This window comes from Streptomyces sp. NPDC028928, from assembly GCF_055564915.1.
On sequence record NZ_JBVHVI010000013.1, the window covers coordinates 124,539 to 180,478 of the forward strand.

At 72.3% G+C, this 55,940-nt stretch carries 51 protein-coding genes, 1 tRNA gene and 1 pseudogene (2 of these 53 cut by a window edge); 27 read left to right on the top strand and 26 right to left on the bottom strand.

What is annotated here, in order from left to right; genetic code table 11:
- On the top strand, positions 1-402 hold the 3' end of the coding sequence (locus ACZ4U1_RS29265) for a pyridoxal phosphate-dependent decarboxylase family protein (RefSeq protein WP_467907154.1). It extends 984 nt beyond the left edge of the window; 402 of the gene's 1,386 nt are visible here — the last part of the coding sequence; the start codon falls outside the window, past its left edge; it ends in the stop codon at positions 400-402.
- Complete coding sequence (locus tag ACZ4U1_RS29270) at positions 380-1,783, top strand: lysine N(6)-hydroxylase/L-ornithine N(5)-oxygenase family protein (protein ID WP_467907155.1); 1,404 nt, start codon at positions 380-382, stop codon at positions 1,781-1,783. The genes ACZ4U1_RS29265 and ACZ4U1_RS29270 overlap by 23 nt, the downstream gene beginning before the upstream one ends.
- Before the next feature lie 93 nt (positions 1,784-1,876).
- Here the strand turns inward: ACZ4U1_RS29270 and ACZ4U1_RS29275 are convergent, their stop codons facing one another.
- Positions 1,877-3,682, bottom strand: a complete 1,806-nt coding sequence (locus tag ACZ4U1_RS29275; RefSeq protein ID WP_467907156.1) for a bifunctional metallophosphatase/5'-nucleotidase — start codon at positions 3,680-3,682, stop codon at positions 1,877-1,879.
- 219 nt (positions 3,683-3,901) lie between these two features.
- Here ACZ4U1_RS29275 and pyk point away from each other — a divergent pair, with 219 nt between their 5' ends.
- The gene (gene pyk, locus ACZ4U1_RS29280) at positions 3,902-5,338 is read left to right on the top strand and encodes a pyruvate kinase (protein WP_467907157.1); all 1,437 of its coding nucleotides are present in this window, start codon (positions 3,902-3,904) and stop codon (positions 5,336-5,338) included.
- A 141-nt stretch (positions 5,339-5,479) separates the two neighbouring features.
- Here pyk and ACZ4U1_RS29285 read toward each other — a convergent pair.
- Positions 5,480-5,552, bottom strand: a tRNA-Leu gene (locus tag ACZ4U1_RS29285).
- 105 nt (positions 5,553-5,657) lie between these two features.
- On the opposite strand from ACZ4U1_RS29285, the gene ACZ4U1_RS29290 reads away from it, so the two are divergent.
- A complete protein-coding gene (locus ACZ4U1_RS29290) occupies positions 5,658-6,317 on the top strand; it encodes an ANTAR domain-containing response regulator (RefSeq protein ID WP_388313207.1) in 660 nt (219 codons plus the stop codon).
- 68 nt (positions 6,318-6,385) lie between these two features.
- On the opposite strand, the gene ACZ4U1_RS29295 is transcribed toward ACZ4U1_RS29290, so the two are convergent.
- The 9 genes from ACZ4U1_RS29295 to ACZ4U1_RS29335 form a co-directional block, all read right to left on the bottom strand.
- A complete protein-coding gene (locus ACZ4U1_RS29295; protein ID WP_014672089.1) occupies positions 6,386-7,102 on the bottom strand; it encodes an ABC transporter ATP-binding protein in 717 nt (238 codons plus the stop codon).
- Positions 7,099-8,055 carry an ABC transporter ATP-binding protein gene (locus ACZ4U1_RS29300; RefSeq protein WP_467907158.1) on the bottom strand — a complete coding sequence of 319 codons (957 nt, stop codon included), beginning with the start codon at positions 8,053-8,055 and terminating at the stop codon, positions 7,099-7,101. The genes ACZ4U1_RS29295 and ACZ4U1_RS29300 overlap by 4 nt, the downstream gene beginning before the upstream one ends.
- A gap of 5 nt (positions 8,056-8,060) precedes the next feature.
- On the bottom strand, positions 8,061-9,887 hold the full coding sequence (locus ACZ4U1_RS29305) for a branched-chain amino acid ABC transporter permease (protein ID WP_467907159.1): 1,827 nt from the start codon (positions 9,885-9,887) through the stop codon (positions 8,061-8,063).
- Positions 9,888-9,892: 5 nt separating this feature from the next.
- Positions 9,893-10,822, bottom strand: coding sequence for a branched-chain amino acid ABC transporter permease (locus tag ACZ4U1_RS29310; RefSeq protein ID WP_467907160.1), 930 nt, complete (start codon positions 10,820-10,822; stop codon positions 9,893-9,895).
- Positions 10,823-10,934: 112 nt separating this feature from the next.
- Positions 10,935-12,170, bottom strand: a complete 1,236-nt coding sequence (locus tag ACZ4U1_RS29315) for a branched-chain amino acid ABC transporter substrate-binding protein (RefSeq protein ID WP_467907161.1) — start codon at positions 12,168-12,170, stop codon at positions 10,935-10,937.
- A 290-nt stretch (positions 12,171-12,460) separates the two neighbouring features.
- Positions 12,461-13,060, bottom strand: coding sequence for a Tat pathway signal sequence domain protein (locus ACZ4U1_RS29320; protein ID WP_467907162.1), 600 nt, complete (start codon positions 13,058-13,060; stop codon positions 12,461-12,463).
- Positions 13,057-13,476: a hypothetical protein gene (locus tag ACZ4U1_RS29325; protein WP_467907163.1), complete on the bottom strand. Its 420-nt coding sequence runs from the start codon at positions 13,474-13,476 to the stop codon at positions 13,057-13,059. Before ACZ4U1_RS29325 ends, ACZ4U1_RS29320 begins: the two co-directional genes overlap by 4 nt.
- Positions 13,477-13,597: 121 nt before the next feature.
- Entirely contained in the window at positions 13,598-14,089 is a 492-nt protein-coding gene (locus ACZ4U1_RS29330) for a hotdog fold thioesterase (RefSeq protein ID WP_467907164.1), read from the bottom strand.
- 47 nt (positions 14,090-14,136) lie between these two features.
- Positions 14,137-16,449 carry an FdhF/YdeP family oxidoreductase gene (locus ACZ4U1_RS29335; RefSeq protein WP_467907165.1) on the bottom strand — a complete coding sequence of 771 codons (2,313 nt, stop codon included), beginning with the start codon at positions 16,447-16,449 and terminating at the stop codon, positions 14,137-14,139.
- 209 nt (positions 16,450-16,658) lie between these two features.
- Here ACZ4U1_RS29335 and polA point away from each other — a divergent pair, with 209 nt between their 5' ends.
- Both polA and ACZ4U1_RS29345 read left to right on the top strand, forming a co-directional pair.
- On the top strand, positions 16,659-19,385 hold the full coding sequence (polA, locus tag ACZ4U1_RS29340) for a DNA polymerase I (RefSeq protein WP_467907166.1): 2,727 nt from the start codon (positions 16,659-16,661) through the stop codon (positions 19,383-19,385).
- Positions 19,386-19,539: 154 nt separating this feature from the next.
- Positions 19,540-19,959, top strand: a complete 420-nt coding sequence (locus ACZ4U1_RS29345) for a hypothetical protein (protein WP_467907167.1) — start codon at positions 19,540-19,542, stop codon at positions 19,957-19,959.
- On the opposite strand, the gene ACZ4U1_RS29350 is transcribed toward ACZ4U1_RS29345, so the two are convergent.
- Entirely contained in the window at positions 19,859-20,737 is an 879-nt protein-coding gene (locus ACZ4U1_RS29350) for a DUF4184 family protein (protein WP_467907168.1), read from the bottom strand. The two genes, ACZ4U1_RS29345 and ACZ4U1_RS29350, sit on opposite strands and share 101 nt — an antisense overlap.
- A gap of 316 nt (positions 20,738-21,053) precedes the next feature.
- Here ACZ4U1_RS29350 and ACZ4U1_RS29355 point away from each other — a divergent pair, with 316 nt between their 5' ends.
- From ACZ4U1_RS29355 to pgfA, 3 genes are all read left to right on the top strand, one after another.
- Positions 21,054-22,835 carry a lytic transglycosylase domain-containing protein gene (locus tag ACZ4U1_RS29355; protein ID WP_467907169.1) on the top strand — a complete coding sequence of 594 codons (1,782 nt, stop codon included), beginning with the start codon at positions 21,054-21,056 and terminating at the stop codon, positions 22,833-22,835.
- Positions 22,836-23,010: 175 nt separating this feature from the next.
- The gene (locus ACZ4U1_RS29360; RefSeq protein ID WP_189303934.1) at positions 23,011-23,145 is read left to right on the top strand and encodes an SPW_0924 family protein; all 135 of its coding nucleotides are present in this window, start codon (positions 23,011-23,013) and stop codon (positions 23,143-23,145) included.
- Between the two features lie 27 nt (positions 23,146-23,172).
- Positions 23,173-24,165: a cell envelope lipid trafficking protein PgfA gene (gene pgfA, locus ACZ4U1_RS29365; protein WP_467907170.1), complete on the top strand. Its 993-nt coding sequence runs from the start codon at positions 23,173-23,175 to the stop codon at positions 24,163-24,165.
- Here pgfA and ACZ4U1_RS29370 read toward each other — a convergent pair.
- Both ACZ4U1_RS29370 and ACZ4U1_RS29375 read right to left on the bottom strand, forming a co-directional pair.
- Positions 24,155-26,803: an ATP-dependent RNA helicase gene (locus ACZ4U1_RS29370; RefSeq protein ID WP_467907171.1), complete on the bottom strand. Its 2,649-nt coding sequence runs from the start codon at positions 26,801-26,803 to the stop codon at positions 24,155-24,157. The two genes, pgfA and ACZ4U1_RS29370, sit on opposite strands and share 11 nt — an antisense overlap.
- A gap of 61 nt (positions 26,804-26,864) precedes the next feature.
- On the bottom strand, positions 26,865-27,761 hold the full coding sequence (locus tag ACZ4U1_RS29375; protein ID WP_467907172.1) for a class I SAM-dependent methyltransferase: 897 nt from the start codon (positions 27,759-27,761) through the stop codon (positions 26,865-26,867).
- Between the two features lie 304 nt (positions 27,762-28,065).
- Between ACZ4U1_RS29375 and rpsA the strand changes: the two genes are divergently transcribed.
- From rpsA to ACZ4U1_RS29395, 4 genes are all read left to right on the top strand, one after another.
- Positions 28,066-29,562, top strand: coding sequence for a 30S ribosomal protein S1 (gene rpsA / locus ACZ4U1_RS29380; RefSeq protein WP_467907173.1), 1,497 nt, complete (start codon positions 28,066-28,068; stop codon positions 29,560-29,562).
- A gap of 222 nt (positions 29,563-29,784) precedes the next feature.
- Positions 29,785-30,723, top strand: coding sequence for a PAC2 family protein (locus tag ACZ4U1_RS29385; RefSeq protein WP_467907174.1), 939 nt, complete (start codon positions 29,785-29,787; stop codon positions 30,721-30,723).
- Between the two features lie 45 nt (positions 30,724-30,768).
- Positions 30,769-31,386, top strand: coding sequence for a dephospho-CoA kinase (gene coaE / locus ACZ4U1_RS29390; RefSeq protein WP_467907175.1), 618 nt, complete (start codon positions 30,769-30,771; stop codon positions 31,384-31,386).
- A 49-nt stretch (positions 31,387-31,435) separates the two neighbouring features.
- Positions 31,436-31,816, top strand: a complete 381-nt coding sequence (locus tag ACZ4U1_RS29395) for a tetratricopeptide repeat protein (protein ID WP_467907176.1) — start codon at positions 31,436-31,438, stop codon at positions 31,814-31,816.
- A 363-nt stretch (positions 31,817-32,179) separates the two neighbouring features.
- Here the strand turns inward: ACZ4U1_RS29395 and ACZ4U1_RS29400 are convergent, their stop codons facing one another.
- Positions 32,180-32,476, bottom strand: coding sequence for a DUF6343 family protein (locus tag ACZ4U1_RS29400; RefSeq protein WP_467907177.1), 297 nt, complete (start codon positions 32,474-32,476; stop codon positions 32,180-32,182).
- 47 nt (positions 32,477-32,523) lie between these two features.
- On the opposite strand from ACZ4U1_RS29400, the gene ACZ4U1_RS29405 reads away from it, so the two are divergent.
- The 3 genes from ACZ4U1_RS29405 (at position 32,524) to ACZ4U1_RS29415 (ending at position 34,748) form a co-directional block, all read left to right on the top strand.
- Positions 32,524-33,435: an acyltransferase domain-containing protein gene (locus ACZ4U1_RS29405; protein WP_467907178.1), complete on the top strand. Its 912-nt coding sequence runs from the start codon at positions 32,524-32,526 to the stop codon at positions 33,433-33,435.
- A 62-nt stretch (positions 33,436-33,497) separates the two neighbouring features.
- The gene (locus tag ACZ4U1_RS29410) at positions 33,498-34,190 is read left to right on the top strand and encodes a class I SAM-dependent methyltransferase (protein ID WP_467907179.1); all 693 of its coding nucleotides are present in this window, start codon (positions 33,498-33,500) and stop codon (positions 34,188-34,190) included.
- A gap of 105 nt (positions 34,191-34,295) precedes the next feature.
- Positions 34,296-34,748, top strand: a complete 453-nt coding sequence (locus tag ACZ4U1_RS29415; RefSeq protein WP_467907180.1) for a DoxX family protein — start codon at positions 34,296-34,298, stop codon at positions 34,746-34,748.
- Positions 34,749-34,983: 235 nt separating this feature from the next.
- Here the strand turns inward: ACZ4U1_RS29415 and ACZ4U1_RS29420 are convergent, their stop codons facing one another.
- Entirely contained in the window at positions 34,984-35,772 is a 789-nt protein-coding gene (locus ACZ4U1_RS29420) for an RNA-binding S4 domain-containing protein (RefSeq protein WP_467907181.1), read from the bottom strand.
- 108 nt (positions 35,773-35,880) lie between these two features.
- On the opposite strand from ACZ4U1_RS29420, the gene ACZ4U1_RS29425 reads away from it, so the two are divergent.
- Entirely contained in the window at positions 35,881-36,576 is a 696-nt protein-coding gene (locus tag ACZ4U1_RS29425) for a uracil-DNA glycosylase (protein ID WP_467907182.1), read from the top strand.
- 227 nt (positions 36,577-36,803) lie between these two features.
- Here ACZ4U1_RS29425 and ACZ4U1_RS29430 read toward each other — a convergent pair whose 3' ends face one another.
- From ACZ4U1_RS29430 to ACZ4U1_RS29440, 3 genes are all read right to left on the bottom strand, one after another.
- Positions 36,804-37,259, bottom strand: a complete 456-nt coding sequence (locus ACZ4U1_RS29430) for a GNAT family N-acetyltransferase (protein ID WP_467907183.1) — start codon at positions 37,257-37,259, stop codon at positions 36,804-36,806.
- Complete coding sequence (locus ACZ4U1_RS29435; protein ID WP_467907184.1) at positions 37,256-37,675, bottom strand: RidA family protein; 420 nt, start codon at positions 37,673-37,675, stop codon at positions 37,256-37,258. Before ACZ4U1_RS29435 ends, ACZ4U1_RS29430 begins: the two co-directional genes overlap by 4 nt.
- Positions 37,676-37,832: 157 nt before the next feature.
- Positions 37,833-38,339 (bottom strand): hypothetical protein, encoded by a 507-nt coding sequence (locus tag ACZ4U1_RS29440; protein WP_467907185.1) that lies wholly within the window; start codon positions 38,337-38,339, stop codon positions 37,833-37,835.
- Between the two features lie 245 nt (positions 38,340-38,584).
- Here ACZ4U1_RS29440 and ACZ4U1_RS29445 point away from each other — a divergent pair, with 245 nt between their 5' ends.
- From ACZ4U1_RS29445 to ACZ4U1_RS29470, 6 genes are all read left to right on the top strand, one after another.
- Entirely contained in the window at positions 38,585-39,016 is a 432-nt protein-coding gene (locus ACZ4U1_RS29445; RefSeq protein ID WP_467907186.1) for a hypothetical protein, read from the top strand.
- Between the two features lie 4 nt (positions 39,017-39,020).
- Positions 39,021-39,848, top strand: coding sequence for a nucleotidyltransferase domain-containing protein (locus tag ACZ4U1_RS29450; RefSeq protein ID WP_467907187.1), 828 nt, complete (start codon positions 39,021-39,023; stop codon positions 39,846-39,848).
- Between the two features lie 127 nt (positions 39,849-39,975).
- On the top strand, positions 39,976-41,865 hold the full coding sequence (locus ACZ4U1_RS29455) for an FUSC family protein (RefSeq protein WP_467907188.1): 1,890 nt from the start codon (positions 39,976-39,978) through the stop codon (positions 41,863-41,865).
- 206 nt (positions 41,866-42,071) lie between these two features.
- The gene (locus ACZ4U1_RS29460) at positions 42,072-43,460 is read left to right on the top strand and encodes an amidohydrolase (protein WP_467907189.1); all 1,389 of its coding nucleotides are present in this window, start codon (positions 42,072-42,074) and stop codon (positions 43,458-43,460) included.
- 114 nt (positions 43,461-43,574) lie between these two features.
- Positions 43,575-44,219, top strand: a complete 645-nt coding sequence (locus ACZ4U1_RS29465) for a DUF899 domain-containing protein (RefSeq protein WP_467907190.1) — start codon at positions 43,575-43,577, stop codon at positions 44,217-44,219.
- Between the two features lie 174 nt (positions 44,220-44,393).
- Complete coding sequence (locus ACZ4U1_RS29470) at positions 44,394-44,570, top strand: hypothetical protein (protein WP_467907191.1); 177 nt, start codon at positions 44,394-44,396, stop codon at positions 44,568-44,570.
- Positions 44,571-44,603: 33 nt separating this feature from the next.
- Here the strand turns inward: ACZ4U1_RS29470 and ACZ4U1_RS29475 are convergent, their stop codons facing one another.
- The 3 genes and pseudogenes from ACZ4U1_RS29475 to ACZ4U1_RS29485 all read right to left on the bottom strand — a co-directional run.
- The gene (locus ACZ4U1_RS29475; RefSeq protein ID WP_467907192.1) at positions 44,604-46,703 is read right to left on the bottom strand and encodes an ABC transporter ATP-binding protein; all 2,100 of its coding nucleotides are present in this window, start codon (positions 46,701-46,703) and stop codon (positions 44,604-44,606) included.
- 336 nt (positions 46,704-47,039) lie between these two features.
- Positions 47,040-47,432 carry a hypothetical protein gene (locus ACZ4U1_RS29480; protein ID WP_467907320.1) on the bottom strand — a complete coding sequence of 131 codons (393 nt, stop codon included), beginning with the start codon at positions 47,430-47,432 and terminating at the stop codon, positions 47,040-47,042.
- A gap of 386 nt (positions 47,433-47,818) precedes the next feature.
- Positions 47,819-48,394: pseudogene (locus ACZ4U1_RS29485) on the bottom strand (ATP-binding protein); the annotation flags it as partial.
- Between the two features lie 269 nt (positions 48,395-48,663).
- On the opposite strand from ACZ4U1_RS29485, the gene ACZ4U1_RS29490 reads away from it, so the two are divergent.
- Together ACZ4U1_RS29490 and ACZ4U1_RS29495 are read left to right on the top strand one after the other, a co-directional pair.
- Positions 48,664-49,524, top strand: a complete 861-nt coding sequence (locus ACZ4U1_RS29490; protein WP_467907193.1) for a helix-turn-helix domain-containing protein — start codon at positions 48,664-48,666, stop codon at positions 49,522-49,524.
- On the top strand, positions 49,525-49,779 hold the full coding sequence (locus tag ACZ4U1_RS29495) for a DUF397 domain-containing protein (RefSeq protein WP_030348027.1): 255 nt from the start codon (positions 49,525-49,527) through the stop codon (positions 49,777-49,779). It begins immediately after the preceding gene.
- Positions 49,780-49,869: 90 nt separating this feature from the next.
- On the opposite strand, the gene pdxR is transcribed toward ACZ4U1_RS29495, so the two are convergent.
- Positions 49,870-51,309 (bottom strand): MocR-like pyridoxine biosynthesis transcription factor PdxR, encoded by a 1,440-nt coding sequence (gene pdxR / locus ACZ4U1_RS29500; protein ID WP_467907194.1) that lies wholly within the window; start codon positions 51,307-51,309, stop codon positions 49,870-49,872.
- A gap of 47 nt (positions 51,310-51,356) precedes the next feature.
- On the opposite strand from pdxR, the gene ACZ4U1_RS29505 reads away from it, so the two are divergent.
- Entirely contained in the window at positions 51,357-51,881 is a 525-nt protein-coding gene (locus ACZ4U1_RS29505; protein WP_467907195.1) for a carboxymuconolactone decarboxylase family protein, read from the top strand.
- Between the two features lie 55 nt (positions 51,882-51,936).
- Here the strand turns inward: ACZ4U1_RS29505 and ACZ4U1_RS29510 are convergent, their stop codons facing one another.
- The 3 genes from ACZ4U1_RS29510 to ACZ4U1_RS29520 all read right to left on the bottom strand — a co-directional run bounded on the left by ACZ4U1_RS29510 (position 51,937) and on the right by ACZ4U1_RS29520 (position 54,976).
- Entirely contained in the window at positions 51,937-53,424 is a 1,488-nt protein-coding gene (locus tag ACZ4U1_RS29510) for a glutamate synthase subunit beta (RefSeq protein ID WP_467907196.1), read from the bottom strand.
- Between the two features lie 273 nt (positions 53,425-53,697).
- Positions 53,698-54,177 carry an anthrone oxygenase family protein gene (locus ACZ4U1_RS29515; RefSeq protein ID WP_467907321.1) on the bottom strand — a complete coding sequence of 160 codons (480 nt, stop codon included), beginning with the start codon at positions 54,175-54,177 and terminating at the stop codon, positions 53,698-53,700.
- Positions 54,178-54,280: 103 nt separating this feature from the next.
- Positions 54,281-54,976 carry a DUF2293 domain-containing protein gene (locus tag ACZ4U1_RS29520; protein WP_467907197.1) on the bottom strand — a complete coding sequence of 232 codons (696 nt, stop codon included), beginning with the start codon at positions 54,974-54,976 and terminating at the stop codon, positions 54,281-54,283.
- 624 nt (positions 54,977-55,600) lie between these two features.
- Here ACZ4U1_RS29520 and ACZ4U1_RS29525 point away from each other — a divergent pair.
- On the top strand, positions 55,601-55,940 hold the 5' portion of the coding sequence (locus ACZ4U1_RS29525) for a nucleoside/nucleotide kinase family protein (RefSeq protein ID WP_467907198.1). Its footprint extends 293 nt past the window's final position; the window shows 340 of its 633 coding nt (coding positions 1-340); it begins with the start codon at positions 55,601-55,603; the stop codon falls past the right edge of the window.

The following is a 55,940-nucleotide window of genomic DNA, read 5'->3' on the forward strand; positions in this document are numbered from 1 at the left end:
CTGCGCACCACCCGCCGCCCCGACATCCTGAAGATCGCCGTCACCCTGAAGACACTGGGCCGCGGCGGCCTCGGCGCCCTGGTCGACCAGGTCTGCACCCGGGCCCGCGAGTTCGCCGCCCTGATCCGCGAGCACCCCGGCTTCGAGCTGTACGACCGGCCCGTCATCAGCACCGTCCTGTTCCGCCCGGCCGGAGCCGACGACGACACCGTGGCCGCCGTACGCCGCGGCCTGCTGCACGAGGGCCGGGCCGTCCTCGGTCGCGCCCGGCTCGACGGCCGGCTCTGGCTCAAGGCCACCGTCCTCAACCCCCACACCCGGCCGGACGACCTGTCCCACCTGCTCAAACTCGCCGAACTCGCCGAAGGAAACACCCCGGATGACCCAGCTCCCCTGCCATGAGCCCGCCTCCCCACGCGACCTGGTCGGCATCGGCATCGGCCCCTGCAACCTCTCCCTCGCCGCCCTCGCCCACCCGCTCCCCGAACTCGACGCCGTCTTCTACGAACAGCGCCCCGGCTTCGACTGGCACCCCGGGCTGCTCATCGAGGGCGCCACCGTCCAAGTGCCCTTCCTCGCCGACCTGGTGACCCTCGCCGACCCCACCAGCCCCTGGAGCTTCCTCAACTACCTCAAGACGCGCGAGCGGCTCTTCCCCTTCTACTTCGCCGAGCACTTCCACATCCAGCGCGCCGAGTACGACGCCTACTGCCGCTGGGTCGCCGAAGCACTCCCCGGCCTGCGCTTCCGCCACCAGGTCGACGCCGTCCGCTGGAACCCCGAACGGGACGTGTTCGAGGTCGACTTCACCCAGCTCGACGCCGAGGGCGAGGCCGAGGCCCTCGGCCGTACCCACACCCGCAACATCGTCCTCGGCATCGGCACCGCCCCCTACGTGCCCGACCCCCTTCAGCCCCTGGTGGACGCCCCCGGCGTGCCCGTCGTCCACGCCGCCGACTACCTCGACCACCGCGACAGCATCCTCGCCGCCGGGCACGTCACCGTCGTCGGCTCCGGACAGTCCGGTGCCGAGGTCTTCCTGGACCTGCTCCGGCACCGCCCGGCCGGCCGGGAGAAGCTGCACTGGATCGGCCGGACCGAGGCGTTCGCCCCGATGGAGTACTCCAAGCTGGGCCTGGAGCACTTCACCCCGGACTACACCCGCTACTTCCACGCCCTCCCCGAGCCCGTCCGCGACCGGCTGGTCACCGCCCAGTGGCAGCTGCACAAGGGCATCGACGCCGGCACCCTCGCCGCCATCCACGACGAGCTGTACCGGCGCACCCTGCACGGCGGCTGGCCCGACGCCGTCCTCACCCCCGGCGTCCGTGTCCGCACCGCCGGCCGGATCGCCACCAGCAAGATCGAGCTGCATCTGGAGCACCTCCAGCAGGACAGCCGCTCCCGGCTCGCCACCGACGCCGTCGTCCTCGCCACCGGCTACCGGGACCGCCCCCTCGGCCGCATCCTCGCCGGGCTCGACCCCTACATCCGCCGTGACAGCAGCGAACGCCCCCGCATCGACCAGGACTTCCGCCTCGTCCTCGACCCCTCGGTCACCGGCTCGGTGTACGTCCAGAACGCCGAACTGCACACCCACGGCGTCGGCGCCCCCGACCTCGGCCTGGCCGCCTGGCGCAGCGCAAGCATCCTCAACTCCCTCACCGGAAAGGAGTCGTACCCACTGCCGGCCCGAACGGCGTTCACCTCGTTCGGACTGGAGGAGCCCCCGGCCAGGGTGCCGCAGGCCAGACAGCTCACACCTCTCGTCGACGGAAGGTGAGCGCCGTCGCGAGAGGGTGAACCGCCCGACCGGAAGAAGATCGCCGACGCCGTCGACCTGTCACTCCTGCGGCTCCTGAGGACCTGCCAGGCCCTAGAAGACCGGCTTGCCGTCGCGCACCAGCTTCCAGTCCACCGACGCGAAGTCCTTCGGGTCCAGGACACCCTTCGCGGTCACCCACTCCGCGATCCGGGTGCGGATCTCCGTCGACTCCGACCACAGCTCCTTCGCGGCGGCGACGTGCGGGAAGGCACCGCCGCCGTTCGCACGGTAGTTGTTCACCGCGAACACGAACTGCTGGGTGTCGTCCAGCGCGGCCCCGTTGAAGGTCAGGTTCCTGATCCGCGACCCGGCCGGCTGGGCGATGTCGATGTCGTACGACAGGCCCGAGACGTAGTCGTAGTTGTAGTCCGGGCGGCCGCCGGCGTTGGTCAGCTTCTCGACGTCGACCGTCGCATCGGCAGCCGTCTGGACGTAGTACTCCGCCGAGTACTCCAGGTAGGCCCGCACCTGCGCGCCCGTCAGCAGCTTGGCGACCAGCGTGTTGTCGTAGACGTACAGGCTCGACAGGTCCCGGATGGTCACGTCGCCCGCCGGGATCTGCGAGGTCCGGGAGAACGGCGAGGCCTGGGCGATCACCGGCAGCGAGGCGTAGGAGGTGCCCGCGAGCGCCGCCTTCACCACGTCCTCCTGGACCTTGGTGATCAGGTCGATGATCGGGGCGTCCTTGTAGCGGGCCTCGACGGTGGTCAGGGTCTGCGTCGCCCGGCCCACGACCTGGTTGACGTACGCGACGACCTTCTCGTGCTCGTCGGTGAGCAGCTTGGTGATCTTCGGGTCGTCGGCGACCGAGTTGGAGTTGCGCAGCGAGGCGGAGACCGACTCGACCTCCCAGCGGCCCTTGCTGAACACCAGCTCGATGTCGAAGAGGGTGAGCCGCTCGGCGTAGCACAGCGGCTCGGACAGCACGACCGTCCTGCCGGTCTTCTCGTTGACGACCTTCAGCTCCGGGATCTCGACGTGCGCGTGGCCGACCAGGATCGCGTCGATGCCGGGCACCTGCCTGGCCACGTTCGCCGCCGCGTTCTCCACGTACGGCACCTGGTCGCCGTACGACGACGTGCCCGAGGTGCCCGAGTGCGCGGAGACGACGACCACGTCCGCGCCCATGGACCTGAGCTTCGGCACCCACTTGGCGGCCTGCTCCTCCAGGCCCGGGAACGCCAGCCTGCCCTGGACGTAGGCCTTGTCCCAGATCGCGATGCCCGGGTTGGTCAGGCCGAGGACGGCGACCTTGACCGGCTTGGCGCCCGGCACGCGGAACGTCTTCATGAAGTACGGCGGGAAGGCCGGCTTCAGCGTCTTCGCGTCCACCGCGTTGGCGCCGAGCAGCGGGAAGTCGAGCTGGTCCTCGAACTTCCGCAGGGTCTCGATGCCGTAGTTGAACTCGTGGTTGCCGAGGGCCGCCGCGTCGTATCCGATCGCGTTCATCGCCTGCGCCATCGGGTGCACCGGGCCGCCCTTGGCGGTGATCGGGTCGACCTTGGCGTAGTAGTAGGTGAGCGGGGTGCCCTGGATGGTGTCACCGGCGTCCAGCAGCAGCGTGTTGCACCGGCCCTTCTCCTTGCGCACCTGCTCGACCAGGGTGGAGATACGGGCGAGGCCCATGGCGTTGCCCGCCTTGTCGGCGTACTCCGCGTCCTTGAAGTAGTCCCAGTTGAAGACGTGGCCGTGCAGGTCGGTGGTGCCCATGACGGTCAGGGAGTACCGCTTCACAGGGTGTCCGGGCTTCTTGCCCTCCGCCGCCTCGGCCGCCGGGGCCGCCGCCGCGCCGGCGATCGCCACTCCCGCTCCGGTGGCGGCGGACTTCTTCAGGAACTTCCGGCGGTTCAACGGCATGGCTCTCGGTCTCCTTGGCGGATGGTCAACAACGCGCGTAGATTCTGACCTGAGCATGACTTCCGGCAACAGGTCCGGGAGGTTGCGATCTGGTGACCATCGCTCATAGGAGCGAGCCATCGCACAATTCAACAGTTGTCAATAAGCCTTTACCCAAAGTCTGTTGAGCAGTCATACGGCGCCAATTCTCTACCCGCGGGTAAGCCATAGGCTCGACCTATGCGCCGAGCAAAGATCGTCTGCACACTGGGGCCCGCCACCGACTCGTACGACCAGATCAAGGCACTGGTCCAGGCCGGAATGGACGTCGCCCGGTTCAACCTCAGCCACGGCACCCACGCCGAGCACGAGGAGCGCTATCAGCGCGTACGAACGGCGGCCGACGAAACCGGCCGCAGCGTCGGAATCCTCGCCGACCTTCAGGGTCCGAAGATCCGGCTCGGCCGCTTCACCGAAGGCCCCGTACTCCTTGAACGCGACGACACCTTCACCATCACCGTGGAGGACGGCGCCGAGGGCGACCGCCACCAGTGCGGCACCACCTACGCCGGCCTCGCCGCCGACGTCACCCCCGGCGAGCGCATCCTCGTCGACGACGGCAAGGTCTGCCTGGAGGTCACCACCGTCGACGGCCCCCGCGTACACACCCGGGTCCTCGAAGGCGGAGTCATCTCCGACCACAAGGGCCTGAACCTCCCCGGCGTGGCCGTCTCCGTCCCCGCCCTCTCCAAGAAGGACGAGGACGACCTGCGCTGGGCGCTGCGCACCGGCTTCGACGTGATCGCCCTCTCCTTCGTCCGCAGCGGCGACGACGCCGCCGACGTCCACCGGATCATGGCCGAGGAAGGCCGCCGCCTCCCGGTGATCGCCAAGATCGAGAAGCCGCAGGCCGTACAGAACCTCGACGGCATCGTGGCCGCCTTCGACGGGCTGATGGTCGCGCGCGGCGACCTCGGCGTCGAGATGCCGCTGGAGCAGGTCCCCATCGTCCAGAAGCGCGCGATCAAGCTCGCCAAGCGCAACGCCAAGCCGGTCATCGTCGCCACGCAGATGCTCGACTCCATGATCGAGAACTCCCGGCCCACCCGCGCCGAGGCCTCCGACGTCGCCAACGCGGTCCTCGACGGCACGGACGCGGTGATGCTCTCCGGCGAGACCAGCGTCGGCAAGTACCCGGTCGAGACCGTACGCACCATGGCGAAGATCGTCGCGGCGGCGGAGCAGGACATGCTCGCGGCGGGCCTGCCCCCGCTGACCGAGCGGAACAAGCCGCGCACCCAGGGCGGCGCGGTCGCCCGGGCCGCCGCCGAGATGGGCGACTTCCTCGGTGCGAAGTTCCTGGTCGCCTTCACCCAGTCGGGGGACACCGCCCGCCGGCTCTCCCGCTACCGCTCGCCGATCCCGCTCCTCGCCTTCACCCCCGAGCCGGCCACCCGCTCCCAGCTCAGCCTCACCTGGGGCGCGGAGACCTTCCTCGGCCCCCACGTGGACTCCACGGACGCCATGGTCGACCAGGTGGACGAACTGCTCCTGAAGTACGGCCGCTGCCAGAAGGGCGACATCGTGGTCATCACGGCCGGCTCCCCGCCCGGCGTCTCCGGCTCGACCAACATGGTCCGCGTCCACCACATCGGCGAGGACGACAGCCCGAAGTGACGGGGGCCCCGCTCAGTGTCCGGTCGGTGACGCGGCAGCCGTCGGAGTGGATGAGGCCGCGGATGAGCACGCAGCAAAAAGCGGAGGATCACACGAACATGATCCTCCGCTTTACGGGCTGACCATGGAATCGAAGGAAAGTGCCCCGGGTGGGATTTGAACCCACGCTGTCGGTGGTTTGAGCACCGTGCCTCTGCCGCTGGGCTACCGGGGCTTCCTGCAAAATGAAGGTTGGTGGTCACCCTCCGCGCGTCCACCATACCGTAGCTAGGTAGGCTCTTGTCAGCAGTACCGGCCTGCCCCGTACCAAGGAGCCTCAGTGACCGCCCCCGAGTCGCCCCAGCCCGTAGACGTGCCCGACGACGACAAGTCGCACGTGCCTCCGCTGACGACCCGTGTCGTCATCGCCGAGGACGAGGCCCTGATCCGGCTCGACCTGAAAGAGATGCTGGAGGAGGAGGGGTACACCGTCGTCGGCGAGGCCGGGGACGGTGAGCAGGCCGTGGAGCTGGCCCGCGAGCACAAGCCGGACCTGGTCATCCTGGACGTGAAGATGCCCAAGCTGGACGGCATCTCCGCGGCCGAGAAGATCGCCGAGGAGTCCATCGCGCCGGTCCTGATGCTCACCGCCTTCTCGCAGCGCGACCTCGTGGAGCGCGCCCGGGACGCCGGTGCCATGGCGTACCTGGTGAAGCCGTTCAGCAAGAGCGACGTCGTCCCGGCGATCGAGATGGCCGTCTCGCGCTTCACCGAGCTGAAGCAGCTGGAGAAGGAGGTCGCGGACCTCACCCAGCGGCTGGAGACCCGCAAGCTGGTCGACCGTGCGAAGTCGATCCTCCAGACGGAGTACGGCCTGACCGAGCCGGCCGCGTTCCGCTGGATCCAGAAGACCTCGATGGACCGCCGCATGTCGATGCAGCAGGTCGCCGAGGCGGTCATCGCGGACAGCGAGGAGAAGAAGGCGGCCAAGAAGGGCTGAGCACTTCTGCGTACGACGAGGCCCGCGTCCCGGAGAAGGGGGCGCGGGCCTCGTCGTGTACAGGGGGGTCAGTCCTCGCCGAGGTAGGCCTTGCGGACCGACTCGTCGTGCAGCAGGTCCTGCCCCGTGCCGGACAGGACGATGTTGCCGACCTCCATGACGTGACCCTGGTCGGCGAGGGAGAGCGCCGCCTGGGCGTTCTGCTCGACCAGCAGGATCGTGGTGCCCTGGGCCTTCAGCTCGGCGATGGTCGCCATGATCTTCTGCATCATGATCGGGGACAGACCCATCGACGGTTCGTCCAGCATCAGCAGCTTGGGCTGGGACATCAGCGCCCTGCCCATCGCCAGCATCTGCTGCTCACCGCCCGAGAGGGTGCCCGCGGCCTGCTTGCGCCGTTCCCCGAGGATGGGGAAGAGGTCGTAGGCGCGCTGGATGTCCTTCTCGATGCCGGGCTTGTCGTTGCGCAGGAAGGCGCCGAGGCGGAGGTTGTCCTCGATGCTCATGCGGGGGAAGATGTGCCGGCCCTCGGGGGAGTGGGCGAGGCCCAGGGAGACCACCTGGTGGGCGGGGATCTTCTTCAGCGATCTGCCGTTGAACCTGATCTGTCCGCCGACCGGCTTCAGCAGTCCGGACAGGGTGCGCAGGGTGGTGGTCTTGCCGGCGCCGTTGGTGCCGATGAGGGTGACGACCTGACCGGCCTCGACCTTGAAGGAGATGCCCTTGACGGCCTCGATCTTGCCGTAGGCGACCCTCAGGTCCTCGACTTCGAGCAGTGCGGTCATCGGTCGTTCTCCTTGCCGGGCGCGGCGTCGGTCGTGGTGTCGGCGCCCGTGGCCGTGGTGTCGGCGTCTGCCTCGGCGGTGGCCTCGGCGTGTGCCTCGGCGGCCTCCACCTCGGCCACCTCCTCGGCGCCGGGCGCGTCCTCGAAGGGCTCGCCGAGGTAGGCCGCGACCACGCGCTCGTCGCCCTGGACGGTGGCGCTGTCGCCCTCGATCAGCTTTTCGCCCTGCACGAGTACGGCGACGCGGTCGCAGAGGTTGAAGATGAAGCGCATGTCGTGCTCGATGACGAGGACGGCGATGCCCATGTCCCGGATGGCGAAGACGAGTTCCTCGGTGGCCCGGGTCTCCTGCGGGTTCATGCCGGCCGTCGGTTCGTCGAGCAGAAGCAGACCCGGCTCGCTGGCCAGGGCGCGCGCGATCTCCAGTTTGCGCTGCTCGCCGTAGGGGAGGTTGCGGGCGAGGTGCTCGGCCTTGTGGTCGAGGCCGACGAACGCCAGCAGCTCCATGGCCCGGTCCTTGGAGGCCTTCTCGGCCTTGTGGAAGCCGGGGCCGCGCAGTACGGCCGACCAGAAGCCCTCCTTGGTGCGGGTGTGCCGGCCGACGAGCACGTTCTCCAGGACCGTCATGTTGGCGAAGAGCCGGATGTTCTGGAAGGTGCGCGCGATGCCGGCGGCGGTGACCTTGAAGGACTTGGGCGGCAGGACGGCGCCCTTGTAGCGGACCTCGCCCTCGGTGGGGACGTACAGGCCGGTCAGGCAGTTGAAGAAGGTGGTCTTGCCGGCGCCGTTGGGGCCGATGAGGCCGACGATCTCGCCGGCGCCGACGGTGAGGTCGACGCCGCGTACGGCGGTCAGGCCGCCGAAGCGCATGGTCACGCCGCGGGCGTCGAGGACGGTCTCGCCGGGCACGGCGGCGCCGGGGGCGGTGTCCTTGGTGGTGGTGTCGGTGGTCATGGTGGTCAGGCCCCCGCCTTCGTCAGGAGGGTGGGTGCTTCCGCCTCTTCGTGGAATTCGAGCTGGCGGCGCCGGTTCGGGATGAGGCCCTCGGGGCGGAAGCGCATCAGCAGGATGAGCGCGAGACCGAAGGCGAAGAGCTGGTAGTTGCCGAGGAACTGGAGCTTGTTCGGGATGAGGAAGAGCAGGGCCGCGCCGATCAGCGGTCCGCTGATGGTGCCCATGCCGCCGAGGACGACCGCGGCGAGCAGGAAGGCCGAGTTGGGCGGGATGGGGCCGGCGAACAGGTACTGCTCGGGCGTCACGGTGTAGGTGACGTGGGCCTGGACGGTGCCCGCGAGTCCGGCGAGGGAGGCGCCGACGGCGAAGGCGATGAGCTTGACCCGGAAGCCGTTGATGCCCATGGCGAGCGCGGCGGTCTCGTCCTCGCGGATGGCCACCCAGGCGCGTCCGATGCGGGAGTTGCCGCTGCGGCGGAAGACCAGCACCACGACCGCGGTGATGATCAGCATCAGGAAGAAGTAGTTGGCGAACCGGCCGATGGTGAAGCCGCCCATGTCGTGCTGGGCGCCGAAGTCGAAGCCGAGGACGTCGAGGTTCGGGATCGAGGAGACACCGTTGGAGCCGTTGGTGAGGTCGGGCCCGGAGGTGCCGTCGAGGTTGTTGGCGGTGATGCGGAAGATCTCACCGAAGCCGAGGGTGACGATGGCGAGGTAGTCGCCGCGCAGCCGGAGTGTCGGGGCGCCGATCAGCACGCCGAAGACGAGGGAGGCGGCGGCGCCGACGAGGACGGCGGCCCAGAACGGGAAGTGCACGTCGAACGGCGAGCTGGGGGAGCCGGAGACCAGGGCGGCCGCGTAGGCGCCGACGCCGAGGAAGGCGACGTAACCGAGGTCGAGGAGGCCGGCGAGGCCGACGACGATGTTCAGGCCGAGGGCGACGGTGGCGAAGATGAGGATGTAGACGCCGAGGGTCGCGTACTGGTCGTTGGTCTGGGTGAAGGGGAACAGTGCCGCCGCGACGAAGGCGCCGCAGATGGTGATGTTCGTGTGCCGGGAGGCGATCTGCGAGGCGTGGGAGATCAGTCCGGCCTTGTTGAGGGCGGCGAAGCCGAGGCCGGCGGTGATCAGGAAGCCGATGAACAGCTCGTCGTACTCGGTGCCGATGCCGTAGGTGAAGACGACCAGGCCGAGTGCGAGCATCGCGACGATGAGCAGGATCTCGGCGTACGAGGGGAGGGTGGGCGCGGGGCGGGGGGAGCCGGCGGTGAAGACCGCCTTGGTGGTCTCCCACTTGTACGCGGCGTCGTGCTTGAACTTCTCCCAGCCGGTGTCGTCGGGGTCGATCGGCTCGGGTTCGGGTCGCTGGAACGGCAGGGCCAGGGCGCCGGCGAGGGCGGCGAGGCTGGCGACGGCGACGAGGAAGCCGCCGGGCTCCAGGTTGACGAGTCCGCCGAGGTCGACGCTGATCGCGAGGACCGTGTACCAGCTGGTGGCGAAGGTGGCCAGGGTGGCGAACTTCAGGGCCGCGTCGGGGCCGGCGGGGACCAGCCAGCCGAGGCCCCGGAGGCCGTAGGAGGCCAGCGCGAGCACGGCGGCGAGGGCCGCGCCGATGAGGACGAGGACCTGCAGGCCGCCCGGGTAGCCGTAGACGGTGAGGTCGCCGGGGAATTCGTCGGTCCAGGTCCAGGCGAGGAAGGTGGAGACGATCGTCAGCGCGCTGCCGCCGAGGGCGAGGGCGCGGGCGGCCTTCTCCGGGAGGGGCAGCAGGCCGGAGGGGGTGTCGGCCTTGCGGGCGCTGGGGGTCTCGGATGCGGTGGTCTGTGTGGTCATCGGTCTCACGCCCTGTCCGCGACGCGCTCGCCGAGCAGGCCCTGTGGCCTGAACAGCAGTACGAGGATGAGGAGTACGAAGGCCCAGACGTCGGCCCAGGACTGGCTGCCGAACTTGTCCATGCCCGGGATGTCGGCGATGTAGGCGGTGGCCAGGGTCTCGGCCACGCCGAGGACCACGCCGCCGATCATGGCTCCGTAGATGTTGCCGATGCCGCCGAGGACGGCCGCGGTGAACGCCTTCAGACCGAGGATGAAGCCCATGCGGAAGTTGATCTCGCCGTACTTCAGGCCGTAGGCGACGGCTCCGACGGCGGCGAACGCGGCGCCGAGCGCGAACGCGATCACGATGATGCGGTCGGTGTTGACGCCCATCAGCTTGGCGGTGTCCGGGTCCTGCGCGGTGGCCTGCATGCCGCGGCCGGTGCGGGTCTTCATCACGAACCAGGCGAGGACCGCCATGCTGATGGGGGCCGCGACGACGAGGAAGATGTCACCGGTCTGGATGGTGACGCTGCCGATCTCGAAGGGGCCGCCCTCGATCTGCGGGAAGGTGCGCGCGGACTTCGCCTCCGGGTACCAGGCCCACACCGCCTGCTGGAGGGCGAGGGAGAGGCCGATGGCGGTGATCAGGGGCGCGAGGCGCGGGGCGTTGCGCAGGGGTCGGTAGGCGAACCGTTCCGCCCCGACGGCGATGGCGACGGCGACGATGACGGCGCCGATGATCATCAGCGGCAGCGCGATCCACATGCTGGTGCCGCCGGGAAGCCAGAGCCAGACAGTGAGAGCGCCGAACGCTCCCGTCATGAATATCTCGCCGTGGGCGAAGTTGATGAGCTGGACAATGCCGTAGACCATTGTGTAGCCGATGGCGACCAGCCCGTACATGGATCCTAGTAGCAGGCCGTTGACCAGCTGCTGCGGCAGTTCGTTCACCGCATGTCCTCCGAGACGTTCGGAAAGTGCGAGGGATGTGGCCGGATGCGAGTCCGCGCGGGGCGCCAGTGGAACAGCGCCCCGCGCGGCTCATGAGTGGGTCAGGCGTGGATCAGCCGGTGTAGGTACCGGACTTGACGGGAACCCAGGCACCGTTCTTCACGGCGTAGACGGTGAGCTGCTTGTTGGTGGCGTCGCCGTACTCGTCGAAGGAGACCTTGCCGGTCACGCCGTCGAAGGAGACGCTCTGCATGGCCTCGGTGATCTTCGCGCGGGCGTCGTCGGGAAGCTTGCCGCCGTTGGCGTCGACGACCTTCTTCACGGCCTCGATGACCGCCCAGGCGGAGTCGTAGGCGTAGCCGCCGTAGGCGGAGTACTCCTCCTTGTAGCCCGCGGCCTTGTAGTCGGCGACGAACTGCTTGGCGGAGGGAAGGTCCTCGACCGGGGCGCCGACGGAGGTGGCCAGGTCACCGGTGGCCTCGGCACCCGCCAGCTTCATGAACGTGTCGTCCTTGATGCCGTCGCCGCCGACCAGCGGGATCTTGGCACCGGCGGCCTTGATCTGCTTGCTCAGCGGGCCGGCCTGCGGGTACTCGCCGCCGTAGTAGACGACCTCGGCACCCGAGTTCTTCACCTTGGTGGCGACCGCGGAGAAGTCCTTGGCGTCGGGGTTGATGTGCTCGGTGCCGACCACCTTGCCGCCGAGCTTCTTGAACTCCTCGGTGAAGGTCGCGGCCAGGCCGGAGCCGTAGGTCTTCTTGTCGTCGATGACGAAGACCTTCTTCTTCTTGGCGCTGTTGAAGACGTACTGGGCCGCGAACGGGCCCTGGATGGCGTCCGTGGTCGCGGTGCGGAAGTACGACTTGTACCCGCGGACCTTCTTCTTCTGCCAGTCCGGGCCCTGGGTCAGGGCGGGGCCGGTGTTGGCCGGGGAGACCTGGACCAGCTTGGCGTCGTCGAAGACCTTCTGCATCGACTCGGCGACCGAGGAGTTCAGCGGGCCGACGACGCCGAGGACTTCCTGCTCGGAGACGAATTTCGAGGCGTTCTGCTGGCCGGCGGACGGCTGCGCCTGGTCGTCGAGGGCCTCGATCTTGAAGGTGACGCCCTTGACGAGCTTCTGCTTGTTGGCGTTCTGGACGGCGAGGTCGGCGGAGTTCTTGATGCCGAGGCCCATGGCGGACAGGTCGCCGGTCAGCGGGGCGTCGACGCCGATGACGACGGTGGTGCCGCCGCCGTTGGCCGAGTCCGAGCCCTTGTCGCCGCTGTCGCGCGAGCCGCAGGCGGTGAGGGTGAGCGCTCCCGCCGCCAGCGCGGCGGTGATGGCGATAAGCGAACGTTGACGCACGATCAGTCCTTTCCCCAGGCACAACCGCCTCCCCGTGGAGGCGGTCGAGTCGCGCGCCGCGCTGAATTGGACAATCCGAAGGCGCGGTGACTGGCCGTGACTCTAAGCGTGTGTGGGGAACGTGGAGGAGTGTCTGACCCAGGCTGTGACGCTCTTGTTATGACACGACGTAATGCAGAGCGGTACTGGGTGGGGTGGAAGGTCGAATTCAGGGGGATTCGCTCCGTCCACATTCTGAGAATCCGCAGGACCCGCCATGATCCTTTCAGGTGTCTCGGCGGTTTTGGTGATTACCTGAATCTGTTGCTGCAGGCTACTTCCAGGGCGCGGGAGAGGTCCTGGGCGTAGCGACGGCCCAGGATGAAGCTCTGCTCCTGTATTGCGCGCGTATTACGTAGAGTTACGTCCAGGAAAGGGAGTCCGGCGTTCCTGGGGACTTTTCGGCATTCCGTCACGTGCATCGTGATGGTGATCTTGCTGGCCGAATCGGCCCGGGTCCGGATCGGAGCGGGTGGCTCCGTGGTCAGGGACAGGCCCGCGTACGGCTGGGTCACGCGGGTCACGGTGACCGGCGGTCCCGACGCCACGCTCACCAGGACGGCGAAGCTGAAGCTGCGCGGCGGGGCGCCCGCCGGAGTGGTCCGGGCGTCGAGGTAGGTCACGTCCACCACCTGTACGGGGTGCGGCACTTGGGGTCGCGGGCGTTTCGCGCGCTCGGGCGGCTGCTGCGGGCGGCCGGCGTAGAGATAGCCGCCGCCTCCGAGGAGGACGGCAAGGGCGGCGAGGGCGAGGACGATCCGCCGGTGGCGGGTGTACCAGGCGGCCCTCCTCCGTGGGGTGTCCCACGCGCGCGTGCCCTCGCCGGGCTCCGGCGGGCCGATGCCGCTCATGTCCAGGGCCCCTCGGTCGGGGTCCCGTGGCGGTAGCGCTCGGTACACGCCGTACGCGCATGACGGTCGATCAACTGATCGGCCGCACCGCGCCCTTGACGTCGTGTCAGGGGCCGGGCGGCGTCCACGACGTCCCTCAGGATCTGGTACTGGCCGTGGGACAGGCCCATCGACTGGTAGTCGCCGTAGGTGTCACCGTCGAGAACCTTGCGCGACCAGTAGGTGACGAGCCTGGTGCACAGGTCGGCGTCGGAGGCCGGCCCGGCCGGGCTCGAGGCAGGGGTGGGGGTCCCGCTCGCGGAAGGCGGTGAGCCGCCGGGGTGGCCGCAGCCCGACAGGCACAGCACCGCCGACGGCACCGCGACTCCGAACACCAGGAACCTCACCCCCGGCCGGGGGCCTCCTCGCCGTCCCATGAGCCGAAGCTAAGGGGAGGGCGGGCGAGGGGCAACGCCCCGGCCGAGCCGGGCTCGGCTTGCGGCGGACCCGGGCTCGGCTTGCGGTGGGGCCGGGCTCGGCTTGCGGTCGGGCCGGGGTTCAGCTCGCGGCGGGCTCCGTGGCGGCGCCGTCGCCCGGCCGCACGTCCCGCAGCAGGCAGGTCAGCCGGGCGGTGCAGACCCGGCGGCCCTCCTCGTCGCTGATCACGATCTCGTACGTCGCCGTCGACCGCCCCCGGTGCACCGGCGTGGCCACACCCGTCACCAGGCCCGAGCGGACCCCGCGGTGGTGGGTGCAGTTCAGGTCCACCCCGACCGCGATCTTCGAGGCGCCGCCGTGCAGCATGGAGCCGACCGAGCCCAGGGTCTCCGCCAGCACCGCGGAGGCGCCGCCGTGCAGCAGGCCGTACGGCTGGGTGTTGCCCTCCACGGGCATGGTCCCGACGACCTTCTCCGCCGAGGCCTCGAGGATCTGCACTCCCATGCGCGTGCCCAGGTGCCCGGCCGAGAACAGGGCGGGGAGATCCACACCGAGCGACGCGTACTCGTCGATGACCTCCTGCGGGAACTTCACTCGCTGCTGCTCACCCATGGGCCCGGCTCCGTTCGTCGTCAGCTGTCGGCTCACTGAGCAAACGCTCAGTCGGTCGCCGATTGTTCCAGACGGCTCTCCGGGGTCTCCGTGTGGTCTTCGAGCCGTACGACGACGGACTTGCTGGCCGGGGTGTTGCTGGTGTCGGCGGTGGCGTCCAGCGGCACCAGCACGTTCGTCTCGGGGTAGTAGGCCGCCGCACAGCCCCGGGCCGTCGGATACAGCACGACCCGGAAGCCCGGCGCCCGCCGCTCCACCCCGTCCTGCCACTCGCTCACCAGGTCGACGTACGACCCCTCGGCGACCCCGAGCGCGCGGGCGTCCTCGGGGTGCACCAGCACCACCCGGCGCCCGCCCGTGATGCCCCGGTAGCGGTCGTCGAGGCCGTAGATCGTGGTGTTGTACTGGTCGTGCGAGCGCAGGGTCTGCAGCAGCAGCCGGCCCTCGGGCAGCGCCGGGTACTCCACCGGGGCCGCCGTGAAGTTCGCCTTGCCCGTGGCCGTCGGGAAGCGGCGCTCGTCGCGGGGGGCGTGCGGCAGCGTGAAGCCGCCAGGGCGGGCCACGCGCGCGTTGAAGTCCTCGAAACCGGGGATCACGCGCGCGATGCGGTCCCGGATCGTGGCGTAGTCCTTCGCGAACTCCTCCCACGGCACGACACTGCGCTCGCCGAGCACCCGGCGCGCGAGCGAGCAGATGATGGCCGGCTCGGACCTGAGCTGCGGGCTCGCGGGCTTCAGGCGCCCGCGCGAGGCGTGCACCATGCCCATGGAGTCCTCGACCGTCACGAACTGCTCACCGCTCGCCTGCACATCCCGCTCGGTCCGGCCCAGGGTGGGCAGGATCAGCGCACGCGCGCCCGTGACCACGTGCGAGCGGTTCAGCTTGGTCGACACGTGCACGGTCAGCCGCGCGCGGCGCATCGCGGCCTCGGTGACCTCGGTGTCGGGCGAGGCGGAGACGAAGTTGCCGCCCATGGCGAAGAACACCTTCGCCTCGCCGTCGCGCAGCGCGCGGATGGCCCGTACGACGTCGAAGCCGTGCTCGCGCGGCGGCGCGAACCCGAACTCCTTCTCCAGGGCGTCCAGGAAGGCCGGGGCGGGCCGCTCGAAGATGCCCATGGTGCGGTCGCCCTGGACGTTGCTGTGCCCGCGCACCGGGCACACTCCCGCGCCCGGGCGGCCGATGTTGCCGCGCAGCAGCAGGAAGTTGACCACCTCGCGGATGGTCGGTACGGCGTGCTTGTGCTGGGTGAGGCCCATGGCCCAGCAGACGATGGTGCGCTGCGAGGCGAGGACCATGCCGAGGGCCCGCTCGATCTCCGCGCGCGTGAGGCCGGTCGCGGTGAGCGTCTCGTCCCAGTCGGCGGCGCGCGCGGCCTCGGCGAACTCCTCGAAGCCGTGCGTGTGCTCGCGGACGAACTCCTCGTCGACCGCGCCGTCGGTCTCCAGGATCAGCTTGTTGAGGAGCCGGAAGAGGGCCTGGTCGCCGCCGATGCGGATCTGCAGGAACAGATCGGTGAGGGCGGCGCCCCTGAGCAGGCCCTGCGGGGTCTGGGGGTTCTTGAAGCGCTCCAGGCCTGCCTCGGGCAGCGGGTTGACGCTGATGACCTTCGCGCCGTTCGCCTTGGCCTTCTCCAGCGCGGAGAGCATCCGCGGATGGTTCGTGCCCGGGTTCTGGCCCGCGACGATGATCAGGTCGGCCTGGTACAGGTCCTCCAGCAGGACGCTGCCCTTGCCGATGCCGATGGTCTCGCTGAGCGCCGACCCGGACGACTCGTGGCACATGTTCGAGCAGTCGGGCAGGTTGTTCGTGCCCAGCTCGCGCGCGAAGAGCTGGTACAGGAACGCGGCCTCGTTGCTGGTGCGGCCCGAGGTGTAGAAGACGGCCTCGTCCGGCGAGCCGAGGGCGGCGATCTCCTCGGCGACGATGTCGAAGGCCCGCTCCCAGGAGACCGGCTCGTAGTGCGTGCCGCCCTCGGGGAGGTACATGGGGTGCGTGAGCCGGCCCTGCTGGCCCAGCCAGTAGCCGCTGCGGCCGGACAGGTCGGCGACGGAGTGCGCGGCGAAGAACTCGGGCGTGACCCGGCGCAGGGTGGCCTCCTCGGCCACCGCCTTGGCGCCGTTCTCGCAGAACTCCGCCGCGTGCCGGTGGTCCGGCTCCGGCCAGGCGCAGCCCGGGCAGTCGAAGCCGTCCTTCTGGTTCACGCGCAGCAGCGTCAGCGCGGTGCGCCGCACCCCCATCTGCTGCTGGGCGATGCGCAGTGTGTGCCCGATGGCGGGCAGCCCCGCCGCCGCGTGCTTCGGCTCCGCGACCTGCGGCGCGTCCTGAACCGGATCACCCTTGGGCGGCTTCGTCGCCATCGCACGCTCCCCTTCGACTGCGTGTGAGAAGTACGGTGCCGATCCTCCCACGGGTCACCGACAACGGCGCCGGGCGGGTTGACGAGGGGCGGGACCGTTGCCTGCTCCCTCGGTCACCTGCGCGTCCCGACCGGCCCCGTGTGGCGGTGCTCACGCCCGCCCCGGGCGCGCGGCCCGGGTTGTCAGTGGCTCGTGGCAGGATCGGGGACGTGGCAGAGACAGCATCGAAGCAGACCGACAAGACCCCCGGCGGCAACCGTCCCCGGCTGATGCTCATGGACGGGCACTCGCTGGCCTACCGCGCGTTCTTCGCGCTGCCCGCGGAGAACTTCACGACCGCGACCGGCCAGCCGACGAACGCGATCTACGGCTTCGCGTCGATGCTGGCCAACACCCTGCGTGACGAGGCGCCCACGCACTTCGCGGTGGCCTTCGACGTCTCCCGCAAGACCTGGCGCTCCGAGCGGTTCACCGAGTACAAGGCGAACCGCTCCAAGACCCCGGACGAGTTCAAGGGCCAGGTCGAGCTGATCGGCGAGCTGCTCGACGCGATGCACGCCCCGCGCTTCGCCGTCGAGGGGTACGAGGCGGACGACGTCATCGCCACCCTCGCCACCCAGGCCGAGGCCGAGGGCTTCGAGGTGCTGATCGTCACCGGTGACCGCGACTCCTTCCAGCTGGTCACCGAGAACACCACCGTGCTCTACCCGACCAAGGGCGTCTCGGAGCTGACCCGGTTCACCCCGGAGAAGGTTTTCGAGAAGTACGGATTGACGCCCGCCCAGTACCCGGACTTCGCGGCCCTGCGCGGCGACCCGTCCGACAACCTCCCCGGCATCCCCGGCGTCGGCGAGAAGACGGCCGCGAAGTGGATCAACCAGTTCGGCTCGTTCGCCGAGCTGGTCGAGCGCGTCGAGGAGGTCAAGGGCAAGGCCGGGCAGAACCTCCGAGACCACCTGGAGTCCGTCAAGCTCAACCGCGTCCTCACCGAGCTGGAGCGCCAGGTCGAGCTGCCGAAGTCGGTCGCCGACCTGGAGCGGGCCCCGTACGACCGCAAGGCCGTCGCGATGGTCCTGGACACCCTGGAGATCCGCAACCCGTCCCTGCGCGAACGCCTCTTCGCCGTCGACCCCGGCACGGAGGAGGCCGAGGTCACCCCGGTCACCACCGACGGCGTGGAGATCGACGGCCGGATCCTGCGCACCGGCGAGCTGGCCCCCTGGCTCGCCGAGCACGGCGCCGGCACCCTGGGCGTCGCCACCGTCGACACCTGGGCGCTGGGCGCCGGCTCGGTCGCCGAGGTCGCCCTCGCCGCGGCCGGGGGAGCGGCGGCCTGGTTCGACCCGTCGGAGCTGGACGAGGCCGACGAGAACGCGTTCGCGGCCTGGCTGGCCGACGCGGACCGCCCCAAGGTGTTCCACAACGCCAAGGGCGCCATGCGCGTCTTCGCCGAGCACGGCTGGAGCGTCGAGGGCGTGACCATGGACACCGCGCTCGCCGCCTACCTGGTCAAGCCCGGCCGCCGCTCCTTCGACCTGGACGCGCTGTCGATGGAGTACCTGCACCGCGAGCTGGCCCCCGCCGCCGCGGCCGACGGCCAGCTGGCCTTCGGCGCGGACGACGGCGCCGAGGCCGAGGCCCTGATGATCCAGGCCCGCGCCGTCCTGGACCTCGGCACGGCCTTCGAGGGCCGCCTCGAGGAGGTGGGCGCCGCCGACCTGCTCCGGGACATGGAGCTGCCCACGTCCGCGCTGCTCGCCCGCATGGAGCGGCACGGCATCGCGGCGGACCGCCCGCACCTCGAAGCGATGGAGCAGATGTTCGCGGGTGCGGTGCAGCAGGCGGTGAAGGAGGCGCACGCCGCGGCCGGCCACGAGTTCAACCTGGGCTCGCCCAAGCAGCTCCAGGAGGTCCTCTTCGGCGAGCTGGCGCTGCCGAAGACGAAGAAGACCAAGACCGGCTACACCACCGACGCCGACGCCCTGGCCTGGCTCGCCACCCAGACCGACAACGAACTGCCGGTGATCATGCTCCGGCACCGGGAGCAGGCCAAGCTCCGGGTCACCGTCGAGGGCCTGATCAAGACCATCGCGGGCGACGGCCGTATCCACACCACCTTCAACCAGACGGTGGCCGCGACCGGACGCCTGTCCTCCACGGACCCGAACCTGCAGAACATCCCGGTCCGCACGGACGAGGGCCGGGCGATCCGCCGGGGCTTCGTGGTCGGCGAGGGCTTCGAGTCCCTGATGACCGCGGACTACAGCCAGATCGAGCTGCGCGTCATGGCCCACCTCTCCGAGGACGAGGGCCTGATCCAGGCGTTCACCTCCGGTGAGGACCTGCACACCACCGCCGCCTCCCAGGTGTTCGGCGTCGAGCCCGGCGCGGTGGACGCGGAGATGCGCCGCAAGATCAAGGCGATGTCGTACGGCCTCGCGTACGGCCTGTCCGCGTTCGGCCTCTCCCAGCAGCTGAACATCGAGGCGGCCGAGGCCCGCGCCCTGATGGACGCCTACTTCGAGCGCTTCGGCGGGGTGCGGGACTATCTGCGCCGAGCGGTCGACGAGGCCCGGGCCACGGGCTACACGGCGACGCTCTTCGGCCGCCGCCGCTACCTGCCCGACCTCAACAGCGACAACCGCCAGCGCCGCGAGGCCGCCGAGCGCATGGCCCTCAACGCGCCCATCCAGGGCACGGCGGCGGACATCGTGAAGATCGCCATGCTCAAGGTGGACAGCGCCCTGCGGGAAGCGGACCTCAAGTCCCGCATGCTCCTCCAGGTGCACGACGAAATCGTCCTGGAGATCGCCCCCGGCGAGCGAGCGGCCGCGGAGGAGATCGTCCGCCGGGAGATGGCGGGCGCCGTGGACCTGCGGGCCCCGCTGGACGTCTCGGTGGGTGTGGGCCCCGACTGGGAATCCGCGGCCCACTAGCCGGGCGGTGCGTCAGCGGAGAGGGGCGTCGCGGCCAGGCCCAGGCCGGCGCCCCTCCCGGGTCCTCTCCCGCCGCCAGAACGGCGAACCCGTCACAACCCGAACGGACCCCGCCAAAACGCCCCGCACCCCCCGCAGCCGCAACACTGCGGGCATGGGTATACGCATGCTTCACCGCCGGACGCCCGAGGCAGCCACCGGGGTCTGGGCGGACACCGCCTCGGCGCAGGCCCTGCCCGCCGCGCCGGTCCCGGCCCTCGCGGCCGACGCAAGCACCGCCCGCATCCCGGCCGACCTGGCCACGGCCCTCCGCAGCGCCACCGCACGGTTCCGCAGCGGGCTCGCCGGCCGTGCGGCCCGGACGGCCGACTGGCGCCAGTGGACCGACCTGGCCCGTGGCTATCTCGCCCTCGTCCTCACCCTGATCCCGAGATCCCATCCCCGGCCCACCCTGACGGTCTTCGTCGCCTCCCTCACCGAGCGACCGGCCGCCCCCGGCCCGCACCGGCCACCTCACCGGAGCTCCCCGGACTCCCCGGACCCCCGGGACCAGCGGCCGGACGCCAGACCCTGACCCCGACGGCGTACAGCAGCAGCCCCAGGACCGTCCCCGCGCCCACGCCGAAGCACAGGGTGGGAACCAGCTCCCACGGCCCCGCCGCCGTACCCCGCTGCTCCCACCACCGCGCCGTCCGCTGCGCCGCCCCGGCCAGCGCACAGCCGCCGATCACCGCGAGCGCCCCCCACCGGTCCCGCACGGACAGCACCGGCACCCCCGCCGGCACCCCGCCCGGCGCCCGCCGCAGCGCACGCACCAGGAACACCACGAGCACCACGGCACCCGCCACCGACGACCCGTACTGCAACCAGGTGAACAGCGGCACACCGCCGGGGCGCTCCCGCCCGATGGCCGGAACCAGCCGCGTACCCCACCGGTCGTGATGCGTGAACGCGTCCCACACCACATGGGTGAGCGCGCCGAGCACCGCGGAGCCGTACCACCACCCCACCGACGCGGCCCGTACGCGCGCGCGTGGCGCACCGCAGCGCAACAGGGCGGCCGGCCGGCCCTGCCAGGCCCGCGGCAGCAGCGCGAGCAACGGCTCCCGGACCAGCAGCCACAGCCCCACCAGGGCCCAGGCGATGAGCACGTCGACCGTGACGACCCCGGTGAACGCGTGCGTGACCGTGCCGAACTCCATGCCGCCCGGCAGGACACCCGCCGCGTAGTACGGCATGTCGGGCGCGCAGGAACCCGCGACGAGCACCGCCGGCACCAGCCGGCCCCGGCCCCTGCCGTCCCGGCGGATCGCGGGCAGCACGGCCGCCGCATGACTGAGCGTGAACGGCAACAGAACCCCCGGAGCGGTCGACGGCCCGGATTCCGGCGCCGGTGATCAGCTCCGCCCAGTATGCGTGACCGCCGGCAGGCGCGCGCCCGCCGACGACAGTTGGCCAACCGGTGAAAACGCGGCGCGAACGGGTGCCCGCTCCAAGCAAGTTGTCGTAGGGTCACCTGCGGCGCCGTGCGGGCCGCACGGTCGTACACAGGTCTCACGGAGCCAAAGGCGGAACAGGGGCAACCAGAACACCGGGTCAACCGTCACACCAGAGCGAGGCAGTCGGACGGAGAAGGACGCACGGCGTTCACGGGAGGGGTTTCACTCTATGGCGGCGCATTTCGGCAGGCGGCTGCGCAAGGGAGCGGCGACCACCGCCGTGGCCGCGGCGGCGGTCGCGGCTCTCTCCGCGTCCCAGGCTCCGGGAGTGACCGGCGAGGACCACGGAAGACAGACGGCGGCCGGCGCCACCGCCCCCGTACCGGACGGGCCCGCCGAGGGCAACGCCACCGGCAACTCGCCCTACTTCACGGACCTGCCGCCCCTGAAGAGCCCCAACCCCAGCCCCTCGTCGGGCAACGGCACCCCCGTCGCCCGGGGCGAGGCCGAGGCCGGCATCCCGGCGACGGTCCTCGACGCCTACAAGAAGGCCGAGGCCGAACTGCGCTCCGCCAAGCCCGGCTGCAACCTGCCCTGGCAGCTGCTCGCCGCCATCGGCAAGGTCGAGTCGGGCCACGCCCGCGGCGGCCGGGTCGACGCCGACGGCACCACCGTGGGCCGGATCCTGGGCCCGCAGCTCGACGGCAACGGCTTCGCGCTCATCCCGGACACCGACGACGGCGCCTACGACGGCAACAGCACCTACGACCAGGCCGTCGGCCCCATGCAGTTCATCCCGTCCACCTGGGCCTGGGCCGGCCGCGACGGCAACGGCGACGGCCAGAAGGACCCCAACAACGTCTACGACGCCGCCCTCGCCGCGGGCCACTACCTGTGCCGCAACGACTGGGACCTGTCCACCGACAGCGGCCTGCACAGCGCGATCCTCAGCTACAACAACTCGCAGGACTACCTCAACCTGGTCCTGAACTGGCTGCAGTACTACCGCAAGGGCAGCCACTCCATCCCCGACGGCACCGGCAGCATCCCCGAGCACCGCAGCGACGGCGGCTCCCACCACACCACGTCCCCGAAGCCCTCGGACCCGCCGAGCAAGCCGCACCCGAAGCCCCACAAGCCCGGCAACGGCGGCGGCGACAACGGCGGCAGCGGAGGGAACGGCAACGGCGGGAACGGGGGCGGGGACACCGGGGGCGGTGGCACCGGGACGCCCGACCCCAAGCCGCCGACGCCGCCCGTCCCGCCGACACCCCCGCAGACGCCCACCGACCTCGTGGACCACCTGGAGGACACGGGCACCGGGAAGCTCACCGCCATGGCCGGCGACGCCTTCACCGAGCGGATCGGCACCCGCGCCGAGACCAAGGTCGGCAAGTCCGTCGCCAAGGTGAGGATCAGGTTCACCATCACCGGCGACACCGACGCCACCTTCGCCGGCGGCGAGACCGTCGCCACGGTCGCCACCGACGCCAAGGGCGTCGCACTCGCCCCGGCGCTCCAGGCCGGCGAGAAGACCGGCGACTTCAAGGTCACCGCGGCCGTCGTGGGCCGCTCGGTCAAGGGCGTCGACTACCCGGCGACCGTCACCGCCCGCGCCGCCGACACCCTGGCCCGCACCGGCGACACCCCGCTCACCTGCACCCCGGGCGGCGAGTTCGCCGACCAGGTCCAGGTGAAGGCGACGTACAAGGGGGCCGCCGCGGACAAGGTCGCGGCCACCGCCACCCTGATCAGGTCCGAGACCGACGCCACGGAGAACGACAAGGGCCCCTACTTCAAGGACGCCGACGGCAAGCCCGTCCGCACCCTCACCGGCCTCCAGACCGACGACAAGGGCCTGCTCACCCTGCCGAAGCTCTACGCGGACGACACCACCGGCACCTTCCTGCTCCGCATCACCACCACGGGCGGGGCGACGCTCACGGTGGAGCTGAAGGTCGCCGCGGCCGACACCTCGGCCGGCCCGACCCCGAGCGAGCCCTCCTCCTGACGCGAGCCCGGCACGGAACCCGGCGCACAGGGCGCCCCCTCCGCTCCCGCGGGGAGGGCGCCCTTCTTCGTGCGTGCACCGCTGTTCTCATCTCGCCCGCCCATTGCTACGGTGCCGGACCTGACGACCCATCAGGAGGCAGTCAGGACACCGACCGTCCGCCGGGAGGCCCCGCATGCGCGCCCTGATCGCCGCCGCGACCGGTCTCGCCCTCGCGCTCGCCCTGGTCCTCACCATCAGCGCGCTGGGCTCACCGTCGGGCCGGACGTCCCCCAAGCCGCTGCTGACGACGGTGCCCGCGCACCCGTAGCCGCGCCCGTCCGGGAGGGAGGCCGGAATGCGCCGCAAGGCAAGCCTGGTCCTGCTCGCCTGCGCCGTGTTCTGCGCGGCGCTGTCCCCGCTGCTGCGCTGGTACGCCTTCCCGCGCCTGGCCCGGATGCCCGCGAACCAGTACCAGGACATGGTCCTGGAGGCCCGGAACGCCACCCTCCTCGACTACGGCACCATGCGCGCGAAAAAGGTCCCCAAGGTCACCATCGTGCAGACCCTCAAAGGCAACGTGGAGGCCGCCGAGAAGATCGAGAAGACGGCGGGACGGCCGGTCGTCGTCTGGGACAGCCTCTCCTACGTCCAGGGCCCCGACGGCAAGATGGTCTCCAAGGTGCCCGAACGCTACATCTTCGACGCCCACAGCCAGGACCCCGTCCACGCCACCGGCGAGATGGTCGACGGCGACCCGGTCAGGCGCGAGGGCATCGAGTTCAAGTGGCCCTTCCTGACGCAGAAACGGGACTACGCGTACTTCGACGCGCAGACCCGCACCACCAGCCCCATCCACTACCGGGGCACCCGCACCTTCCGCGGCCTGACCGTCTACTGCTTCGAGCAGACCGTCCCCTGGACCAAGGTCCCCATGCCCAGGACGATGCCCGTCCGGGGCATCACCCCGGAGTCGGTCGCCAGGACCGGCACCACCCGCTGGTACACCACGGTCCGCAGGTTCTGGGTCGAGCCCGTCACCGGCGCACCCGTCTACGGCGAGGAGATCCACCGGGAGGAACTGCGCGGCGGCACCCTCCTCGGCGAGCGCGCCAAGGTCACCGCGTTCGCCGGGCACGTGAAGATGCGCGAGGACTACATCGACCACACGGTCGCCCTGGTCAAGCACAACCGCACCCTCGTCCTGGCTCTCACCTCCTACGTCCCCTGGGGCTCCCTCGGCCTCGGCGCGCTGCTCCTCGCCCTCGCCCTCTGGCTGGAGGCCCGCGCCCGCCGCCCCCAGGAGCCCGCGCCCCCGCGGACGGAGGAGCCCGCACCGGTCAGCGCCTGAGCCGCGCGTTGGTGTGCCGCGTGGGCTCGGCGGTCGCCGGATCCTCCGGCCACGGATGCTTCGGATAACGCCCGCGCAGCTCGGCCCGGACACCCCGGTAACCGTCCTGCCAGAAGGAGGCCAGGTCGGCCGTGACGGCGGCGGGCCGCCCGGCGGGCGAGAGCAGATGCACGAGCAGCGGCACGCCCGCGACGGCCGGCGTCTCCCGCAGCCCGAACATCTCCTGCAGCTTCACCGCGAGGACCGGCCGCTCGGGATCCCGGTAGTCGATCCGCACCCTGGACCCGCTCGGCACGGTGATCCGCTCGGGCGCCAGCTCGTCCAGCCGGCCCGCCTCCCCGCTCGCCCAGGGCAGCAGCCGCGCGAGCGCCTGCCCGGCGTCGATCCGGGCCAGATCGGCCCGCCGCCGGGCCCTGCCCAGCTCCGGCTCCAGCCATTCGTCCACGCGCGCGTGCAGCGCATCGTCCGACACGTCCGGCCACGGCTCCCCGAGGTGCGCCCGCAGGAACGCCAGCCGCTGCCGCAGTCCCTCAGCCTCCGGCGACCAGCGCAGCAGCCCGAGCCCGTCCTCCCGCAACCCGTCGAGCAGGGCGGCCCGTACGAGGGCGGGATCGGCCTCCTTCAGCGGCTGTACGGCCAGCTCGATCGCCCCGAGCCGCTCGACGTGCCGGGCCACGACGTCCCCGCCGGCCCAGTGCACCTCGTCCCGCTCGGCGAGCAGCGCCCCGGCGGCGACCCGCGCCACCTCCTCGTCCACGGCCGCCCCGAGCCGCACACGCGCGTGCCCCTTCCCCGTGGGCCGGTCGGCGACGGCGACGACGATCCAGGCAGCCCCCCGCAGCGCCGACCCCTCGGACAGCTCGGCCCGCGTCCCGGACGCCATGAGGTACGACCCACCGTCCAGCTTGGCGACCCGCTCGGGAAACGCGAGAGCGGCGACGAGCCCGGCGAGCCTGTCGTCTCCGCCGGACCCGGCGACGAGGCGCGCGAGGCGGTCGTTCCCGGCAGGCCCCGTGCCGCGCCCGGCGAGCAGGTCATTCCCGCCAGGCCCGGCCCCGGGGGCGGCCGACTTGTCGCCTCCGGTGCCTGGTCCGGCGTCGACGGTCCCTTCTGTCCGACGGTCGTCGGCGCGCGGAGGGGAGAACTCCGTCGGGGCGGCCGCGGCCCGCAGCCGCCGTACCTCCGCGGCCCACCGCGCCCCGTAGGCGTCACCCCCACGCCGCGCACGACGCAACGCACCGGCGAGATCGTCGCCGTACTCCCGCGGCACCTCCTCGGAGAGCAGGGCGACGACCGAGGCCCCCGCACCGGACGTGTCGAGCAACGCCCGCCCCAGCCGGGGGTGCACCCCGAGCCGGGCCAACCGCCCCCCGACCTCCGTCGCCCGCCCGACCGAGTCCACCGCCCCCACCGCGGTCAGCGCGGAGCGCGCCGCCGCCATCGCCCCACCCGGCGGCGGATCCAGCAGGGCCAGCCCGGAGGCGTCCGGATCGCCCCAGCACGCCGCCTGGAGGGCGAACGCGGTCAGGTCGGCCACCTTGATCTCCGGCGCGGGAAAAGCCGGCAGACGGCCGTCCTCGGCCTCCGCCCAGCACCGGTACACCGTCCCCGGCGCCTCACGCCCGGCCCGCCCCGCCCGCTGCCGCCCGGCCGCCCGCGACGCCCGTACGGTCGTCAGCCCGCTCAGCCCGCGCGCGTGATCCACCCGCGGCTCCCGCGCCAGCCCGGAGTCGACCACCACCCGTACCCCGGGCACGGTCAGCGACGACTCCGCCACGGACGTCGCCAGCACCACCCGGCGCCGCGTTCCGGGCGCCAGCACCGCGTCCTGCACGGCGGCCGGTGCCCGCCCGTGCACCTGGAGCACCTCCACGTCACCGAGATCCCCCAGCAGACCCGCCACGCGCGCGATCTCGCCCACGCCGGGCAGGAAGCACAGCACGTCCCCGTCCCGCTCGGCCAGCGCCCGCCGCACCACCGACGCCACATGCGCCAGCAGCGCCGGATCCACCCGCATCCCGTGCGGCGGCCGTACCGGACGCGCCGGAGGGGCCCACACCACCTGCACCGGATGGGCCACACCGGCCGCCTCCACCACCGGCGCCCCGCCGAGCAGCCGCGCCCACCCCTCGGCGTCCGTGGTCGCCGACGCGGCCACCAGCCGCAGCTCCGGCCGCAGCGCCTGCCGTACGTCCCACAGGAACGCGGCCACCGTGTCCGCGTCCAGATGCCGCTCGTGACACTCGTCGAGGACGACCGCGTCCACCCCGGCCAGCTCCTGGTCGCGCTGGAGCCGTTGCAGCAGGACACCGGTCGTCACGACCTCGACGCGCGTGTGCCGCCCCACGGACCGCTCGCCGCGCACGGTGAAGCCGACGCTCTCGCCGGGCCGCTCGCCCAGCAGCCACGCCATGCGCCGGGCCGCCGCCCGCACCGCGATCCGCCGCGGCTCGGCCACCACGACCCGCCGCGCGGGACCGCCCCCGACGAGCCCCGCCAGCACCAGCGGCACCAGCGTCGTCTTGCCGGTACCGGGCGGCGCCACCAGGACGGCGGTGCCGTCACCCTCCAGGGCGTCGGTCAGAGCGGGCAGGGCGGAGCGCACGGGCAGCGCGTCCAGGGCGTCGTAACGGATCACGCCCCCAGTGTCGTACGAGGGCGAGAACGGCCTCCCCGCGCGCGTGCCCGGCAGGCGGGCCTCAGTCCCTGTCGCAGACGAAGATCGCCGTGCCCGGGATCAGGTTTCCGCGCAGGGGCGACCAGCCGCCCCACTCCGCGGTGTTCCAGGCCGGCCACTCCGGTTCCACCAGGTCCACCAGCCGGAAACCCGAGGCCACGATGTCCCGCACCCGGTCGCCGAGCGTCCTGTGGTGCTCCACGTACACCGCGCGGCCCTCCTCGTCCTGCTCGACGTACGGCGTGCGGTCGAAGTACGACGAGGAGACCGACAGCCCCTCCGGACCCGGCTCGTCCGGGAACGCCCAGCGGATCGGATGCGTCACCGAGAACACGAACCGGCCGCCCGGCCGGAGCACCCGGCGCACCTCGCGCAGCACCAGCCGCGGATCGGCCACGAACGGCAGCGCCCCGTACGCGGAGCACGCCAGGTCGAAGGAGCCGTCCGCGAACGGCAGCGCGCCGGCGTCGGCACAGACCAGCGGAAACGATCCGCCGATCCGCAGCGCGTGCTGCAGCTGGCGGTGCGAGAGGTCCAGCGCCACCGGCCGCGCGCCCTGGGCGGCCAGCCAGCGCGCGCACTGCGCCGCGCCCGCGCCGATCTCCAGGATCTCCTTGCCCTTCAGCTCCTCGGCCGGGCCGAGCAGCTCCGCCTCCACCTCGTCCAGCCCCTCGGGGCCCCACACGAAGCGGTCGTCGCCGAGGAACGTGCCGTGCTCGGTCTGGTACTCGTCCGCGTTGCGGTCCCACCAGCCCCGGTTCGCCCGTGCGCTCTCCGTGACGTCCGCGTCGCGCCGGGTGGCCTCCGGTTCGAACCCCTCGGACCCCTCCGGGCCGTACGCTTCCGGCTCTTGGATGATCGGCTCCCTCGTCGTACTCTTCCGTCCAGCCCGCCGGGACCCGCACGAAGGGGATCCCATGGGCCCGCGTGGCCTGTTGGGACGTTTCTTCTGCCGGGAATGCGGCGATCCGCCCCGGGTGTGCGCCTTCGCGCATTGACCATGTCCGGCCGCCCCCGTATGCTACAAGTTGCGCTGCGGGCCTGCGCACCTCAGACGTAGCAGGCTGCGCTCGCATCTGTTGTATGTCCCCTCGGTTGTCGAGGCGCCATCACCAGTGTCTGGTGAGGCGCTTCCTTGGCTGTCCGGCTTCTGCAGAGCGAAACGGGCTCCCGGCGTAAGCAGTACCTACGACTTCAATGTCCGTACCGGAGCCCTTTCCCACATGACGAGCAGCACCGAGACCACCGCCACCACCCCGCAGGTAGCGGTCAACGACATCGGTAACGAGGAAGCCTTCCTCGCCGCGATCGACGAGACGATCAAGTACTTCAACGACGGCGACATCGTCGACGGCGTCATCGTGAAGGTCGACCGGGACGAGGTCCTGCTCGACATCGGTTACAAGACCGAAGGCGTTATCCCGAGCCGCGAGCTCTCGATCAAGCACGACGTCGACCCCAACGAGGTCGTCGCCGTCGGTGACGAGATCGAGGCCCTGGTCCTCCAGAAGGAGGACAAGGAAGGCCGCCTGATCCTCTCGAAGAAGCGCGCCCAGTACGAGCGTGCCTGGGGCACCATCGAGAAGATCAAGGAAGAGGACGGGATCGTCACCGGTACCGTCATCGAGGTCGTCAAGGGTGGTCTCATCCTCGACATCGGCCTCCGTGGCTTCCTCCCGGCCTCGCTGGTCGAGATGCGCCGCGTCCGCGACCTCCAGCCCTACGTGGGCAAGGAGCTCGAGGCCAAGATCATCGAGCTGGACAAGAACCGCAACAACGTGGTCCTGTCCCGCCGTGCCTGGCTGGAGCAGACCCAGTCCGAGGTCCGCCAGACGTTCCTCACGACCCTCCAGAAGGGTCAGGTCCGCTCCGGTGTGGTCTCCTCGATCGTCAACTTCGGTGCCTTCGTGGACCTGGGTGGCGTCGACGGTCTGGTCCACGTCTCCGAGCTGTCCTGGAAGCACATCGACCACCCGTCCGAGGTTGTCGAGGTCGGCCAGGAGGTCACCGTCGAGGTCCTCGACGTCGACATGGACCGCGAGCGCGTCTCCCTGTCGCTGAAGGCGACCCAGGAAGACCCGTGGCAGCAGTTCGCCCGCACCCACCAGATCGGCCAGGTCGTGCCCGGCAAGGTCACGAAGCTGGTTCCGTTCGGTGCGTTCGTCCGCGTGGACGAGGGCATCGAGGGTCTGGTCCACATCTCCGAGCTGGCCGAGCGCCACGTGGAGATCCCGGAGCAGGTCGTCCAGGTCAACGACGAGATCTTCGTCAAGGTCATCGACATCGACCTCGAGCGTCGCCGCATCAGCCTCTCGCTGAAGCAGGCCAACGAGTCCTTCGGTGCCGACCCGACGGCGGTCGAGTTCGACCCGACCCTGTACGGCATGGCCGCGTCCTACGACGACCAGGGCAACTACATCTACCCCGAGGGCTTCGACCCGGAGACCAACGACTGGCTGCCGGGCTACGAGAAGCAGCGCGAGGAGTGGGAGCGCCAGTACGCCGAGGCGCAGGCCCGCTTCGAGCAGCACCAGCAGCAGGTCATCAAGTCCCGCGAGGCGGACGCCCAGGCCGCTGCCGAGGGTGGCGACGCCGCCGGTGCGGCTCCGGCCGCGGGTGGCGGTTCGTACTCCTCCGAGGGTGCGGACACCTCCGGTGCCCTGGCCTCGGACGAGGCGCTGGCCGCGCTGCGCGAGAAGCTGGCCGGCGGCCAGAGCTGATCGTTGCCGCTGAGGCCTAGCCGATAGCAGGCTCTGAGGGGCCGTACCTTTCGAGGTACGGCCCCTCGGTGTTTTCCGGGTACGGATTCCGGGCTACGGAACGGGCCAGGTGACGGGTCGTCACGATGTGCCGGTAAGAGATCGCTGATCAGCGGCGTGTCGCGGGAATTCCGCTGTTCCAGGGCGCGTTGTCCATGAGGAACACGAGGAGGAGCGGTCACAGTGCTTGATCCGCAGGGTTTGTACGCATGGGAGCCGAAGGGCCTCGCCGTGGTCGACATGGCGCTCGCCCAGGAGTCGGCCGGCCTTGTCATGCTCTACCACTTCGACGGATACATCGACGCGGGTGAGACCGGCGACCAGATCGTCGACCGGCTGCTCGACTCACTGCCCCACCAGGTCGTGGCCCGGTTCGACCACGACCGGCTCGTGGACTACCGGGCCCGCAGGCCCCTGCTGACCTTCAAGCGGGACCGCTGGACCGACTACGAGACTCCGGCCATCGAGGTCCGCCTCGTCCAGGACACCACCGGTGCCCCCTTCCTGCTGCTGTCCGGTCCCGAGCCGGACGTGGAGTGGGAACGCTTCGCGGCGGCGGTGCGGCAGATAGTGGAGCGGCTCGGCGTGCGCCTCTCCGTGAACTTCCACGGCATCCCCATGGGCGTCCCGCACACCCGTCCCGTGGGCCTGACCCCGCACGGCAACCGCACCGACCTCGTCCCCGGCCACCGCAGCCCCTTCGAGGAGGCACAGGTGCCCGGCAGTGCCGAGTCGCTGGTCGAGTACCGCCTCATGGAAGCCGGGCACGACGTGCTGGGCGTCGCCGCACACGTCCCGCACTACATCGCCCGTTCCCCGTACCCGGACGCCGCCCTGACCGTCCTGGAGGCCATCACCGCCGCCACCGGCCTGGTCCTGCCCGGCGTCGCCCACTCCCTGCGCACCGACGCGCACCGCACCCAGACCGAGATCGACCGGCAGATCCAGGAGGGCGACGAGGAGCTGACCGCGCTCGTCCAGGGCCTCGAGCACCAGTACGACGCCGCGGCCGGCGCCGAGACGCGGGGCAACATGCTCGCCGAGCCCGTGGAGATCCCGTCGGCCGACGAGATCGGGCGCGAGTTCGAGCGCTTCCTGGCGGAACGGGAGGGCGACAACTGACCTCCCCCGGTTCCGCCGGCAGAGCCAGGGCCTAAGCTTCCGCTCATGCTGACAGTGGGCCTGACCGGCGGGATCGGCGCCGGCAAGAGCGAGGTGTCGCGGCTGCTCGTGGAGCACGGGGCGGTGCTGATCGACGCGGACCGCATCGCGCGCGAGGTCGTGGCGCCCGGCACGCCCGGGCTCGCGGCCGTGGTCGACGCCTTCGGAGCGGACGTTCTCGCCGCCGACGGCAGCCTGGACCGGCCCCGGCTCGGTTCGATCGTCTTCACCGACCCCGAGAAGCTCGCGGTGCTCAACTCGATCGTGCACCCCCTGGTGGGTGCACGATCCCGCGAGCTGGAGAGCGCCGCGCCCGAGGACGCCGTGGTCGTCCACGACGTGCCCCTGCTCACGGAGAACGGTCTCGCACCCCTCTACGACGTCGTGATCGTCGTGGACGCGAGCCCCGAGACCCAGCTCGACCGGCTGGTGCGGCTGCGCGGGATGACCGAGGAGGACGCAAGCGCGCGCATGGCCGCGCAGGCGTCCCGCGAGCAGCGCCGGGAGATCGCGGACATCGTGATCGACAACGACGTACCCCTGGACGCGCTGAGGAAACGCGTCGCCGAGGTGTGGGACGACCTCGCACGCCGGGCACGGCAGGGCAGCGCGGGCGCGGAATAGCTGCCGCGTCCGGGGCGTTGAACCGCTGGAGCAAGGGAAGGACTCAGCCGTGCCCGAGACCAGCGGTTCCACCGGACGTACGCCGGAAACGCATGTCATCGACTTCCGTGCGGCTGAGCAACTGCTCAACGCACGGGACCCGCGGGGCGCGGTGAAACTGCTCGACGGAGTCATCGCCGCGCACCCCGAGAACACCGCCGCCCGGCTGCTGCGCGCCCGCGCCTTCTTCGCCGCGGCGCAACTGCGGCCCGCCGAGCTGGAGTTCACCATCGTGCTGGAGCGCGAGCCGGACAACGCGTTCGCCCACTTCGCGCTGGCCCGCACCTACGAGCGCCAAGGCCGCCCCGAGCAGGCCAGACGCCACTTCCGACTGGCGGCGGCACTCGACCCGAACCCGGAGTATCTGAAGGCGGCACGCTTCGACGCCTGACGGCGCGGCTTCCGGGTAGGAGCCGGCCAATGGGTGTGCTGGGGGGTGGTGGCATGGTGTCCGGGCTGTCGATCGGACGGCGGATGCGTACGGCATGCGGGGCGCCCCGGCTGCCGCTGAGGCACGGCCTTCTGCCGGCTGGGGCCGGCGCGCGGGCGGCCGGTCACGGAGGGCGCGGCGGATGCTGCCGGTCGGTGCGCCGCGGGTGGACACGCGGCCGGATACGCGGCCTGCCGTGGAGGACGCGGCCGATGCCGTCGGCCGGCGGTGCGAGGCGGACGCTCGCGCCGGTCACGGATGACGGTGCCTCGGTGGTCACGGATGACGGTGCCTCGCCGGTTATGGACGACGGTGCCTCGGCGGTCACGGATGACGGTGCCTTTGCGGCCCCGGGAACGGCGGTCCGTCATCCGGCGGGCGGTACGGCGGTACGTCCCGGCCCGGCTGGTAGTGCGGGCCCTGCCGGATGTGCCGGAGGATCACGGCCATGTCGACGGTGACCAGCAGCCACAACACCCCGCAAGCCGCCGCCCAGCCGGGGCGGCCCACCAGCGCGAACGCCACCGTGCCGAAGGCCGCCCAGACCAGCCCCCACACGCTCAGCCAGAACCGGGCCCGCAGTGCACTGCGCGCGGTCGCCGGTTCACTGCCCGTACGCATCCGGATCACGACTCCTCTCTCACAACGTACTCTTCCCTGGGGGCCATGTGCTGCCGGACACCGATGAGCTGGCCGAGGTCCTGCTCGACCTTGGAGTACCTCACGAGGACATCAACGACCTCGTACGGATGCGCCGGCGGGTGACGGACGACCCGGAGCTGCGGCAGCTCCTGGAGGCGTCGGTCGGGGAGCTGGTCGACGGAATGGGCCGGCTCGGCGGCGGCGAGGTCGACCCGCCCGAGCTGGACTGGGCATCGGGCCCTCTGCAGCGCTGCTTCTCCGTGTACGTGTTCGTCGCGACGCTGCCGTACACGCGCGCGTACCACCGTGAACGTGGCATCCCGGCCGATGTCTCCCGGCGTACCCTCGCCGACCTGGGGCGGAACATGGCCGCGCACCGCAGGCGGTACGGCCGGGCGGGCGTCAAGGCTCCGCGGTGGCTCACCCGTCACTTCTGCGGCGAGCTGTACCAGCTGGGGCGGCTGCAGTTCGAGCGGAGGCGGCTCGGGCAGCGGACCGGGGCCGCCCTCGCGCGGGCGGGGCTCGGGGTGGGGCCGGGCGCGCTCTGTCTGACCCTGCACATCCCCGACTTCCTCGGCCCGCTCACCCCGGCCGCCTGCGACCGGTCCCTCGCGCTGGCCCGGGACTTCTTCGCCCGCCACTATCCGGGGGAGCGGTTCGGGTTCGCCGCCTGCCACTCCTGGCTGCTCGACCCCCAGCTCAAGGAATACCTGGACGCCGACTCCAACATCCTCCGTTTCCAGGGGCGCTTCCGTGTCGCCCTGTCGGACACGGAACCGGCCGACACCGAACCGGTCCGGTTCGTCTTCGGGGACCCGGACCTGCTGGTCGCGGAGCTGCCGCGGCGCACGTCCGTGGAGCGGGCCATCGGCGACCACCTGCGGGCGGGCGGTCACTGGTACATCGGCCACGGATGGTTCCCGCTGCCCGGGAAATGACTCGAACGAGTGAACCGGGGCTGGAGGGGAACGGGCGTGCTACGGCGGTCCGTTGATCGGGCATGACGGTCGAAATGCGTGAGGGATACGGGGGCACGGGACCCGGTGCGATCACCCCGGACGGCTGCGCGGTCGAGCTGTACGCACGGCTGCCGGTGGGCGACGAACCGGACATCATCGCCGCGGCGGTACCGGCCGGGGCGCACATCCTGGAACTGGGCAGCGGCGTGGGCCGGGTGACCCACCCCCTGCTGGAACGCGGCTTCACGGTCACGGCGGTGGACGAGTCCGCCGAGATGCTGGCCCGGGTCCGCGGAGCGCGCACGATATGCGGCCCCATCGAAAACCTCGACCTGGGCGAGAAGTTCGACGTGGTGATGCTCGCGTCGTTCCTGGTGCACGCCGGGGACGAGGAGGTGCGCAGGGGCCTGCTGCGCACGTGCGTCCGGCATGTCGCGGACGGCGGCTGCGTGCTCATCCAGCGGGAGGGCCCGGACTATCACACCAACGTGCCCAGGGAGCGGGTGGACCCGAGCGGCTTCACCGTGCGGATCGCCTCGGTGGAGCCGGCCGGGGAGGGGGTGAACTCGGTCCACGCGGAGTATGTGTTCCCGGACGCGGTCTGGACCCAGACGTTCCTGACCAGACCCCTGACGAAGGAGCAGTTCGAGTCGGCGCTGGCGGAAGCGGGACTGGAGGTGGACGCGTATCTGACACCGGACGGGATGTGGGTGAGGGCGGTACCGACGGCGTAGGAGCACGCGCTCGCTCCCATCGTGCCGACGGACGGCGATGAGTTCTCGGCCTCCGGCCGGTCTATCTCGGTGAAAGCAACCGGGACCGCCACACCAGGAGACCTCATGTCCGAGAGCACCGCCCCCGCCGGCTCCACGGCGACGTCCACGGCCTCCCCCGGCCCGCTCACCGGTCGGACGCGCGGAGCCCGGGTCGCCCTGCGGACGGTGCAGGTGCTGCTCGCCCTGTTCTACGGCGTCGCGAGCGCCCTGCCCAAGCTCATAGCGCACCCGACGGCGGTCGAGTCCTTCGACAGGATCGGCTGGGGCAGCGGGGCCATGTACGCCATCGGTGCGCTGGAACTCGCCGGTGCGATCGCGCTGTTGGTCCCGGTGCTGCAGTCCGTGGCGGCGACCGCTCTCGGCGCGCTCATGGTGGGGGCGTTCATCGTCCAGCTCACCGCGTTCGACGGCCAGAACGCGGCGACCCCGCTGATCCTGATCGCCCCCCTGGCCCTGATCGCCTGGACCCGCCGAGCCCACAACGGAGACCTGCTGCGGCTACTGAGCCGACGGTGACACCCACGCCGGTTCACTGCCGCTGCAGCCGGTCGGGTTGGGGGAGCCCGACCGACGGCAGCAGCGGCGGGCGTTGCCGAAGACACGGGGTGCCCCTTCGGCGCCCTTTCGGCGCCGCGAGCCGATGGGTGGGGGCGGGTGGGTTGGCCTCCGGGGCGGGGCGGGGCGGGGCGGGGGCGGGAAGGGCCACCGTGCCCCCTCGAGACGCCGCCTGTGGCGGGCAGGCCCCGTCGGCTCACCGCCCGCGGGATCGCCCACCGGAACCACTGGAGCCACCGGCCCCGGAGCCACCGTGACCCCCCGAGCCACCGCGGCCACCCGAGCCACCGGACGCCCGGCCACCGCGTCCACCACGGCCGCCGGATTCACCGGACCCGCCACGGCCGCCGGACTCACCGGACCCGCCAGGTCCGCCCCGGCCGGCCGAGGCGCTGGGGCCGCTCGGGCGGCTCGGGCCGCTCAGGCCGCTGAAGCCGGGGAGGCCGGCGAAGCCCGTGGGGGTGCCGGGGCCGGTGAGGCTGCGGAGGCGTTCCAGTTCGCGGCGGTCCCGCTTGGTGGGGCGGCCGGTACCGCGGTCGCGCAGACCGATGGGGGCGACGGCCTCGCGCGGCGGGGGCGGAGGGGAGTTGTCGATGTAGCACTGGACGGCCACGGGCGCGCCGACCCGCTTGCGGATCAGGCGCTTGACGATCACGACGCGTTCCCGGCCCTCGTGCCGGAGCCGTACCTCGTCGCCGATGCGCACGGAGTAGGCGGGCTTCACCCGCTCGCCGTTCACGTGCACATGCCCGCCCCGGCAGGCGGCGGCGCCGAGGGAGCGGGTCTTGATCAGGCGGACGGCCCAGATCCAGCTGTCGATGCGGACGGTCTCGCCGTTGGCGGGCCCGGCGGCCTCGGCAGCGGCCACCGCGGCGGCGATCTCGGGGTCGCGCGGCTGGTCGGCGGCGGGGCTGGTTCCACCCGGCGTGCCGGTCCCCTCGCCGGTCCCACGGTCCACGTTCTCGTCCGCATCCTCGGAAGCCATGCCCCGACCTTAACGCCCCGGGCCCGCCGACCCGGAAGCGTTTTCGCGGCACCCGCACCAGCCGCTCCGGCACGGGGGTCGACTGGTCCCGGGGCATACCGTGGCCGTATGGACGACAGCAGTGCCCTCGCCCGGCTGGATCGGCGTGTCGCCGGCTGCCGGGCCTGCCCCCGGTTGGTCGAGTGGCGTGAGGAGGTGGCCCGTACCAAGCGGGCCGCGTTCGCCGACTGGACGTACTGGGGCAGGCCGGTGCCCGGATTCGGCCCGGCCGACGCCCGGCTGGTGATCATCGGGCTGGCCCCGGCCGCGCACGGAGGCAACCGCACCGGCCGTATGTTCACCGGCGACCGTTCGGGAGACGTGCTGTATCAGGCGCTGTACGACGTGGGGCTCGCCTCGCAGCCCACCTCCGTCGCCGCCGATGACGGACTGGAGCTGTACGGCGTGCGGGTCACGGCGCCCGTGCACTGTGCGCCGCCGGCCAACAAGCCCACCCCGGGTGAGCGTGACACCTGCCGCCCCTGGCTGGTCCAGGAACTGGCGCTGCTCCGGCCGACACTGCGGGCCGCGGTCGTGCTCGGTGCCTTCGGCTGGCAGGCCGCGCTGCCCGCGTTCGCGGAGGCGGGCTGGACCGTGCCCCGACCCCGCCCGGCCTTCGCCCACGGCACGCGGGTCGCCCTCGACGGCCTGGACCTCTTCGGCTGTTTCCACGTCAGCCAGCGCAACACCTTCACCGGCCGGCTCACCGCCGACATGCTCCGCGAGGTGCTGCGCACGGCGGCGGAGGCGGCCGGGCTGCCGTAGACCGGAAGCCGAGATCCCTCAGCCGGCGCCGACGCCGGTGTCGGCCTCCGCCCGGTCACGTCAGCCGGTTCCGATCCGCACGGGTGCCGCGGCGCGGGTGCCCCGGCCTGACGGAGGACAGCCTGGAGACCGCGGGCGTGGCCCGCGACTGCGCCGCCGCCGTCGTCGTCGGCCGTCGGCGGCGGCCGGCGACGTGAGCCCGCGCCGACGGCTCGGCTGCGGCCGGCTCATGGGCGCCAGACGTACCGGACGTCCGGCTCCCGCTCCTCGTTGCCGCTGCCGTCGGTGAACTCGACCGCGGTGAAGCCGTGCCGTTCGTAGAAGCGGTGGGCGGGCTCGTTGACCTGGAAGGTCCACAGGGCGAGGCCCTGGGGGCTGCGCTCCTTCGCGAGCGCGACGAACCGGTCCCCGATGCTCCGCCCACGCCACTCGGGGTCCAGGTACAGCTGGGACAGCTCCTCCCCGTCCAGGACCATCAGCCCGACCACCCCGGCCCCGGGCGCCTCCGCCACCCAGGCCTCCTGGTACGGCACCACGACCTCCCGGAAGTACGCCCGGACCTCGTCGTCGGTGTGCGGCCGGACGACCGTCGGCAGCGCGGCGGTGAAGGAGCGCAGATAGACGTCGGCGACGGCGAGGGCGTCCGCCGCCCCGGCACGGCGGAGTACGGCTGTTTCCGTCATCGGTCCCCACCCGTCCGCTCCGGCACCACGGCGGTGGCTGTGATCTCCACCAGCTGACCGGTGTATCCGAGACACGCCACGCCGAGCAGCGTGGAGGAGTGCGGACCCGCGCTCAGCCCCGAGGCCTCCACGACTTCCCACACCGCGGAGAGCACCGAGGGCTCGCTGCTCACGACGTACACGTCCGTCGCCACCACGTGCGCCAAGTCGCTGCCGACCACCCGCAGTTGCTCCTGGAGATTGGCGACCACCCGCTCGGCCTGCCGCACGGGGTCGCCGGGGCCGACGAGCGTCCCGTGCTCGTCGAGCGGCACCGCCCCGGCGAGGAACGCGAGCTTCGTGCCGGCCTCGACGACGGAGGCGTGGGAGTAGGTCGGCGGAGGGAAGAGAGCGGGGGCGGTGACACGCCGGATCATGAGGGCGGCTCCTGGAAGGGTCGGCGGGCGGGCCTGCCGATCATCGGACCTCCTCGGCCCCCGCGCACCTGAATTAACGGGCCGGGCGGGCGTCAGGCGGCCACCGGCAACCGAGCGCGGTCAGGCGCCTTCGCCCGCGTCACCACCGTCAGCCCTGTCAGGACCCCTCTGGCCTGCGGGGCCCCACTCCGCGGCCCAGGCCGGGGGAGCGCGGCGCCGGCAGGTCGATCAGGTCGCTCACCCCGCCGACGCCGTGGACCCCGGCACCCGGGAGCGGGCGCACCTGCGGACCATCGCCGCGATGGCCGCGCCGCACCCCCTCAGCCACACCGTCTTCACCTGCGCAGCCGTGCGTACGACCGCATCGGCACCCCCCGTCGACCTGGGGCCGCTGGACGACGTCCACGCGCGCGAACCGGCGTGCGCCGGGCCCGTTGGCCGTCGCCAGCGAGCCCCGCGTGCCCGGTTCCGGGATGTCCGTCGCCGGTGTCAGCAGTCTGCGCGTGCGCAGCTCCGCGATGCCGTTGCCCGCCCTGCGTCCCGCCACGACCGGCGGCACCCGGTCGACGGCGGCCAGCACCCGGGCCACGTCGTCGGCGGTCACCGGCAGCGGGTGCGGGGCGGCCGCGCAGCGCAGTACGTCGGCCGCGTCCGCGGTGTCCACGTCATGGACGACGGCTGCCGTGACGTCGTCCCCGGCGAGGGTGTCCAGCAGGGAGCCGCCCCGGGCGTGCAGCCGGTCGTACAGGTCGGGGGCGCGGTGTCCGGCCCGGAGCGCGCGGCCGAGCAGGGACAGGGCGAGCGGGTGCCCGCCGGCCGCCTCGGCCAGCGCCGCGTCGCCGCCGACGAGGTGCCAGGCGTGCAGGGTGACCGGATGGAGGTACCAGCGCTCGCCGTCGGCGGGAGCGGATGGCGGCCTTCGATCTCCAGGTCGAGCTGGTCACCCGGATCGGCGTACAGGAACTGGCCCCGGGCACCGGCAGCCTGCGCGAGGCGCTGTCGTCGCTGAAGGCGCTCATCGACTTCACCCGCGCCACGCCGCACACCTACAGCATCCGCCTGGAACAGGGCGCGCCCGCGGGCTCCGTCACCGTGGAGAGCCTCGCCTACGCCCTGATCAACGACGCCCTCCGGCCCTTCACCACCACCTGGCATCCCCGGCTCGCCGCGTACGAGGCGCGCCGCCCGGCCGACGTCCCGCCCCTCGACCACGAGCTGGCCTGGCCGGAGGCCGAGGAGATGCGACGCGGACTCGCGGCCCTGCGCGAGCCGTTGCTGCGGATCACGGAGGGGCTCGCCGGAATTTCAGGAGCGGACTTCGGGGTGGCCGCGCCAGGCTGAGCGCATGCCTGAGTCTTCCGACACCCAGTCTTCCGACACCCAGTCTTCCGGCACCCAGTCTTCCGGCACCCAGTCTTCGGACGCCGACTTCCTCGCCGCCACCGCCGACCGCCTGGCCGCCCTGCCCACCGTCCGGGCCGTGGCCCTCGGCGGTTCCCGCGCCGAGGGCACCCACCGCCCGGACAGCGACTGGGACCTGGCCGTCTACTACCGCGGCCCCTTCGACCCGGCCGGCCTGCGCGCCCTCGGCTGGCCGGGCGAGGTCTCCGACATCGGCGGCTGGGGCGGCGGTGTCTTCAACGGCGGAGCCTGGCTGACGATCGACGGCCGCCGGGTCGACGTGCACTACCGGGACCTGGACGTCGTCGAGCACGAGCTGGCCGAGGCGGAGGAGGGCCGCTTCCGGGTGGAGCCGCTGCTGTTCCACCTGGCCGGCATCCCCACCTACCTGATCGTGGCCGAACTGGCGCTGAACCAGGTCCTGCGCGGCGACCTCCCGCGCCCGGCCGCCTACCCGCGAGAACTCCGCCGCACCGCCTTCGACCGCTGGTCCGGCACCGCCCGCGCCACCCTCTCCTACGCCAAGGCCCACCACGCCCCGCACGCCCGCCTCACCGAAACCGCCGGAGCCCTCGCCACAGCCGCCACCCAGTCCGCCCACGCCGTCCTCGCGGCCCGCGGCGCATGGGTGACGAACGAGAAACGACTGCTGGAGCGGGCCGGGCTGCGCGGGATCGACGCGGTCGTGGGCGCCCTGCGGCCCGAGCCCGAGGCCCTCACCGCCGCCGTGACCGAAGCCGAGGAGATCATCACCAGCGCGTTGCGTTCATAAAGAAAACGGCCGTTCCGGCAGCTTTCACACGGGCGAAACGTGATCGTCCCGTTTGCCGGGGGAACGCGATCTACCGTGGAAGCACATCCACCGGCCACCGTCGTCCGAAGGCCCACCCCGCCCTCGTATGAACAGGAGCCCTGTGTCCCGGCCCGCCGTACCCCTCTGGCTCGCCCATGCCTTCCGTGCTCAGCGCGGTCCCGTTCCCTGGAGTGCGGTGTGCCGGGGTGCGCTGGCCGCCGGGCCGTTGCTGCTGGCCGGGATGCTCGGCGGGCAGACCGCCTCCGGGGTGCTCGCCGCCATCGGCGCGATGCTCGCCGGGATCAACGACCGGCCCGGCAGCCGGCGGGCCTCCGTGAAGCGGCTCGGGGTGCCCGCGGCGGCCGGGGCGCTGGGGGTGCTCGTGGGGACGTACGCCGGGCAGGGACTGGCCGCCGTACCGCTGACGCTGGCGCTCACCGCGCTGGGACTGGTCGCCGGCGGCATCAGCGCGGTCGGGCCCGTCGCCTCCGCCGCCGGTACCCAGCTGCTCGTCGCCGCGGCCATCGGCGCCGGCATGCCCGCCGCCGAGAGCGGCTGGCAGCGGGCCGTGGCCTTCCTGGCCGGTGCCGGCTGGCTGCTGGTGCTGCGGCTCGCCCTGCCCACCCCGGGCTCACTCGCCGGGGACTTCCGGTTCGACGGGGAGCGGCAGGCGGTCGCCGACGTCTACGACGCGATCGGCGCGCTCGTCGCCGCCGTGGGCGGGGAGCACGCCACCGCCCGGCGGGCCGCGCTCACCGCCGCGCTCGACCACGCCCAGGACGCCCTCGCCGGGCCCCGGCTGCGCCGTCACGCCGGCTCGGCCGCCGAGCGCCGGCTGCACGCCCGGTTCGCGGCGGCCCTGCCCCTCGCCGAGGCCGCCACCGCCCTGTACTGGGCCGGGGAGCCCGTGCCGGCGCGGGCGGCGGAGGGGCCCCGGCGGCTCGCCGCCGCCGTGCGCGGCGACACCGGCACCGGCCCGCTGCCCGCGCCGCACCTCCCGCACGCCCGGCTGCGCTCCCGCGGCGCCACCCCGATGGTCCCCGCCCTGCGAGCCCTGGACGACGCCCTGCTGCGCGCCGCCGAGGCCTTCGACGGCGGTGAGGGCGCCCAGCGCGGACTGCTCGGCCGGCGCCGGGACGTCCGGCACGCGCTGCGGGCCGCGCTCGGCGCCGGCGGGCGCGAGTACGGGCTGCGCGTCGCCCTCTGCTTCGGCGCCAGCGCCGCCATCGCCCAGGCCCTGCACCAGACCCGCTGGTACGGGCCGCACACGCACTGGTACTGGCTGCCCGCCACCGCCGTCTTCCTCGTCAAGCCCGACCTCGGCCCGCTCGCCTCGCGCGTACTGTGCCGGGCCGCCGGGACCGTGCTCGGCGCCCTGGTCTTCGCCGGCTTCGCCGCGCTGCTGCCCCGCCCGGCGGGCCTGATCGCGCTGGTGGCGGTGTGCGGCGCCGTCATACCGGTCGCCACCCGGCACTTCGCCGCGCTCACCGCCGTCGTCACCGTCCTCGTCCTCGCCCTGGTCATGGCCGGCGGGGAGCCGCAGGCCTCGGTCAGCCGGATCGGCGAGACCCTGCTGGCCTGCGCGCTCGTCCTGGTCGTGGGGCATCTGCCGATGCCGGGGGAGCGGGGCGGCGGGGTCCGGGCCCGGCTCACGGCGGCCGGCGGCGCCGCGCACGCCTATCTCCTGCACGTCCTCGGCGAGTCCGGTGACCGCGCCGAGCGGTGGGCACTGCGCCGCGAGGCCTATCGCGCCCTGGCCGAGGCCCGCACCGCCATCGCGCTCTCCGCCGCCGAACTGCCCGCCCTCGCCCGGCACACGGCGGGCACGGACGCCGTCGCCGAGGTGCTGGAACGGCTCGTGGACACCACCACGGCCTGCGCCGTGCACCTCGACGACACCGGCCGGCTCACCCCGCGGCACCTCGCCCAACTGCGCGAGGCGCTGGGGGAACTGGAGCAGCGGGGGATGCGGGTGCCGCTGCCCGCCGCCGCTTAGCCGCGCCCCCCCCCGGTGGCCGGGCGACCCGCTCATCCACACCGGGGCGTGGTCCGAACCGGGCGTGTCGCGTCGTTCCGCGCGAATCGTCCCACCGCGCCGGCCGCAGCAGGGCCGGGAAGACGGCCGCGGCCGGCGGGGGCGCCGCGGGACCGGATGCGCGGTTCGGCTCACCTCACGGTGCGAGGGGGCCGTACGTTGGGCTCATGAGTGCCGTCGGACCCCTGAGCGCCTCTCCCGCCGACCTGGTCGTCACCGGCTGCACGGTCCTCGTGCACGAAGAGCACGACGACCCCGAGGAGGGGGAACGGATCGGGTTCCGCGAGGACGCCGCGATCGTCGTCCGTGACCGGGTGATCGACGCGGTGACGACGGCCGCCGCCGCCCGGGACGTACCGGCCGTGACGCGGATCGAGGCACGCGGCCAGGTGGCGCTGCCCGGGCTGATCAACTGCCATACGCACGCGCCGATGACGGCACTGCGCGGGCTCGCCGAGGACCTGCCGACCGAGGAGTGGTTCAACGACGTCGTCTGGCCCGTCGAGAGCAATCTCACCGAGCGGGACGTGGAGCTGGGGGCGCGGCTCGCCTGCGCCGAGATGATCCGGGGCGGGGTGACCTGCTTCGCCGACCACTACTTCCACATGGACACGGTCGCCGACGTCGTCACCGAGTGCGGACTGCGCGCCCACCTCGGCGAAACCTACTTCTCCAGCCAGGGCCCCGGAGCGCGGGAGGCGGCACTGGAGTTCGCGCTCCGCCGGCGCGGCGCCGCCGACGGCCGCATCACCACCGCCCTCGCCCCGCACGCCCCCTACACCGTCACCGACGCCGACCTCACCGTCACCGCCGAACTCGCCCGCGCGCACGGCCTGCCCGTCCACATCCACGCTGCCGAGAACCGCGACCAGACCGACACCAGCCTCGCCCGGTACGGCCGCACCCCCATCGAGGTCCTGGACCGCACCGGACTCCTCGACACCGACCTGCTCATCGCCCACGGCACCGGCATCGTGGAGCGGGACCTGCCGTTGCTGGCGCGCACGGGCGGCCGTACGGCCGTGGCCACCGCGCCCCGCGGCTACCTCAAGTTCGCCTGGCCGACGACCACTCCGGTACGGGCCCTGCGCGCCGCCGGCGTCCCGGTCGGCCTCGCCACGGACGGCGCCGCCTCCAACAACTCCCTCGACGTATGGGAGGCGATGGCGCTGACGTCCCTGATCCAGAAGTCCACCGAGGGCGACCCGCGCTGGCTGACGTCCCGCCAGTCCCTGCACCACGCCACCCGGCAGAGCGCCCGCGCGGTCGGCCTCGGGGACCGGATCGGCACCCTCGCGCCCGGCCGGTGCGCCGACATCGTCCTGGTCGACCTCACCGGCCCGCACACCCAGCCGGTCCACGACCTCGCCGCCACCCTCGTGCACAGCGCCCGCGCCGCCGACGTCCGCACCACCGTCGTGGACGGCCGCGTGCTGATGCGGGACCGCCGACTCCTCACCCTCGACGTGCCCGCGGTCGTACGGGAACTGACGGCCCGGCTGCCCGCGCTGACCGCGCGCGACCACGGGCGGCGTGTCCAGGAGTACGACACCTGAGCTCCCGCTGACGGCCTCGCTTTGAGCGGCCAGGAAAAAATCTCCACGCCCTGCGATGAGTTCCGCGCACGCCGACGGTCATCACCCCGAACCGACCGTCGGACAGGAGGACCCATGTCGCTTCCGGAGATCGTCTCGCGCGAGCAGTGGCGCGCGGCGCGCGAGGAGTTGCTGCGCAAGGAGGAGGCGGTCAGAAGAGCGCGGGAGGTCCTGGGTGCCGAGCGCCGGCGGCTGCCCATGGTCGAGGTCGACCCGGAGTACGTCTTCGAGGGCGGCGACGGCAAGGCCACCCTGCTCGACCTGTTCGAGGGGCGGACCCAGCTCGTCGTCCACCACTTCATGTTCGCCCCGGAGTGGGAGACCGGCTGCCCGTGCTGTGCGGCCTTCCTCGACCAGATCGGCCACCTCTCCCATCTGCGCGCCCGGAACACCTCCTTCGCGGCCGTCTCCCGGGCGCCGTTCACCCGGATCCTGCCGTTCAAGGCGCGCATGGGCTGGGCGGTGCCCTGGTACTCCTCGGCGCACAGCGACTTCAACCACGACTTCGAGGCCACCGTCGACTCGGGCGGCGACCTGGTCGAGCGCCCGGGCCTCAGCTGCTTCCTGCGCGACCACGACCGGGTCTTCCACACCTACTCGGTGTACGACGATGGGCTGGACCGGCTGGGCACCACCTCGGCCCTGCTCGACCTGACCGCGCTCGGCCCCAGCCCCGCGGGCAGCGACCGGCTCCGCCTGCACGACGAGTACGACTCCTGACACGTGCGGTGCCGTCAGTGATACGGAGGGTGCGGTTCGTGTCACAAGGTGAACGGACCCTCACCGTCCGCGCCGACCTGGTGTCGGCAATGTCTCAGTCGCGTCACCGAGCGAGGCCTTTCCCCTCTCCAGAGCGTTAACTCCTCTACGAACGACGCTTTCTGGAGGTGCGAGATGGTGAACGGGCGAACGGTGCTCGAACGCTTTTCCGCCGGAGGTCCGCGCGGATCCTGGCCCGCGGAGGAGTTCGCGCACGCGCGGCGTCTGGAAGGCCTGCCCGCGGAGGTCGTCATGGACCTCGCGACGGACACGTTCCTGGTGATCGTCCGCGGCGGCGAGTCCGTCGAGTGAGCCGGTTCGCTGCGCCGAGGCCGGTCCGCGGGGTCAGGCCGGTCTCGGGGCCGGCACCCGCGTGGTGAACTGCTGCGCCTGGAGCGTGTACAGGTCGGCGTAGACGCCGCCCCTGGCCAGCAGTTCCTCCGGAGTGCCGGACTCCACCAGCTTTCCGTGCTCCAGCACGTGCACCAGATCGGCGTGCCGGACCGAGGCCAGCCGGTGGGTGATGAGCACGACCGTCTGCCCGCCGCCCGCCAGCGCCCGGATCTTCTCGAACACCTCCAGCTCGGCCCGCGCGTCCAGCGCCGCCGTCGGTTCGTCCACGATCAGGATGCTCCCGCGCCGGTAGGCCGCCCGGGCGATGCCGAGCCGCTGCCACTGGCCGCCGGACAGCTCGTGCCCGCCGCTGAAGTTCCGGGCCAGCAGCGTGTCCAGGCCGCGCGGCAGATCCGCGACCACCTCCTCGGCCCCCGCCTCGGCGATCGACGCGGCCAGCCGCTCCTCGGTCATCGGTGCGGCGGAGCGGCCGACGGCCACGTTCACCCGCGCGGTGAACGGCCACCGCTTGAAGTCCTGGGCCACCATCGCGATGCGCTCCGCGAGCAGCCGCCGGTCCGCGCGCGCGGCGTCGACCCCGTCCCACAGGATCCGGCCCCGGTCCGGCGTGTACAGCCCCGCGAGCAGCTTGACCAGGGTGGTCTTGCCCGAGCCGTTCTCGCCGACGAGCGCGATGATCCGGCCGAGGGGGAGGGAGAGGGTGACGTTGTCGAGGGCGGGGCGGGGTGGGCTGCCGCCCGGGTGCTGGTCGGTGGGGTGCTGGTCGATGGGGTGTTGGTCGGTCGGGTGCTGGGCGGTGGGGGATTGACGGGTCGGGGACTGGTCGGTGGGGGATTGGTGGGTCGGGTGCCGGCCGGCCGGCCGCTCGTCGGCCGGGTACTCGTCATGCGGGTAGCTGAAGGTGACGTTCTCGAAGCGGATCTCCTTCGGGTGGTCCGGCAGCGGCTCCCCGCCCACCGGGATGGCCCGCTCGGCCGCCGCGGCGTACATCCGCTGCAGATCGCCCACGAACAGGGCCTCCTCGTGCAGCTGGTTGATCTCCAGCACCAGCGTGTCCAGGTTCGCCGCACCCGTACGGATCGCGATCACCGCCGTACCCGCCACCGACAGGGCCATCGCGCCGGCCAGCAGCAGCGCGCCCAGTGTCGCGTACGTCGCTAGGGTCGCCAGGCCCGTCCAGGCCGCCGCGATCAGTCCGGTCCGCGCGGCCAGCCGGGCCAGCCGGGCCTGCTCCGCCTCCGCGGTCTCCGACATGGACCGGAAGTGGCGCAGCAGGAACGGACCCACCCCGTGCACCCGGATCTCGGGCGCGGCGGCCGGCTCGGTGAGCAGGCTGCTGATCAGCTGGCCGGCCCGCGCGTGCTGCACCCAGGTGTGGAAGGACTCGTAGCGGCGCCGGGCGTTGGTCAGCGCGCTCCAGGCGCTGGGGAGGGTCATGGTGACCAGCAGGGGCATCAGCGCCGGATGCAGCACGGTGAGCACGCTCGCCGCGGCCACCAGCGAGATCATCGCGTTGATCACCCGGGCGCTGTAGCCGATCATGTGCCGGGCCGACCGGGCGCCGTACTGGGCCGTGTCCAGCAGTTTGTGGAAGGCGTGGTCCTCGATCGCGGCCAGCTCGACGTTGGCCGCCCGCTCCAGGTACAGCTCGGTCGCCACCCGCTCCACCTTGGGCTCCAGCCGTCCGGTGGCGTAGGTGGAGGCGGCCCGCAGCAGCGCCGCGACCAGCATCACGACGGCCAGCACGGCGAGGGCCGGAGCGGCCGAACGCAGCCGCTGGGCGATGTCGGGGCCGCTGAGCAGCTTGCCGAGCGCGGTGTTCACGGCCAGCAGGCTCACCGCCTGGGCCACGCCACGGCCCACCTCGGCGGCCAGCAGCACCCGGGCGGCCCGTGCGTCGGCCTGCCGGGCCAGCCGGAGACTGGACGCCAGCATGCCGGGCAGCCGGGTCGTCATCGCCCGGAAGCTCAGCGTCAGGAAAGCGTCCGCGTGCTGGTTCCAGCCCATGTCGTACCGCAGCGGCCCGCCGAACAGCAGCCTCTCCGACGCCGACACCACGGGTTCGGCGGCCTCCTGTCTCTTCCCCACCATGACCTCCCGGACCCCGACGGAACGGCCACTATCGCCGCCGCAGCCGCTGCCCGGCAGGGCGCGAGGGGACGTATGAGGGGCGCGGAAGGAGCACGGGCGACAGCTGTCGGTTGTGAGATGTGCGACGGCTACGGGTTGTGGGGTGTGCGACGGCTCCGGGTTGTCGGGTGTGCGACGGCTCCGGTGTGTGTGGTGCGCGACGGCTCCGGGTGGTGGGATGTGCGACGGCTCCGGGTTGTCGGGTACGCGACGGCTCCGGTGTGTGTGGTGCGCGACGGCTCCGGCTCGTGGGAGGCGCGATCGGCGGGGGAGGCCCGGTGGCGGTGAGCGGGGCGGTTACGCCGAGACGGCCCGCGACCAGTCCGGAGCCGTACCCGTCACCCGGCACAGGGCCAGGTACAGCGGGATCGGCGGGGTGTACGGAACCGTGCCTTCCGGGCGGTGGATCAGCCGGGCGGTGCCGTTGACCAGGGCGCCGGCCGCGTAGCGGGCCGGGGACGGCCAGGGCAGGGCGTAGTCGGAGTCCGACGGAACGATCCACCACCAGTGCGAGCCGTCGGTGTACACGCAGCCCACGCGCGGCAGCCGGGGTACGACGAGCGGACCGAGGCGATCGGGCACGGCCACGGCGTCGCAGCCGAGCGGGGCCGTCATGCCGTCCGGTATCGACAGCCGGCGGTCCGGCTCCGGGGCCGGCCGGCGACGCTGCAGCCGGACGAGCGTGTTCAGTCCGAGGGCGTGCTCCTGCCCGGTACCGGTCCTCCGAGTCCCACCCGCTCCACCGGCTCCACCGAGCCGGCCGGCCCCGGTCACGGGCCCTCCCCGGCAAGGCGCTGCTCGGGGGCGCGGTACGGGTGCTGGTCGCGGTGTGCGGCGTTCCGGTGCTGGTCCGGATGCCTGATGTGCCGGTGCTGCTCGGGCGGCCGGCGCGGCGGCTGACCGGCGGGAACATGCCGGTGGTACTCGGCCTCCCCGTGCCCGTGCTGCCCGGCCTCCCCGTGCCCGTGCTGCCCGGCCTCCCCGTGCCTTTGCTGACCGGCCTCCCCGCCCCCGTGCTGCCCCGGTTCCGCCCGCTCCCGCTCCTGCGGTGCTTCCCCGCTCGCCTCGGCCGGGCGGTCCTCGTCGGATTCGTCCGGGCGGCTCGGCTTGGGGCGGGCGCCCCAGCCCAGGTCGCACCGCGGCTCTGCGGTGTCCTCGGCGGCGTCGGTCTGCCGGGGCAGCTCGGCCCACACCAGCAGGCCGGGGCCGTGCTCCTGGGCACCCCAGGCCCGGCACAGCGCGTCCACGAGAAGCAACCCCCTCCCGTGCTCCTCGTCGGGCCGCTGTGGGGACGGATGGGGTTCGCCAGGAGCACAGCCCTCGTCGTGTACGGCTATGCGCACCATGTCGTCGTGGTCGTGCAGCTCGCACACGACCCGGCTGCTCGCGGTGTGCACGATCGCGTTGGTGACCAGCTCGGATATGACCAGGGCCGCGTTGTCGCAGGTGTCCGTGCAGACCGCCCAGCCGGACAGCCGGGCATGCGTCAGGCGTCTCGCCTGCGCGGCGGAACCCGGATGTGCGGCCAGCTCGAAACGGAACCTGCGCTCGGCAGCGCCCCCCTGGGGGGTTGCTGCCGCCGCGGCAGCGAGACCGGAAGGGCCTGCGGCCGCGTCTGTTCCTAAGGGCGCGGACGGAATCACGCCTGCCACTATCTCCCCGCCGCGGACACTTGGCAAGAGTCACTCTGAAAATTGCAGAGTGCTGTGTGACTCCGTGAGAGGCCGTGGCACACTGCTCGCAACAGCACGTCGCGCGGCGCCAATTGGAGTCGTCGGAGACCGGGCCGGTCTTCGAATGAATCTTCGAATGGCGCCGCAGGGCTGTCGGGAAACTTTCGGACAAGGAGCTCCGGCCAGGGGCTTGGGCGGCGGGCTTCGGCACAACGCTTCGATGTGAGGCTTTCGGTGGAGGTGGGAGCGTGAGCGAACCGCGGTCCGCGCCGACGGTGGGCCAGGTGGTCCTCGGCCGGCGCCTGCTGGACCTGCGGGAACGTGCCGGACTGAAGCGTGAGGAGGCCGCCCGCGTCCTCCGGGTCGCCCCCGCCACCATCCGCCGCATGGAGATGGCCGAGGTGGCCCTCAAAATCCCGTACCTGCAACTGCTGCTGAAGGCCTACGGCGTCCCCGACGACGAGGCCGAGGTCTTCGTCCAGCTGGCCGAGGAGGCGAACAGGCCCGGCTGGTGGCAGCGGTTCCACGACATCCTGCCGGGCTGGTTCTCGATGTACGTCAGCCTGGAGGGCGCGGCCGCCCTCATCCGTTCCTACGAGCCGCACTTCGTTCCCGGCCTGCTGCAGACCGAGGACTACGCGCGCGCCGTGCTGAAGTCCGGCGCCGTCGGCCAGACGAGCCCCGACGACATCGAGCGGCATGTCGCGTTGCGTATGCAACGGCAGGAACTGCTCGCCCGTCCCGACGCCCCGCGCTTCTGGGCGGTGATGGACGAGACCGCCCTGCGCCGCCCGGTCGGCGGCCCGGAGGTGATGCGCGCACAGATCGACAAGTTGCTTGAGGCCACGAAGCTGCCCCATGTGACGCTCCAGGTCGCCCCCTTCGCCAACGGGCCGCACCCGGGGACGTACGGGCCCTTCGTGCTGTTCCGATTTGCCATGTCAGAACTGCCGGACATGGTCTACAGCGAGTACCTGACCGGCGCCGTCTACCTCGACGCGCGCACCGAGGTGGCGACCCACCTGGAGGTCATGGACCGCATGGCGGCCCAGGCCGCTACGGCACAACGCACGAAGGAGATCCTCCGGGATCTCCGCAAGGAGCTGTGAATGGATCGCATCAAGCCGCGCGGACGCGTCTACAACGGCATGCCCGCGCGGGAGTTGGGCAGCGAGGGGTGGCACAAGCCCTGGAGCGGCGGGAACGGCGGGAACTGCCTGGAAGCGATGAAGCTGGCCGACGGCCGGATCGCCGTACGCCAGTCGACCGACCCGGACGGGCCGGCGCTGATCTACACCATGGACGAGATGACCGCGTTCATAGAGGGCGCCAAGGCGGGGGAGGCCGACTTCCTGCTGTCCTGACCGCAACCTCTGTTGATCCTGACGCGACGTCCGGTCGCCACACCCGAGTTGGTCGCCGGTACCGGCCCCCGCCCGATCCCCCCCCGCCCGTCACTTCGGCGGCAGCACCTCGCACAGCGCCTCCAGCGCCGCCCCGTAGGCGTGTTCGGCCGGGGTCGCGTACCCCACCACCAAGCCGTCGCCGGCCGCCGTCGGACTCCGCGGATGCCGGAACCCGGCGAGCCCGTCGAGGGCGATGCCCTGCCACGCGGCGGCCTTCACCGCCGACCGCTCCGTGCCCGGCGGCAACCGCAGCACCGCGTGCAGCCCGGCCGCGATGCCCGTCACCTCGATGTGCGGCGCCTGCGCGGCGAGCGCGGCGACGAGCCGGTCACGGCGGCGCCGGTACCGCTGCCGCATCCGCCGCACATGACGGTCGTACGACCCGCAGGCGACGAAGTCCGCGAGCGCGAGCTGGTCCAGCACACTCGCCCAGCCCTCCCGCTCGCCCTTCGCCGCCAGCACCGGCTCCACATACCGCTGCGGCAGCACCATCCAGCCCAGTCGCAGCGCCGGTGACAGACTCTTGCTGACCGACCCGATGTGGATCACCCGCTCCGGATCGAGCCCCTGGAGCGCGCCGACGGGCCGGCGGTCGTACCGGAACTCCCCGTCGTAGTCGTCCTCCAGCACCACCGCTCCCCGCGCGCGGGCCCAGTCGATCACCGCGGCCCGGCGCTCCGGGTGCAGTGGGCCGCCGGTCGGGAACTGGTGCGCGGGCGTCAGCAGCACGGCCCGTTCGCGCCCGAGCGCGTCCACCCGCGCCCCGTGCTCGTCCAGCGGCAGCGGTACGGTGCGCACGCCGGCCGCGGCGAGCAGTTCCCGGTGGAAGCCGAGACCGTATGCCTCCACGCCCAGCGGACCGCGCAGCACCCCGCCCGCGGCCGGCCCGTCCTGGGCGCCCCGGCCGAAGAGGAGCCGCAGCGCGTGGGCGAAACCCGAGCAGATCACGATCCGGTCCGGCTCGGTCCGCACCCCCCGCGCACGTGCCAGGTACTCCGTCAGCGTCTCCCGCAGCTCGCGGCGCCCGGCGGGATCGCCCGGCCCGAACGCCTCGCTCGGCGCCGCCTGCAACGCCCGGCGGTACGAGGCCGCCCAGGCCGCGCGCGGGAAGGCCGACACGTCCGGCGTGCCCTGCCGCAGGTTGTGCCGTGGCCCGCGCGCGCGTGAGGGTGCCTTCACCGGCGTGCGTACGGCGTGGCGCAGCGGCTCCGCCCGCTCCGCGACCCGGGTCCCGGAACCCTGCCGGGCGGTCAGCCAGCCCTCCGCGACCAGCTCCGCGTACGCATCGGCCACCGTGTTGCGGGCCACGCCCAGGTCCGCGGCGAGCGACCGGTACGGCGGCAGCCGGGTGCCCGGCGCCAGCCGGCCGCTGCGCACGGCCTCCCGCAGCGCCCTGGTCAGCGCCGCCCGCCGGCTCCCCGGACCGGACAGCTCCAGATGCAGGTCCGCACCGATCCGCTCGGCGGAATTGACCCACGATTCCGTCATGGAAATGCACCCTACAGCCGGTCTTTCCGGCCCCTACGGTGGAGCGCATGACGACGAACACGATCACCGCCACCGCTCCCGCCGACCTCACCACCGGGATCGCCGCGGCCGAGGCCGCCCGCACCCGCCTGGACTTCGCGAAGGCCGCGCCGAAGGTCTTCCGCGCGATCGTCGGCTTCGACGCCGCCGCCCGCGAGGGCCTGGACCCGGCCCTGGTCGAACTGATCCAGATCCGCGCCTCCCATCTCAACCACTGCGCCTACTGCCTGCACATGCACACCAACGACGCCCGCAAGGCCGGCGAGAACGAGGACCGGCTCCACATGGTCGCCGTCTGGCGCGAGGCGCGGCACTTCTTCACCCCGAAGGAACAGGCCGCCCTCGCCCTGACGGAGGCGGTGACCCTGGTCGCCGACGGCGGTGTCCCCGACGCCGTCTACGCCGAGGCCGCCGCCCACTTCGACGACCGGGAACTGGCCCACGTCCTCTCGCTGATCCTCACGATCAACACGTGGAACCGCGTCGCCCTGGCCACCGGCAAGGTCGCCGGCACGGACGAGCGCACCGGCTGACTCCGCGCCCGATGCGGAGCCGGAGCCCACGGGAGGGAGCCGGTGATGCCGCCGCTCAGACCACCATCGGCCGGTCCGTCGGCCTGATCGGTGCCGGGAGCCGGGAACTCCCGGTCAGATAGAGGTCGACGGCCGCCGCGACCGCCCGCCCCTCCGCTATCGCCCACACGATGAGCGACTGCCCGCGCGCCGCGTCCCCCGCGGCGAACACCCCGGGGACGTTGGTCGCGAAGCCGTCGTCCCGGGCGATCGTGCCACGCGGCTGCAGCGCCAGCCCCAACTGCTCTATCAGCCCGTCCTCCTGGTCGGGCCCGGAGAACCCGAGGGCGAGCAGCACCAGGTCGGCGGGGAGCGTCCGATCGGTGTCCGGCACCGGAAGCCGCCGCTCGTCGACCTCCACCAGATGCAGTGACCGCACATTCCCCCTCTCGTCTCCCGTGAAGCGGAGCGTGGACGCCGCGAACAGCCGCGCGTCCGCGTCCGCCGCCGGCGCCGTACGCAGGTCCCGCGCCTCCTCGTGCGCGGCCGACAGCCGGTAGATCTTCGGGTACGTCGGCCACGGCTCGGTGTCCTCGTCGCGCTCGGCACCCGGCTGTGCGTAGATGTCCAGCTGGGTCACGGACGCGGCCCCCTCGCGCACCGCGGTGCCCAGACAGTCCGCCCCGGTGTCCCCGCCACCGATGATCACGACGTGCTTGCCGGCGGCCGACAGAGGCGAGACCTCCAGATCCCCTTCACACACCCGGTTGGCGAGCGGCAGATACTCCATCGCCTGGTGTATCCCGTTCAACGAGCGGCCCGGCACCGGAAGTTCCCGCCACGCCGTCGCTCCTGTGGCGATCACCACCGCGTCGTACCGGGTCCGCAGCTCGGCCGCCGGAACGTCCCGGCCGACCGCCGTCGAGGTGCGGAACTTCGTCCCCTCGGCGAGCATCTGCTCGATCCGTCGCTCCAGATGGCGCTTCTCCATCTTGAACTCGGGGATGCCGTACCGCATCAGCCCGCCGATCCGGTCGTCCTTCTCGTACACCGCGACCGTGTGCCCGGCCCGGGTCAGCTGCTGCGCGGCGGCCAGCCCGGTGGGCCCGGAGCCGATCACGGCGACCGTCTTCCCGGTCAGCCGCTCGGGCGGACGGGGCGGGGTGAAACCCTCCTCCCACGCCCGGTCGGCGATCGCGCACTCGACGTTCTTTATGGTGACGGCCGGCTGGTTGATCGCCAGCACACACCCCGCCTCGCACGGCGCCGGACACAGCCGCCCGGTGAACTCCGGGAAGTTGTTGGTCGCGTGCAGCCGGTCGCTCGCGGACCGCCAGTCCTCCCGCGAGACCAGGTCGTTCCACTCGGGGATGAGATTGCCCAGCGGGCAGGCCTGGTGGCAGAACGGGATGCCGCAGTCCATGCAGCGGTCGGCCTGCTTGCTGATGATGGGCAGCAGCGCGCCCGGGACGTAGACCTCGTCCCAGTCCCGCACCCGCTGCTCGACGGGCCGCCGCGGCCACTCCTGGCGCGGCGTGGTCATGAACCCCTTGGGATCGGCCATGGGCGTCTTCCTCGCGTACGGGCACCGGAGGCACCGGGTGTACGAAGGGCCGTTCGTCATCGGGCGGCACTCTTTCGGCCACGATACGTCCGCACCGGCGGCGACGCAGGGCGGCGGACAGCGCTTTCTCCCGGGGCTCCTCCGTACCCGGCCAGGAGGGACTGCCCGGGTAAGTCGATCCCACGTCGATCCCACCCGCAGGCCTCAGCAACCGGATCAGGCCGGTTCCGCGATGGGTCTGGCTGGGCCGGCGACAGGTCAGACGGAGTCGGATCAGACGAGGGCCCATATGTAGGCCAGGGTCGCCGCGGCCGAGGCGGCGGTCCGGACGTGGTTCCAGAACGTCCACTCGCGTACGTACCGCGGCCAGTACACGGCGGCCTCAGACGTACCCGGGGTGAGCCCGGCCAGCCGGTCGTTGCGAGGTACGTTCGCGACGATCGTCAGCCCGAACGAGCCGACCAGGTACAGCGCGCTCCCCAGCAGCAGTTCCACCGTCCCCTCGTCCGGCCACACCACGAACGTCACCACCGCTATCAGCGCGCTCAGCGTCGCCGCTCCGATGAACACGGCCATGAAGGCCGGCCGCACCGCTGCGACGTTGATCGCGTTCATCGCCGCGACCCCCTGCGCGGGCGGCAGCGCCGCGAGCCCCCGCATCACGAAGGTCGAGAACCCGCAGAAGACGCCGGCCACCAGCCCCGTCCCGAGGATCCCCGCCACGACCAGCACGAAGAACGGCCCGTCGATCATCTCCACGCCCCCCATTCCGTTCCGTTGCGCCCGGGCCGCTGCCCGGCATCGGCATTCCCGTCACCCCTCAGCGAAAGCCCGGCTCCGGTAATCGGCCCTGACCTCAGCCCGCCTCCTCCCCGGTCTCCTGCCACGCCCGCAGCACGCTCTCCACGGCCGGGGCGATCCGGCGTCGTGCCTCATGCCACGGCACCCCTCTCATCAGCAGCTGGTCGTACGGCGTGTCCACGTGCCGGACGCCCGCCACGACCGCCGAGATCACCGCCCCCTCGGTCAGCGCCCGCCCGGCCGCGCTGCGTCCGACGCGGCCACTGCCCCGCACCGACGCGTGGGACGCGATCGCCCGCGCCCGGTCGGCCGGACAACCGGGGAACAGCCGGAGGATCTCGGCCGCGAACGCCGCCACGAACCGCTCGTCCTCCGCCGCTCTACGCCGCGCGTCCCGTGCCCGTCGCCGGCGCCGTGCCTCCGCGTCCGCCAGACAGCGGGCCTCGGCCCGGGCCAGCGCGGCCTCCTCCACGAGCACGCCCTGGCGTTCGTAGCGGCTCCTGCGCCGGTTGAACCGCACCACCACCGCCGACAGCGTGCTCTCCTCCCGCGCCCTGCGGGTCAGCGCCGTGTCGCCGCGCGGCAGGAACACCAGATGGCCGAGGTCGGCACAGTCCAGGCACCGGGGCGCCCCGTCCTCCAGCATCAGCAGCGACAGCGGACCCCGATGACAGCGGGCACACCGCTTGCGCTTGAACGGCTGGACGACGACAAGCCGGCCGGGGGAGTGGGGAGTTGCGGGAAGCGCCATACGCGGTACTTTCCCCGTCACCGCCCGAGCCTCCCACGCCTGCCCCTGCGTTGTCCTCGCCCGTGGTCCCGCGCTCGCACCTCCTCTCCTTCGTCCGGCCCGCGCCCGTCGCCGTGCGGCTGCTCCCGCCGCCGCGTACCACCCCGTCCGGGCACCACCGTGTCCCAGGCGTCCGCCGCTCGGCGCCGCGCGTCCCGCGTCCGGCGGGCGTGAACGTCACCCACTCCGCACTGCCGGCCCCCTCACCCGACCGACCTCGCCGCCCCTAGCCCGGATCCGCGCCGGCCAGCCATCGGACCGACCGTGCTGACCCGCCGACCGTGCTGACCCGCCATCGGACCGACCGTGCCGACCCCGCCGTCGCATCGACCGTGCCGGCCTGCCATCGCACCGCACGTGCGGGCCCTGCCGCCGGCTCTCCGGGCCGCTCCCTTCTACGCCACTCCCATCCGCCACTCCTTCTGCTCCTGCCGTTCCTTCTGCCGTTCCCTCTGCGGCTTTCCACACCACGCCCCGTCTTCGCCCCCCGGCCAGCGGCCTTCCCCTGGCACCGGCCTCCCCCGCCACTTGTCTCCCCAGGAACACCCCCGCCGTTCGATCCGGCCACCCGGCATCATGGGCCCTGTGCGACTCGAACCGATCACCTGGGACCGGCTGGCCGAGCAGCTCGCCGATCGGCTGGCCGGTGCGGCGCCGGCCGATGGAGGGGCCTGGCCGCGCGTCGGCTTCGACGGTGCCCCCGCCGCCGATCCCGGAGACCTCGCCGCGCGGGTCGGCGAGGCGCTGCGGGTGCGCGGCCGCCCCTCGTTCGTGATCGGCACCGAGGGTTTCCTGCGCCCCGCCTCGCTCCGCCTGGAGCACGGGCGGCGGGACGCGGAGTCGTATTACAGCGGATGGTTCGACACGGGTGCCCTGTGGCGTGAGGTGTTCGGCCCGCTCGACCCCGGAGGCAACGGGCGGGTCC

What these genes read in the sequence shown, in the direction of transcription:
- ACZ4U1_RS29270 (WP_467907155.1), top strand. Translation starts at nt 380, where the DNA reads ATGACCCAGCTCCCCTGCCATGAGCCCGCCTCCCCACGCGACCTGGTC.
- ACZ4U1_RS29275 (WP_467907156.1), bottom strand. Translation starts at nt 3,682, where the DNA reads ATGCCGTTGAACCGCCGGAAGTTCCTGAAGAAGTCCGCCGCCACCGGA.
- pyk (WP_467907157.1), top strand. Translation starts at nt 3,902, where the DNA reads ATGCGCCGAGCAAAGATCGTCTGCACACTGGGGCCCGCCACCGACTCG.
- ACZ4U1_RS29295 (WP_014672089.1), bottom strand. Translation starts at nt 7,102, where the DNA reads ATGACCGCACTGCTCGAAGTCGAGGACCTGAGGGTCGCCTACGGCAAG.
- ACZ4U1_RS29300 (WP_467907158.1), bottom strand. Translation starts at nt 8,055, where the DNA reads ATGACCACCGACACCACCACCAAGGACACCGCCCCCGGCGCCGCCGTG.
- ACZ4U1_RS29305 (WP_467907159.1), bottom strand. Translation starts at nt 9,887, where the DNA reads ATGACCACACAGACCACCGCATCCGAGACCCCCAGCGCCCGCAAGGCC.
- ACZ4U1_RS29320 (WP_467907162.1), bottom strand. Translation starts at nt 13,060, where the DNA reads ATGAGCGGCATCGGCCCGCCGGAGCCCGGCGAGGGCACGCGCGCGTGG.
- ACZ4U1_RS29325 (WP_467907163.1), bottom strand. Translation starts at nt 13,476, where the DNA reads ATGGGACGGCGAGGAGGCCCCCGGCCGGGGGTGAGGTTCCTGGTGTTC.
- ACZ4U1_RS29330 (WP_467907164.1), bottom strand. Translation starts at nt 14,089, where the DNA reads ATGGGTGAGCAGCAGCGAGTGAAGTTCCCGCAGGAGGTCATCGACGAG.
- ACZ4U1_RS29335 (WP_467907165.1), bottom strand. Translation starts at nt 16,449, where the DNA reads ATGGCGACGAAGCCGCCCAAGGGTGATCCGGTTCAGGACGCGCCGCAG.
- ACZ4U1_RS29345 (WP_467907167.1), top strand. Translation starts at nt 19,540, where the DNA reads ATGGGTATACGCATGCTTCACCGCCGGACGCCCGAGGCAGCCACCGGG.
- ACZ4U1_RS29355 (WP_467907169.1), top strand. Translation starts at nt 21,054, where the DNA reads ATGGCGGCGCATTTCGGCAGGCGGCTGCGCAAGGGAGCGGCGACCACC.
- ACZ4U1_RS29360 (WP_189303934.1), top strand. Translation starts at nt 23,011, where the DNA reads ATGCGCGCCCTGATCGCCGCCGCGACCGGTCTCGCCCTCGCGCTCGCC.
- pgfA (WP_467907170.1), top strand. Translation starts at nt 23,173, where the DNA reads ATGCGCCGCAAGGCAAGCCTGGTCCTGCTCGCCTGCGCCGTGTTCTGC.
- ACZ4U1_RS29375 (WP_467907172.1), bottom strand. Translation starts at nt 27,761, where the DNA reads ATGGGATCCCCTTCGTGCGGGTCCCGGCGGGCTGGACGGAAGAGTACG.
- rpsA (WP_467907173.1), top strand. Translation starts at nt 28,066, where the DNA reads ATGACGAGCAGCACCGAGACCACCGCCACCACCCCGCAGGTAGCGGTC.
- coaE (WP_467907175.1), top strand. Translation starts at nt 30,769, where the DNA reads ATGCTGACAGTGGGCCTGACCGGCGGGATCGGCGCCGGCAAGAGCGAG.
- ACZ4U1_RS29400 (WP_467907177.1), bottom strand. Translation starts at nt 32,476, where the DNA reads ATGCGTACGGGCAGTGAACCGGCGACCGCGCGCAGTGCACTGCGGGCC.
- ACZ4U1_RS29410 (WP_467907179.1), top strand. Translation starts at nt 33,498, where the DNA reads ATGACGGTCGAAATGCGTGAGGGATACGGGGGCACGGGACCCGGTGCG.
- ACZ4U1_RS29415 (WP_467907180.1), top strand. Translation starts at nt 34,296, where the DNA reads ATGTCCGAGAGCACCGCCCCCGCCGGCTCCACGGCGACGTCCACGGCC.
- ACZ4U1_RS29420 (WP_467907181.1), bottom strand. Translation starts at nt 35,772, where the DNA reads ATGGCTTCCGAGGATGCGGACGAGAACGTGGACCGTGGGACCGGCGAG.
- ACZ4U1_RS29425 (WP_467907182.1), top strand. Translation starts at nt 35,881, where the DNA reads ATGGACGACAGCAGTGCCCTCGCCCGGCTGGATCGGCGTGTCGCCGGC.
- ACZ4U1_RS29430 (WP_467907183.1), bottom strand. Translation starts at nt 37,259, where the DNA reads ATGACGGAAACAGCCGTACTCCGCCGTGCCGGGGCGGCGGACGCCCTC.
- ACZ4U1_RS29435 (WP_467907184.1), bottom strand. Translation starts at nt 37,675, where the DNA reads ATGATCCGGCGTGTCACCGCCCCCGCTCTCTTCCCTCCGCCGACCTAC.
- ACZ4U1_RS29445 (WP_467907186.1), top strand. Translation starts at nt 38,585, where the DNA reads ATGGCGGCCTTCGATCTCCAGGTCGAGCTGGTCACCCGGATCGGCGTA.
- ACZ4U1_RS29450 (WP_467907187.1), top strand. Translation starts at nt 39,021, where the DNA reads ATGCCTGAGTCTTCCGACACCCAGTCTTCCGACACCCAGTCTTCCGGC.
- ACZ4U1_RS29455 (WP_467907188.1), top strand. Translation starts at nt 39,976, where the DNA reads ATGAACAGGAGCCCTGTGTCCCGGCCCGCCGTACCCCTCTGGCTCGCC.
- ACZ4U1_RS29460 (WP_467907189.1), top strand. Translation starts at nt 42,072, where the DNA reads ATGAGTGCCGTCGGACCCCTGAGCGCCTCTCCCGCCGACCTGGTCGTC.
- ACZ4U1_RS29465 (WP_467907190.1), top strand. Translation starts at nt 43,575, where the DNA reads ATGTCGCTTCCGGAGATCGTCTCGCGCGAGCAGTGGCGCGCGGCGCGC.
- ACZ4U1_RS29470 (WP_467907191.1), top strand. Translation starts at nt 44,394, where the DNA reads ATGGTGAACGGGCGAACGGTGCTCGAACGCTTTTCCGCCGGAGGTCCG.
- ACZ4U1_RS29475 (WP_467907192.1), bottom strand. Translation starts at nt 46,703, where the DNA reads ATGGTGGGGAAGAGACAGGAGGCCGCCGAACCCGTGGTGTCGGCGTCG.
- ACZ4U1_RS29495 (WP_030348027.1), top strand. Translation starts at nt 49,525, where the DNA reads ATGGATCGCATCAAGCCGCGCGGACGCGTCTACAACGGCATGCCCGCG.
- pdxR (WP_467907194.1), bottom strand. Translation starts at nt 51,309, where the DNA reads ATGACGGAATCGTGGGTCAATTCCGCCGAGCGGATCGGTGCGGACCTG.
- ACZ4U1_RS29505 (WP_467907195.1), top strand. Translation starts at nt 51,357, where the DNA reads ATGACGACGAACACGATCACCGCCACCGCTCCCGCCGACCTCACCACC.
- ACZ4U1_RS29510 (WP_467907196.1), bottom strand. Translation starts at nt 53,424, where the DNA reads ATGGCCGATCCCAAGGGGTTCATGACCACGCCGCGCCAGGAGTGGCCG.
- ACZ4U1_RS29515 (WP_467907321.1), bottom strand. Translation starts at nt 54,177, where the DNA reads ATGATCGACGGGCCGTTCTTCGTGCTGGTCGTGGCGGGGATCCTCGGG.
- ACZ4U1_RS29520 (WP_467907197.1), bottom strand. Translation starts at nt 54,976, where the DNA reads ATGGCGCTTCCCGCAACTCCCCACTCCCCCGGCCGGCTTGTCGTCGTC.